Source organism: Mixta sp. Marseille-Q2659 (genome assembly GCF_940807255.1).
GTDB lineage: Bacteria > Pseudomonadota > Gammaproteobacteria > Enterobacterales > Enterobacteriaceae > Mixta.
Genome location: NZ_CALNWY010000013.1, coordinates 57,672 through 115,342, shown reverse-complemented (window position 1 = coordinate 115,342; position 57,671 = coordinate 57,672). Strand labels below are relative to the sequence as shown.

Below are 57,671 nucleotides of genomic sequence, written 5' to 3'. Positions count from 1 at the left end.
GGGTAGAAATCGCGCATCAGCACGGCGCCGATCTGTTTATGTCGATTCATGCCGATGGCTTTACCAGCCCGGCGGCCAACGGCGCATCGGTTTTTGCGCTGTCGAATCGCGGCGCCAGCAGCGCCATGGCGCGCTACCTGTCAGAAAAGGAGAATGCGGCAGATAAAGTGGGCGGCATTAAAGTGCAAAGCGATAATCCTTACCTGCAGCAGGTGCTATTCGATCTGGTGCAAACCGATACCATTAAAAACAGCCTGACGCTGGGCAGCCATATTTTGCAGCAGATCCGCCCGGTTCATCACCTGCACAGCCAGCATACCGAACAGGCCGCTTTCGCCGTGCTGAAATCGCCGTCAATCCCGTCGGTGCTGGTGGAAACCTCTTTTATTACCAATCCCGCCGAAGAGCGTCTGCTGGGCACCACCGCTTTCCGGCAAAAAATCGCCGGCGCCATTGCCGACGGCATCATCAGCTTTTTTGCCGAATTTGACCGCCGCAATCATCGTCCTGGTTAGGTATACTCTCTGACCTGAAGCAAAGGCCCGCAGGTGGGCCTTTTTTATCAAACAGTGAAGCGAATATGAATGCTCCCAATATTGAACAGGTAAAAGCCTTTCTGCTGGCGCTGCAGGATGAGATTTGTCAGCAGCTGGAACTGGCGGACGGCGCTGGTCAGTTTCAGCAGGACAGCTGGACGCGTCCCGGCGGCGGCGGCGGTCGCAGCCGCGTGCTGCGTCAGGGCGCGGTGTTTGAGCAAGCGGGCGTCAATTTCTCCCACGTACATGGCGATATGATGCCCACTTCCGCTACCGCGCATCGTCCCGAGCTGGCTGAACGCAGCTTCGAAGCGCTGGGCGTCTCGCTGGTGATCCATCCTGAAAATCCTTACATACCAACCAGCCACGCCAACGTGCGCTTTTTTATTGCGGAAAAGCCGGGCGCCGATCCGGTCTGGTGGTTTGGCGGCGGCTTTGACCTGACGCCGTTTTACGGCTTTGAAGAGGATGCGCTTCACTGGCATCAAACCGCATTTGATCTGTGCCAGCCGTTTGGCGACGACGTTTACGCGCGTTATAAAAAATGGTGCGACGATTATTTCTATCTGAAACACCGCAACGAGCAGCGCGGCATTGGCGGACTGTTTTTCGACGATCTCAACACGCCTGACTTCGATCGCTGCTTTGCCTTTACGCGCGCGGTCGGTCAGGGTTTCCTCGACGGTTATTTACCGATTGTGCAGCGCCGTAAAGGTATCCCCTGGGGCGAGCGCGAACGTCAGTTTCAGCTTTACCGGCGCGGACGCTATGTGGAATTTAACCTGGTCTGGGATCGCGGGACGCTGTTTGGTCTGCAAACCGGAGGGCGTACCGAATCGATTCTGATGTCAATGCCGCCGCTGGTGCGCTGGGAATATGATTATCAGCCGGAGCCCGATTCGCCGGAGGCGGCGCTCTATCGCGATTTCCTGCCAGTCAAAGACTGGCTGGCGGAATAAGCTGGTTCCCTGGCTACTCTCAGACCATTCAGCAGCCTACAGCACGGGGAGTCCAGGCCGAAAAGTAAAGCGTCCCGCGGCCTCGGAAGGCGCGGGCCGAGCGGCCAGGGATGGCATTTTGCGTCTTTAGATCGGACTGGACTCCCTGTGCTGGCCCCTCACTATCAGGCCACGGGCCGTTTGACAGTTAAAAGGCTTAGTTCAAAGCCGCCTTTGCGTTAAACAACTTGTAGACGGTTACATCTGCCGTTAAAGCGGCTGCGTCTGCACCTCCACCACCGCCAGCGCCACCATATTCACAATGCGCCGCACTGAAGAAATAGGCGTCAGTACGTGAACCGGTTTAGCGATCCCCATCAGCACCGGGCCGACCGTCACTCCTTCCGAACAGGAAACGCGCAACAGGTTATAACTGATTCGCGCCGCTTCCACGTTCGGCATAATCAACACGTTGGCTGAACCTTTCAGCGGGCTGTCCGGCATCAAATCCTGACGAATACTTTCAACCAGCGCGGCGTCGCCATGCATTTCACCATCAATCTCCAGCTCCGGCGCTCGCGCGTTCACCAATGCCAGCGTCTCGCGCATCTTACGCGCCGCTGGCGCATCTGACGTACCGAAACTGGAGTGCGACAGCAGTGCCACCTTCGGTTCAATGCCAAAGCGCCGCACCGTTTCCGCCGCCATAATCGTCAGCTCCGCCAACTGCTCCGGCGTGGGATTTTCATTAACATAGGTATCGGCAATAAAAGTATTGCCGCTCGGCAGCAGCAAAGCGTTCATCGCGCCCGCGACATTAATGCCGGGCCGGAAGCCGAACACCCGCTCAACGATTTCATAATGTTCCTGATAATCACCGATGGTGCCGCAAATCATGGCGTCCGCCTCGCCGCGATGCACCATAATGGCGCCGATCAGCGTGGGATTACCGATAACCGCGCGCTGCGCCTGCTCAGGCGACACGCCGCGCCGCTTCATCATCTGATGATATTCGCTCCAGTACGCCTTAAAGCGCGGATCCGATTCATTATTAACCACTTCAAAATCTTTTCCGGCCTCAATCTTCAGGCCAAGCTTTTGCAGACGCATCTCAATGACATTAGGGCGTCCAATCAAAATCGGCTTCGCCAGCCCCAGCGTTACCAGTTCCTGCGTGGCGTGCAGCACGCGCGCCTCTTCGCCTTCCGCCAGCACCACCCGCTTCGGCTCTTTACGCGCCTGGGCAAAAACCGGCTTCATAAAAAGATTGGTTTTATAGACAAATTCGGTCAGCTTTTCACGATAGGCGTCGAAATCGCTGATAGGCCGGGTCGCCACGCCCGAATCCATTGCCGCTTTCGCCACCGCAGGAGCTATTTTAACAATCAGCCGGGGATCAAAGGGTTTCGGGATCAGATAGTCCGGCCCAAATGACAGCTCCTCATCGCCGTAGGCGGAAGCGACCACCTCGCTCTGCTCCGCCAGCGCCAGCTCGGCAATGGCGTGTACCGCCGCCAGCTTCATCTGCTCATTAATGGTCGTCGCGCCGACATCAAGCGCGCCGCGAAAGATAAACGGGAAACAGAGAACGTTATTAACCTGATTAGGATAATCGGAGCGGCCCGTACAGATAATCGCATCTGGCCGTACCGCTTTCGCCAGCGGCGGCAGGATTTCCGGCTCCGGGTTAGCCAGCGCCAGAATCAGCGGATTGGGCGCCATGCCTTGCACCATTTCCGGCGTCAGCACCTTCGGCCCGGAACAGCCAAGGAAAATATCAGCATCCACAATCGCCTCGGCCAGCTGGCGCATGCCGTTATCCGCAATAGCGTAAGCGGCCTTGGTCTCCGCCATTGGCTCTTCGCGCCCCTGGTAGATCACCCCTTTCGAGTCGCAAACGATAATATTGCGCCGCTGCAGCCCCAGTTCCACCAGCAGATTCATACAGGCAATAGCGGAAGCGCCCGCGCCGGAGACCACCAGCCGCACATCGGAAATATTCTTCTTCACGATGCGCAAACCGTTCAGCACCGCGGCGGTACAGATAATGGCGGTGCCATGCTGGTCATCATGAAAGACCGGAATTTTCATCCGTTCGCGCAGCGCTTTTTCAATGTAAAAACATTCCGGCGCCTTAATATCTTCCAGATTAATGCCGCCGAACGTCGGTTCGAGCGCGGCGATCACATTGATCAGCCGATCGGGATCCTGCTCATCAATTTCAATATCGAAAACATCAATACCGGCGAATTTTTTAAACAGTACGCCCTTCCCTTCCATTACCGGCTTGCCAGCCAGCGCGCCGATATTGCCCAGTCCCAGTACCGCCGTCCCGTTAGAGATCACCGCCACCAGATTGCCGCGCGCGGTATATTTATGGGCCGCCAGCGGATCGGCGGCGATCTCCAGACAGGGCGCGGCGACGCCCGGCGAATAGGCCAGCGCCAGATCGCGCTGCGTGGCCAGTGGTTTAGTGGGGGAAACCTGAATTTTTCCCGGCTGCGGAAACTGGTGAAAATCGAGCGCGCTCTGCTTGAGTTGGTCGTCCATTGGCGGTTCCTTCGGTTGATAACGCGAAATGAAACATCAGTCCAGCAGTATAAAAGCGCGTGAGCGCGAAAAAACTTGAGGCCCGCCAAAGAATTGCCAACGCTGGAGAATAACTCTTGTCTCCACCAGCAGCGAAAACACGATATTTTTCACATCTGCTATGCTTTTTAGTGGTCCGCGCGACCTCGCCGGACCAGGCCAAAACGCGCCGCACCCTGGCCGGGCGATAAACCGGCTGGCGTAACGACGCAAGGGGCACAGTTCATCAAGCCCATGCCCACTCCCCGTGGCATCTTGCCAACAGAATGTGCGGCATGCTCTTCGCACCGTCAGGCTGTATCACGGCTGGCGCGGCTATCGCTATTGAATGGGCCCATTGCAACAATCAGAGAAAACGCATTTCCACAGGAGAGCGGCTGGTGCAATGTGGTTCGTCTGTAATAAAGGACCGGTTCATCAGGCTTGCCGTCATAGCCGCCTGGGAACAACGTTTAAATTGCATTACCCTTTGGTTATCAAGGAGCTAAGAGATGAATCAGCTAGATGCACTAAAACAATTCACCACCGTTGTGGCAGACAGCGGCGATATTGAATCCATTCGTAACTATCACCCTGAAGACGCCACCACCAATCCGTCTCTGATCCTGAAAGCCGCCGGGCTCGAATCCTATAAGCACCTGATTGATGACGCCATCGACTATGCGAAAAAACAGGGCGGCAGCAAAGAAACGCAAATCATTAACGCCAGCGATAAAGTCGCTGTGAACCTCGGCATGGAAATCCTGAAAAGCGTGCCGGGCCGTGTTTCGACCGAAGTGGATGCGCGCCTCTCCTTCGATCGTGGCATGTGCGTCACCAAAGCGGAAAAGCTGGTGAGAATGTATGAAGATCACGGCATCGACCGCTCACGTATTCTGATCAAGCTCGCCTCCACCTGGGAAGGCATTCGCGCGGCGGAAGAGCTGGAGAAAAACGGCATCAACTGTAACCTGACTCTGCTGTTCTCCTTCGCTCAGGCCCGTGCCTGCGCCGAAGCGGGCGTGTTCCTCATCTCCCCGTTCGTTGGCCGTATTTATGACTGGTATAACAGCCGTCAGCCGATGGACCCGTATAACGTCGAGGAAGATCCGGGCGTGAAATCGGTGCGCGCGATTTACGAATACTATAAATCGCACCGTTACAAAACCATCATCATGGGCGCCAGCTTCCGTAAAACTGAGCAAATTCTGGCGCTGGCAGGCTGCGATCGCCTGACCATTTCGCCGAACCTGCTGCAGGAGCTGCAGTCCAGCGATGCGCCGGTAGAACGTAAACTGTCGCCGTCAACGGAAGGATTCCATGAGCCGTCACCGCTGTCCGAAGCGGAATTCCGTTGGGAACATAACCAGGATCCAATGGCAGTGGAAAAACTGTCTGAAGGCATCCGCCAGTTCGCCGCTGACCAGATCAAGCTGGAAGAGACGCTGGCCGCACGGCTGTAACGGCCGCATCAAGATAGCGATTCAGGGGCGAATTTTCGCCCCGTTTTCATCCCCCCTACTTTTCCTTTAAGGGAGAAAAACATGTCCTCACGTAGAGAACTGGCGAATGCGATTCGTGCGTTAAGCATGGACGCGGTACAAAAAGCAAAATCAGGCCACCCCGGCGCACCGATGGGCATGGCAGATATTGCCGAAGTGCTATGGCGCGATTTTCTGAAGCACAATCCGACCAACCCCGCCTGGGCTGACCGCGACCGTTTTATTCTCTCTAACGGCCACGGATCGATGCTGCTCTATAGTTTGCTGCACCTTTCCGGCTACGATCTACCGATTGAAGAGCTGAAAAATTTCCGTCAGCTGCACTCTAAAACGCCGGGCCACCCGGAAATCGGTTATACGCCAGGCGTGGAAACCACCACCGGCCCGCTGGGTCAGGGGCTGGCGAACGCCGTCGGTCTGGCGATCGCCGAGCGTACGCTGGCGGCGCAGTTTAACCGTCCGCAGCATGATATTGTCGATCACTTCACTTATGTGTTTATGGGCGACGGTTGCCTGATGGAAGGCATCTCGCACGAAGTCTGTTCGCTGGCGGGCACGCTGGGCCTCGGCAAGCTGATCGGCTTCTATGACCATAACGGTATCTCTATCGATGGTGAAACCGAAGGCTGGTTTACCGACGATACCGCTAAACGCTTTGAAGCTTATAACTGGCACGTAATAGGCGAGATTGACGGCCACGATCCGGAAGCGGTCGCGGCGGCAATCAAAGAAGCCCAGAGCGTCACCGATAAGCCTTCGCTGATTATCTGCCGTACCATTATCGGCTTCGGCTCGCCGAACAAAGCGGGCAAAGAGGATGCGCACGGCGCGCCACTGGGCGATGATGAAATCGCGCTGACGCGCAAGCAGCTCGGCTGGAACTATGCACCGTTTGAAATCCCCCAGGAAATCTATCAGCAGTGGGATGCCAAACAGGCTGGCGAACAGCGTGAAAAAGCCTGGAATGAGAAATTCGCAGCGTATAAAGCAGCCTTCCCGGAGCTGGCGGCGGAATATACGCGCCGCATGACCGGCGGCATGCCGGAAAACTGGCAGCAGGAGACGCAGAAGTTTATCGAACAGCTGCAGGCGAATGCCAATAAGATCGCCAGCCGTAAAGCCTCGCAGAACGCGCTGGAAGCCTACGGCAAACTGTTGCCAGAATTCCTCGGCGGCTCCGCTGACCTGGCGCCCAGCAACCTGACGATCTGGTCAGGTTCCAAATCGATTAAAGACGATCCGGCCGGTAACTATATTCACTACGGCGTGCGCGAATTCGGCATGACGGCTATCGCGAACGGCATCGCGCACCACGGCGGTTTCGTCCCGTATACCGCCACCTTCCTGATGTTTGTGGAATATGCGCGTAACGCGGCGCGTATGGCGGCGCTGATGAAGGCGCGCCAGATTATGGTCTATACCCACGACTCTATCGGTCTGGGCGAAGATGGCCCGACGCATCAGCCGGTTGAGCAGCTGGCCAGCCTGCGTCTGACGCCGAATATGAGTACCTGGCGCCCTTGTGACCAGGTGGAAACCGCCGTGGCATGGAAGCACGCCATTGAACGTCATAACGGCCCGACCGCGCTGATCCTGTCGCGTCAGAACCTGATGCAGCCGGAACGTACGCCGCAGCAGCTGGCCGATATTTCCCGTGGCGGCTATATCCTGCGCGACAGCGAAGGTACGCCGGATGTCATTCTGATCGCTACCGGTTCTGAAGTGGAAATTACCCTCGGCGCGGCGGAAAAACTGACGCGTGCCGGTCATAAAGTCCGCGTGGTTTCGTTGCCGTCTACCGATCTGTTTGATAAGCAGGATGCGGCTTACCGTGAATCAGTGCTGCCTTCCAACGTGACCGCGCGCGTGGCGGTAGAGGCGGGCATTGCGGATTACTGGTACAAATATGTGGGACTGAACGGCGCGATTGTCGGGATGACCACCTTCGGTGAATCTGCTCCGGCAGATAAACTGTTTGCAGAGTTTGGCTTTACGGTAGAAAACATCGTCAGCCATGCGGAAGCGCTGCTGAAACCGCACTGATAAATAATTGCGGCATAAAAAAATGCGGGGCGATAAATTCGCCCCGCATCACATAATAAGTATTAAATCTGCCGTACTTAAAGATAAATTAATACGCCCGCACCAATGCAAAAAAAATAAAGCTATTTAGACGCATTGAGAATGTGAAAACTTGTTATATTTGCGCAAAATTAACCGGCATTATTAATATTATCCCACACTTCCTCAACACGCATAATCGCGCCCTCAGTACCGATTGCCAGACCGCCAACCAGACCAAACACGCCGCCCCAAATAGCACCGAACGTGCCGCCGATAACGGCCTGAACCGGCGCCAGGATGCCGCTCAGCCCCGACGTTTTGGTTGAAACGTTATAGCACGACCACGCCACGCCCATCGCGCCAGCAACCGCACCAAACACCGCGCCGCCGATGCTGTCGAAAATATTTTGCGCCGCGCCGCCAGAAACGGAACGCATTTGTGCAGCAGTTAATTCTTCCATTTTTCTCTCCTGAGGTTTTCTTAATGAAATTTATTAGACAGAGGCTAATCCTGTTAGCACAATGGAAAGTAACATAGCCATAAATCACGCTGTATAGTAATTCATCCAAACGCCGTTAAAACGCGCCTGATTAATTATCCCGCCGCAATAGTAATAATTCGCTACTGGAAAATAGCGCCGTCAAATGAAATTAAACAAAACTGTTTTTATACCGGCGCGGGATCGTAGCACTATGCGCCGAACGCTTCCATGTAAACGGATAGCGCGATGGGCTTATAAAAAGATAAAAAATAGTGCTTTCCCTGCCTTTATCCGCCAGAGAAAACAATTATTATTGTTTTTTCACTCATCTTAAGGGATACCGCCTCGTTGAAAACGCGTTTGTACTTGCTGGCTGTGTTGTTCGCCTCGCTGCCGCTCTGTAGTCAGGCTCAGCCTTCTCCCGCTCCGCTTCTGGCCTCGCAAATTGTCGATCGTTATGCTGAACATATCTTTTACGGGAGCGCCGCGACCGGCATGGCGCTGGTCGCCATTGACGGCAATCAGCGCGTTTTTGCCAGTTTTGGCGAAACCCGCCCCGGCAACGATACGCGCCCGCAAAAAGATTCTCTGGTGCGCATCGCTTCGCTGAGCAAACTGATGACCAGCGAAGTGATGTTAAAGATGGCTGAACAGGGCCGGATTCATCTGGAAGATCCGCTGGCTAACTATGCGCCGCCCGGCGTGCGGGTTCCCAATTATGCCGGACAGCCAATACGGCTGATTCACCTTTCCACCCATACCAGCGGTCTGCCGCGAGAACAACCCGGCGGTAAAGCGGGACGGCCGGTTTTTGTCTGGCCGACCAAAGCCGATCGCTGGAACTGGCTGGCAAAGGCGCCGTTGAATACGCCGCCGGGCGTGCGCGCCAGCTACTCTAACCTGGCTTACGATCTGCTGGCTGACGCGCTTTCGCGCGCGGCGGGCACGCCCTGGCCGACGCTGTTTCGCCAGCTGATTACACGTCCACTGGGTATGAAGGACACCACCTTTACCCCGTCGCCAGAGCAGTGTAATCGCCTGATGGTGCCGGAGCGCGGCGCCAGCCCCTGCGTGAGTACGCTGGCCGCTATCGGCAGCGGCGGCGTCTACTCCACGCCCGATGATATGGGTCGCTGGATGCAGCAGTTTCTGAATTCAGATATTAATCAGCGCACGCCACAAATCGATCGTCTGCAAACGCTGATCTATCAGCGTAGCCAGTTAACCAAGGTTGACGGAATGGATGTGCCGGGCAAAGCGGCAGCGCTGGGCATGGGCTGGGTTTATATGGCGCCAGCCGATGGCCATCCGGGGATTATTCAGAAAACCGGCGGCGGCGGCGGCTTTATCACCTATATGGCGATGGTGCCGCAGCATAACGTTGGCGTGTTCGTGGTCGTTACCCGGACCAATCTGACGCGTTTTCGCGCCATGAGCGACGGCGTAAACGATCTGCTGGCCGAGCTGGTCGGTAATAAGAATGGCTCGCCGGTGCTGGTTCAGGCGATCCGTTGAGTTAACGCGGCGGAGCTTCTCCGCCGCTTAATTTACCGCAGGCTGGTCAGGACGCTGGCTTACCCATAATGTCGGCCAGTCGTCGCTGCCGTGCCAGGCGTCGCAGGTGCTTTCTTCGGCATACTCCGCCAGCGTGAACTCCTGGCCGTTAAACTGCCAGCGCGTGGCGATGCCGCAATCTCCCAGACCGCGCCCTTTAGCAAAGGTATAAAGCTGACCGGCCGTCACATCAAATTCGGCATTAATAATTTCTAACTGCTTTTCGCTGCGCCCCGGCGGCACAAAAGGCAGCGTGAGCGTCAGGCGACGCGATATATAAGGCTGGGTGCGGGTGACTTCGAATGCTAAATCGATCATGTTATAAGCGCCCATTTCACAGCTGACCAGCAGCAGCGCTTTGCTGTCAGTCAACGGCGAGACGCTGACTTCCCGGCGCATAGGATCCAGCGAACACTCCTCAGCATTGACGCGCCAGGTACCGTAATCAATCAGGCCCGTCGTCTCCTCGCGCGTTAACGGCGCCGCAGCGCGATCGGGTATACGCAGCATCGGCGGCGTCGGTTCTGGCGGCACATCCCAGGCGTTGCGGCTACCGCGCTTTACCCAGGCGCTGAGATTACCTACCCGTCCCTGCATATCATCCATTAACAGCAGCGCAGCCTTCATGCCATGCAGAGAAATGGTAGCCTGCGGTCGCCACGTCACCTGAATATTATCGGCATCCATTATCTGCGTGAGGAACTCATCAATAGCAATGGCGTGAGCGGTGGCAAGATGATGAGGTTCAACCGTCCAGTGTTTAAGATCGGGCTTCAGACGCTGCTGATCGAGTAATAAATTATCCTGCAACGTCGCGCCTTTAAGTTCGCCAGTATATCGGTTGCCATAATCAATGCGCAGTAAAGGCCGATCGTTTACGCCGGCATGGCGGGAAAGCGTCATAACCAATCCATTATCGCCGGGGATATTACGCGCCACACAATAATTAAGGTTATTACAGGTAATCTGCCAGTCGGTAAACGTTTTCTGTAACGGCGCCGCCTGCGCGCTGGCAATAAAAAGAAAAGGCAACAACAGCGATTTCATCCAGTAAGGCATTTAATAACCCGATCCCTAAATTGGTTCATTGATGATAGCGCAACGACGGTGGTTCACCATGCCTTTCTCAGGCCGAAAAGGAAAACAGGCTTGAAACATGGGAACAACCCGGATGATAACGTAGCGGTATCGCCGATCATCCTTTGCCGCTTGCAAGACATCAATCAGATTTCTCAGATCTCTTTCCCGTCATCAAACGGTCATATCCACACAAACGGTCATATTCGGTCATCTTATTTCCCCTGCTAAAAAGATTGCGTTGTGGCATTAATAACGTCTGATTGATCAAACAGGGGGAATATTTGTGATACAAATCACATTAAAATGTTAACCAATACTTCCTTTTCATTATTAATAAGATCCGAATCACTTATTTAGCCGACGCGTTGTTACGCGCCCTGGAGTTTTGTTCAGGGCACATTTTGCGATCCCGCTATCCCTTACTTTTATTACACCGGAGGTCATCATGTTGCCTGTTGAGCGTCAGCGGAAAATCATTGAGGAATTAACGCTAAATGGTCGAGTGCTGGTTGCCGAGCTGGTTAATTTATGTCAGGTCTCACAGGAGACTATTCGCCGTGACCTGACACAGCTGGAAAAAAAAGGAATTTTACAACGCAGCCACGGCGGCGCGGTAATTAATCGCAAGTCGCCGGGAAATAATATTCATAACCGTACCGTTTTTAATGAATATGAAGCAACGTTCCGTCAGCGAATGAATGAAAACGAGCAGCAGAAAATGCAGATTGCCAAACGCGCATTAGATTTTATTTCAATTGGCGACTGCCTGCTATTGGATAGCAGCACCACCTGCTGGTTTCTGGCGCGCCAGCTACCCGACATTGAATTAACGGTATTAACCAATTCTCTGCGCACCATTCAGGCGCTGGCGGTTAAAAGCCATATTCGCACCATTTGCCTGGGAGGAGAATATTCCGATCGGTATGAGGATTTCCACGGCATCGTTGCTGAATTACCGTTAAAGGAATTTCTTATTAATAAAATTTTCTTTTCCTGTAGCGGATTAGGCAGCGATGGATATTTACGGGAGGGAAATGAAAACGGCGCGCATTTAAAACAGCAGATGCTGTTGGCTGCTGAAAGAAAATATTTATTGATGGACGCCAGTAAATTCTCGCGCCCCTCTTTCGCCCGTATTTGTCACTACCGCGATGTGGATTTTCTGATAACCGACAGCCTGAAAGATAAAGCTCTACAGCAGGAACTGGCCTGGAATGGCGTAAATGTTATCGACTGCTCGCTACGCGCCCAGTCCGTGCAGCTGATTAATTACTGATGCAACCCTACGGAGATACGATGAACAAAAAACTTACCCTCTGTGTTCTGCTCGCGCTGTTTGCAGCTTCTCATGCTTCGGCGGCAGACAAATTACGCATGGGCATCGTTGTTAAGATTGGCGGCATTCCATGGTTCAACGCGATGGAAGCAGGCATTAAAAGCGAGGCGGCCAAACGCGGTATCGATGCCTGGCAGGTTGGTCCTACCGCTGCCGATCCCGCATTACAGGTACGCGCCATTGAAGATCTGATCGCCCAGAAAGTCGATATTATCGGCGTGGTGCCCAACGATCCGCAGGTGCTGGAGCCGGTGCTGAAACGGGCACGCGATGCCGGAATTAAAGTCATTACCCACGAATCGCCGGGGCAAAAATATGCCGACTGGGATTTTGAACTGATTGATGCGACCACGCATGGCGTAAACCATATGAAAGCGCTGGCGCAGTGCATGCATGAGGAAGGGAAATACGCCATGTATGTTGGCAGCCTGACCGTGCCGCTGCATCAGCAATGGACCGACGCCGCGCTGCAATATCAACAGCAGCACTACCCCAAGATGCAGCTGGTGGCCGATAAATTCGGCGTCGGCGAATCGCTGGACAGTTCTATCCGCACCACCAATGAGCTGATGTCCAAATATCCCGATCTGAAAGGCATTATGGCCTTTGGATCGCAAGGCCCAATCGGCGCAGGCCGCGCGGTGATGAACCGTAATAAAACCAGCCAGGTCTGCGTTATTGGCGCCTTCAGTCCCGGCCAGGGCGCGTCGCTGGTCAAACGCGGCGCCATCAAAGGCGGCTTTATCTGGAATCCGATGACCGCCGGAGAAGTCTTTGTGCGCATTGCCGACATGATGCAGAAAAAAGAGCCTATCACCGACGGCATGACTATCGAAGGGCTGGGAAAAGTGAAAGTCGATGAGGCTAACCACACCATTCTCGGCAACAACAGCGAGAGTCTGGATAAAGCCAACCTGCCGAAGCTGGTCAAAATGGGGCTGTAATCATGAATCAGCAGCAACCTCAGGCGCTGATCGCGCTGGAAAATCTGTCGAAAACCTTTGGCGGCAACCGGGCGCTGAACGCCGTCTCGCTGACGCTGATGCCCGGCGAAGTTCACTGTCTGGCAGGCACCAACGGCTGCGGAAAAAGTACGCTAATAAAGGTGATTTCCGGGGTGTACGCCCCGGACAGCGGCGCGCAAATCCGCCTGCAGGATGGCAGCAGCTGGCCGCGCCTGACGCCCAAACAGGCGCGCAGCTTCGGCATTCAGGTGATTTATCAGGATCTCTCGCTGTTTCCTAACCTCAGCGTGGCAGAGAACATCGCATTTGAGCATAACCTCAACGGCCTGCTGAGCTGGTATAACGCGCGCCGCCTGCGCGATACCGCCGAGCGTATCGTTAAGGAGCTGGGGTTTACGCTGGTCCTTGATGAGAAGGTTTCGGCGTTATCTATCGCTCAACGCCAGCAGGTGGCGATTTGCCGGGCGCTGGTCGCAGACGCGAAACTGGTGATTATGGATGAGCCGACCGCCTCGCTGACGCGCACCGAGGTCAACCAGCTGCTGCGCACCGTGCGCTACCTGAAAGAGAAAAATATCTGCGTCGTCTTTGTCAGCCACCGGCTGGATGAGGTGCTGGAGATTTCCGACCGCGTGACGGTGATCCGCGACGGCAGCAAAATCGGCAGCTGGCCCGCCAGCGAAATGGATAGCCATCGGCTGACCGAACTGATGACCGGCCAGAAGCTGGATTATCAGCTTAAAGCGCCGACTACCCGCCACCAGCGCGTCCTGCTGGAGGTGGAAAACCTGGCGCGCGCCGGACAATACCACGGTATTAACTTCCGCCTGCATGAGGGCGAAGTGCTGGGGCTTTGCGGCCTGCTGGGTTCGGGCCGTACCGAGCTGGCGCTGTCGCTGTTTGGCATGACGCGTCCCGACAGCGGTAAAATCTGGCTCGACAGCAAACCCGTCCGCTTTCGCAGCCATGAAGATGCGATTAAAGCGGGCATCGGCTACGTTTCGGAAGATCGCCTGACGCTGGGGCTGGTACAACAGCAGTCGGTGGCGGACAACATGGTGTTGTCGATCCTCGACCGGCTACAGAACCGCTTTCATCTGATTGATGAATACCGCAAGAACAAGCTTATCCTGCAGTGGATCCAGCAGCTGGGCGTGCGGCTGGCCGATCCCGATCAGCCCATCTCCACATTATCCGGCGGCAACCAGCAAAAGATTGTGCTGGCAAAATGGGTGCTGACCCAGCCGCGCATTTTGATCCTCGATTCGCCCACCGTCGGCGTCGATGTCGGCGCCAAAGCCAGCATTTACCAGCTGATTCACCAGCTGGCGCAGGAAGGGTTAGCCATCATTCTGATTTCTGATGAGGTGCCGGAGGTCTGGTACAACTGCGACCGTATTCTCCACTTCCGCGACGGCACGATCCACGCTGAATACCAGCCGGGCAATGTCGCGCAACAGCAGCTGCAGGAGGTGATCAATGCCTGACTTATCCCGTTTCAAACCGCAGAGCAGCCAGGGCTGGCTCGCCTGGGTACTGCTGGCGTTTATCCTGTTCTTCTCACTGGCCAGCGATCAATTCCTCAGCGTCCAGAACCTGCTCGATCTGGCGGAAAGCTATGCGGTGACCGGCATTTTCGCGCTCGGTCTGTTTGTGGTGCTGGTCACCGGCGGCATCGATATCTCCTTCGCAGCCGTCGCCTCGGTGGTGCAGTACCTGATCGCCAGCCTGTTTATCCACTTCCAGTTTGACAGCGCGCTGCTGAGTATCGGCCTCGCCATCCTGTGCGGCACGCTCTTCGGCATGATCAACGCCCTGCTGATTACCTCGCTGCGCGTCGTCTCCATCATTATCACCATCAGTATGCAGTCACTGTTGTTCGGCCTGCTGATGTGGCTGACCGGCGGACGCAGCCTGTATGACCTGCCGGAGTGGTGGATCACGCTGCGTGAGGTGCTGCCCTTTACGCTCAACGGCCAGAGTTATCAAATCGGCCTGCCGCTGGTGATGATGTTGGCGATCGCCGCTATCAGCTGGATTTTGCTGAATAAAACCCACCTTGGCCGTCAACTCTATGCCGTTGGTGGTGATACGGAATCGGCCCGGCGGGTAGGCATTCGCGTTATCCCAGTCACGCTGTTCGCCTACGGCTGGCTGGGCGCCATGGCGGCGATTGGCGGACTGGTACAGGTCTATCGCATGGGCGAAGTGGTGCCGAATGCGCTGGTCGGCGGCGAGCTGGATGTGCTGGCGGCGACTGTGCTGGGCGGCGCCAGCCTGATGGGCGGCAAAGGCACGGTCACCGGCACCTTAATGGGCGTCTTCCTGATCGCCATTTTGAAAAACGGCCTCAACCTGATCGGCGTCTCTAACTACTTTATGAACATCGTGGTGGGCAGCGTCATCATGATTGCCATCGCCGTCACCCATTACAAAAAACGCAAAGAGACCGATGTCAGCTTCGTCTGACGCGGCGGGAGAAAAGTATGAAACGACGCCATTCGTGGTTGCCTGACGGCACCAATAGCGGACTGATGCTGCTGATTGCACTGGCGCTGGCGCTGTTTGCCATGCTACTGCCGGGGCGCTTTTTTACCGGTTCGACCTTTATGAGTATGGCTTTCCAGCTGCCGGAGCTGGGCCTGCTGACGCTGGCGATGTTTATCGCCATCCTCAGCGGCGGACTGAACCTGGCGATTATTTCCACCGCCAATCTCACCAGCCTGTTTATCGCCTGGCTGTTGCTGCACTTTCTGCCGACCGGCGCCGGCACCGCAATGCAGCTGCTGTGGCTGGGCCTTGGCCTGGTGGGCGCGTTAGCCATCGCCACGCTGATCGGCGTGATTACCGGCCTGATGGTGACGCGTATCGGCGCCCATCCGATTCTGGTCACGCTCGCCACCATGATGACGCTGAACGGCATCGGCATCTGGCTGACCAAAGGCGCGGCGGTCAGCGGTATGCCGGAAGTGGTGCGCTCGCTGGGCGCCGATACGCTGTTCGGCGTTCCCCTGCCGCTGTGGCTGTTCCTCGCCGCCGCCGCGCTGCTGGCGCTGTTCCTGGGAAACCCGTACCGGTAAATGCATCTATATGGGCGGCAGCAATATTAACGCCACCTGGTTTAGCGGCGTGAATACCCACCGCATGTTGATTGTGGTCTATGTCATCTCCAGCTGGCTGTGCGTGCTGGCCGGGCTGGTGATGATGGCACGCTTTAACTCCGCGCGCATGGGCTACGGCGACGCCTATCTGCTGTTGACGGTGCTGGCGATCATTCTCGGCGGCGCCGATCCTAACGGCGGCTTCGGTCGCGTTACCGGCGTGGTGCTGTCGCTTATCGCGCTGCAGATCCTCTCTACCGGCTTCAACCTGATGAATATCAGCCAGCACTTTAGTCTCGCAATGTGGGGCGTGGTGCTGATCCTGGTACTGGCCATCAAACATTTTAAAGGTCGCTTTCACCACATTCTGACCCTGCGTCGCAGCCAGCTGCGCAGCCGTCTGCCCCACTTAACTGAAAAAAAGGAAGTGTAATGCCTATTCAAATCTCCCCTTCGCTGATGTGTATGAACCTGATGGAAATCAAGCAGCAGTTAGCGGTGCTGAACTCGCGGGCAGATTTTCTGCATGTCGATATCATGGATGGTCACTATGTGAAAAACATTACGCTGTCGCCCTTTTTTATTGAACAGATCCGTCCGCATACGCCGTTGGCAATTGATGTACATCTGATGGTGGAAGCGCCGACCGACTTTATTCCGGCCGTGGCGCAGGCGGGCGCGGACTTTATCTGTCCCCATGCGGAGACCATCAACCGTGACGCCTTCCGCGTAATCAACCAGATCCGGGCGCTGGGCAAAAAGCCGGGCGTTGTGCTGAACCCGGCCACGCCGGTCTCCTTTATTCATCATTACATTCATCTGCTGGATAAGATCACCGTGATGACCGTCGATCCCGGCTATGCGGGCCAGCCTTTTATCCCGGAAATGGTCAACAAGATTGCCGAACTCAAGGCGCTTAAGGCGCAGCACGGCTACCGCTACCTGATTGAAATCGATGGCTCCTGCAATCAGAAAACCTACGGCACGCTGCTGGAAGCGGGCGCGGAAGTGCTGATTGTCGGCACCTCCGGGCTGTTTAATCTGCATGACAACCTGGAAACCGCCTGGGACAAGATGATGGGCAATATTACTCAGGCGCAAAGCCTGCTGCGGGAGTCAGCATGACGGCAAGCTGGCTTGGCATCGATATTGGCGGCACCAGCACCCGTCTGCTGCTGAATGCGCAACAAGAATGGTATGGCTTTCGTAAAGTCGCCACCGCCAGCTGGGCGCAGCAGCCGCAGGCGCTGGATGCGCTGGCCGCGTTAATTAACGCCACGCTGGAGCAGCAAAAAGTTAGCGGCGTGATGCTCGGCCTGCCGGGCATTCTCAGTCGCGATCGCCAGCAGGTGATTTCATTGCCTTTTATTCAGGCGCTGGATCATCAGCCGGTGGCGGCGCTGCTGGCGCAGCGGCTTGGCGTCCCGGTGGCAATGGATAAGGATGTCAATCATCTGATGCTGTGGGATCTGCTGCAGCTGGATGCGCTGCCCGCACACGCCGTCGGGCTCTATCTCGGCACTGGCATGGGCAACAGCCTGTGGCTGAACGGCAATTTTTATCATGGGCAACACGGCGGCGCAGGCGAAATCGGCCATATGCCGTGGCGTGACAACGACCTGCCCTGCCCGTGCGGCAATCAGGGCTGCGTCGAAACCCTGACCTCCGGCAGCTGGCTGGCGCGCTGGGCGGCAAAAAACCAGGCGGCCACGCCGCTGGCGCAGCTGTTCAGCCATCACGGCGATCATCCCGATTTGCAGGCGTTTATTGCGCGCCTTGGGCAGACCATCGCCAGCGAGATGAATATTCTCGATCCTGAGTATCTCATTTTGGGCGGTGGCGTACTGGCAATGGCCGATTTCCCGCTGGGTCAGCTACGCGACGTTATCTTTCGCCATCTGCGTCCGCCGGTTACGCGGCAAGGGTTGAAAGTGGTTTTTAGCAGCGTTACCGATCAAACCGGCTGCCGTGGCGCCTGTCTGGCTGCCGAGCGCCACTTCAGGAGAGACGTATGAAAGGCAAAGTCTGTGTATTTGGCTCGTTCAATCTGGATATTGTCGCCGGGATGAGCCGCTTTCCCCAGCCAGGGGAATCACTTATTGCGCGCCACAGCATGATGGGCCCCGGCGGCAAAGGCGCTAACCAGGCCACGGCCGCACTGCGGGCTGGCGCGCGGGTTCACTATATTGGCAAAGTCGGGCAGGATGATTTCGGGCAGTTTGCCCGACGTCATCTGGAAAAAACCGGCTTTGATGCAATCACGCTGTTTACCTGCAAAGAGAAACCTACCGGTAACGCACTGATTTACGTGGCGGGCGACGATGCGGAAAATATGATTTCCGTCTATCCCGGCGCCAACCTGATGGTAACGGCGGCGGAAGTGACGCGCTGTCAGCCGACCGTGGCCGCTGCGGATATTCTGCTGATGCAGCTGGAGAATAACCTGAGCGCTATTCAGCGCATGGTGGATATTGCCCGTGCCGCAGGCACCTTTGTGATTATCAATCCCGCGCCCTGGCAGAAGGTGAGCGCCGCGCTGCTGCGCAAAATCGATCTGCTGACGCCAAACAGCACCGAGGCCACGCTGCTGAGCGGCATCAAGGTCAGTAATTTCACCGAGGCCATGCAGGCCGCCGACGTGTTGCACAACAAAGGCGTCCGCCAATTGATTATTACGCTGGGTATGCAGGGCGCCCTGCTTTCTGATGGCGAAGCGATGTACCGCATACCGCTGTTTCCCGCCCAGCCCGCTGACAGCACCGGTGCCGGCGATGCGTTTAACGGCGCGCTGGCCGCCCGGCTGGCAGCCGGCGAACCGCTGAAGCAGGCGGCGCTTTTCGCCTCCGCTTACGCCTCGCTGTGCGTGGAGCGTCCGGGTGCGGCAAATTCGATGCCGCTGTATGCCGATGCGCTGGCGCGACTACAGGCGCATCCTGATTTACAGGTCGAGCCGGTAGGACAAGCGGCTAGCGAGCAGATGACGGTTATGTCTGATATTTGAATCAGCCGGCGCGTTTGCGCCCTGCGGTTAAGCCATCAGCGCCGTTGCGGCCCGTCGGGGCCGCCCGCTTTTCAATATTTCAGGGCTGTAGCCAGCCCGCCAGTTGGGCATGTTGCAACAGCATAATGGTTTTGCCGTCGCGAATTTCTCCGCTTTTAATCATCGCCAGCGCCTGCGGGAAAGACAGCTCCAGCACTTCAATCGACTCATCTTCCACGCCGCCGCCCGCATTATCACGCAGGGATTCATCATATTCGGCGGCGAAAAAGTGGATCAGTTCAGTGACGCCGCCGGGCGACATATAGGCTTCAAACAGCTTTTCTACCTTGCCGACCGCGTAGCCGGTCTCCTCAATCGCCTCTTTACGGATGCAGTCCTCTGGCGTGTCGTTGTCCAGCAGCCCGGCGCAGGTTTCAATCAACATGCCGCTCTCATTGCCGTTGACCTGGGTCGCCATACGAAACTGACGAATCAGCACCACGCTGTTTTTCGCACGGTTATAGAGCAGGATGGTGGCGCCGTTGCCGCGATCGTATACCTCGCGCTTGTGGCGGATCGTTTCGCCGCTGCTGGTGGTGAGTTCGTAGGTGTAGTTGCGCAGCACAAACCAGTTTTCTGACAACAGCTTCTCTTTGATCAGTTTGAAATGGGCGGGCATAGCGGCTCCGAAGTTAAAGAAGGGAACCTGCGATAATAAAACCGTCGCCAGGGAAAGACTATCCGAATTGCGGTGCAAATAATCGGGAAGAAAGGCTCAGGAAATAAGCAACACAGCGGGCATCAGCGAAACGCGCAGCCGCCAGGGAAACCATCAGAGACAGACAGAACGAGAAAAGAAATTGCCGCAGGACAGCGCCTGCGGCAGAAACAATCAGTGGCGGTTACGCACCAGCTGATAGCGACGAGTCAGATATTCCACCGGCGCGCTCCAGATATGCACCAGACGGCAGAACGGGAACAGCAGGAACAGCGTCATACCCAGCACCATGTGGACCTTATAGATCAGCGCCACGCCTTCCAGATGCGCTGCCGCGCCAGCATGGAAGGTTACTATTGCCTGCGCCCAGCCCACCAGCTTCATCATCTCAATGCCGTCCATATGCTGTGCAGAGAAGAAGATGGTGCCCACACCCAGCGCAGCCTGAATCACCAGCAGCGTCAGGATCAGGATATCGCCGGTACTGCTGGTCGCGCGCACGCGCGGATTGGTCAGACGACGCTTCAGCAACAGGCCACCGCCAATCAGCGTCAGCGCGCCGCAAATACCGCCAGCCACCATCGCCAGCTGCTGTTTCACTGCAATCGGCAGGAAGGATTCATACATCCAGTGCGGCGTCAGCAGGCCAACCAGATGGCCGAAGAAGATGCCGATAATCCCGATATGGAACAGGTTGGATGCCAGACGCATCCCCTTTTTATCCAGCATCTGGCTGGAGCCTGCGCGCCAGCTGTACTGCCCGTAGTCATAACGCAACCAGCTGCCGACCAGAAAAACCGTACCGGCCAGATAAGGGTAGATATTAAAGAAAAACAGATTCAAGAAGTGCATGATCAGCGTCCTGTCATTCCCGTGGTGGCTTGCGCCACGTCCAGATACTGTGGCGCAACGGCACCGGCAAAGCGGCGCTGATGCGCTTCCTGCTGTGCTGACGCGCAGCCCTGTTCACCCAGGAAGCGGATTTGTTCCTCTTCCCAGACCGCATCCAGCGCCTGCGGCGTATCGTCGCGCGCCTCCTGTGCGACCTGCGGTTCCAGCGCCTCGGCAGCGATGTCGCTGTTGGAAAGCGCCAGCAGCACATCAAGCAAGTCGGCCCAGCGGCTGTTGCGCTGGCGCAGTCGCGCGCTCAGCAGCGCCAGAATCGGCGCAATATCCACTAAGCCTTCGCGAGCCTCTTCCGGGCTGCGGCTGCTGAGATATTCCAGATAGAGCGGCAGAAAATCAGGCAGCTCGCGGCTGTCCAGCTCCAGGCCGGCGGCGCGATACTGCTCCATTAAATCCACCATCGCCTGGCCGCGATCGCGCGATTCGCCATGAACATGCTCAAACAGCAGCAGCGACGTGGCACGGCCACGATCGAACAGCTCACAGTAATCTGCCTGCAAATCGAGCAGCGGACGGGCGCTGAAATCCTGAATCACCGCCAGCAGCTGCGCGCGCAGCGCGTCGTTTAGCTCGCTGGAAGAGGCCAGCGCCTCCTCCAGCTCCTGTTGATGATCAAACAGCGCCCGATCGGGATAATCCAACAGGCGGCCGATAATACGTAACGCCATCATGAGGCATCCCCCTGACGCTCGGTTTTGCGCGTAATATCAATCGCGTCGATGCGGCGCGTATTGAACAGGTTGAATTTGGTATCGCTGCCGTGGCAGCCGTCGCCGAAGCTAAAGCCGCAGCCTTTGCTTTCCGGGAAAGCTTCACGCGCCAGCTCGCGATGGCTGGACGGGATCACGAAGCGATCTTCATAGTTCGCAATAGCCAGGTAGCGATACATTTCCTGCGCCTGCGCTTCAGTCAGACCTACCTGCTCCAGCGCGCTGGTATCAACCACGCCATCCACGCTTTCCGCACGTTTGTAATGACGCATCGCCAGCATACGTTTCAGCGCCAGCAGTACCGGCGCGGTATCGCCTGCGGTCAGCAGGTTCGCCAGGTACTGCACCGGAATACGCAGGCTTTCCACATCCGGCAGCACGCCTTTCTGATCCAGCACACCCGCATCGGCGGCAGACTGAATCGGCGATAACGGCGGCACATACCAGACCATCGGCAGCGTGCGGTATTCAGGATGCAGCGGCAGCGCCAGCTTCCAGTCCATCGCCATTTTGTAAACCGGCGATTTCTGCGCCGCGTCGATCACGCTCTGCGGAATGCCATCTTTCAGGGCCTGCTCGATCACCGCCGGATCGTGCGGATCGAGGAAGATGTCCAGCTGGCTCTGATAGAGATCCTGCTCGTTCTCCGTCGAGGCCGCCTGTTCAATGCGGTCCGCATCGTACAGCAGCACGCCGAGATAACGGATACGGCCAACGCAGGTTTCGGAACAAACGGTCGGCTGGCCCGCTTCGATGCGCGGATAGCAGAAGATGCATTTTTCTGATTTGCCGCTTTTCCAGTTGAAGTAGATTTTTTTGTACGGGCAGCCGGTCAGACACATACGCCAGCCGCGGCATTTGTCCTGATCGATCAGCACAATGCCATCTTCAGCACGTTTGTAGATGGCGCCGCTTGGACAGGTGGCGACACAGGCCGGATTCAGGCAGTGTTCGCACAGGCGCGGCAAATACATCATGAAGGTGTTTTCGAACTGGCCGTACATCTCTTTCTGGATGTTATCGAAGTTTTTATCCTGCGAGCGCTTGGAGAATTCGCCGCCGAGGATCTCTTCCCAGTTCGGGCCGCCTTCGATTTTTTTCATCCGCTGACCGGTGATCAGCGAGCGCGGACGTGCAATCGGCTGACTTTTGCTTTCAGGCGCGTTGTGCAGATGCTGATAATCGAAATCGAACGGCTCGTAGTAATCATCCAGCGCCGGGACGTCCGGGTTGGCGAAGATTTTGGAGAGCAGCCCAACGCGGCTGCCCATACGCGGCTGAAGCTGACCGTTAATTTTACGGATCCAGCCGCCTTTCCATTTCTCCTGGTCTTCCCAGGCGTGCGGATAACCCACGCCCGGTTTGCTTTCAACGTTGTTAAACCAGGCGTACTCCATGCCTTCACGGCTGGTCCAGACATTTTTACAGGTTACCGAACAGGTATGGCAGCCGATACATTTGTCGAGGTTTAACACCATACCGACTTGCGAACGAATTTTCATTGCTGAGCCTCCTGGTGGGAACCCTGGCACTCGTCGTTGCCTTCACCATCTAACCAATTGACATTGTTCATTTTTCTGACCACTACAAACTCATCACGATTCGAACCTACGGTGCCGTAATAGTTAAAGCCGTAGGCCAGCTGCGCATAACCGCCGATCATATGGGTCGGTTTCGGGCAGGCGCGGGTTACCGAGTTATGGATACCGCCGCGTTGTCCGGTGATTTCTGAACCTGGGATATTCACGATACGTTCCTGGGCGTGGTACATCATGGTCATACCGGCAGGAACACGCTGGCTCACTACGGCACGCGCCGTCAGGGAACCGTTGGCGTTAAACGCTTCGATCCAGTCGTTATCGGCAATGCCCAGCTCCTTCGCATCTTCCTCGCTCATCCAGACGATCGGCCCGCCGCGTGACAGCGTCAGCATCAGCAGGTTGTCGCTGTAGGTTGAGTGAATCCCCCACTTCTGGTGCGGCGTCAGGAAATTCAGCGCTTTTTCCGGGTTGCCGTTCGGCTTACGGTTCAGCAGCGGCTGCGCGGCGCGGGTGTCGATCGGCGGACGATAGACCAGCAGGCTTTCGCCAAAGGCGCGCATCCATTCATGATCCTGATAAAGCTGCTGGCGGCCCGTCAGGGTACGCCACGGAATCAGCTCATGAACGTTGGTGTAACAGGCGTTATAGGAGACGTGTTCATCTTCCAGACCAGACCAGGTCGGGCTGGAGATAATTTTACGCGGCTGCGCCTGAATATCGCGGAAGCGAATTTTTTCATCTTCCTTGTTCAGCGCCAGGTGTTTATGGTCGCGCCCGGTAAACTTGCCTAACGCATCCCAGGCTTTTACCGCAACCTGACCGTTAGTTTCTGGCGCCAGGGTAAGGATTACTTCTGCCGCGTCTATCGCGCTCTCAATACGCGGGCGACCGGCAGCCGGGCCGTCATGCTTCACGTAGTTGAGTTTTTTCAGCAGTTCGATTTCTGTATCGGTGTTCCAGTTGATGCCTTTACCGCCGTTGCCCAGCTTATCCAGCAGCGGACCGAGAGAGGTAAAGCGCTCCCAGGTGGCCGGGTAATCGCGTTCGACGGTAATGATGTGCGGCGCGGTTTTGCCTGGAATCAGGTCGCATTCGCCTTTTTTCCACTCTTTCACATTGAACGGCTGGCCCAGTTCGGCCGCGGAGTCGTGCTGGATCGGCAGCGTGACTACGTCCGTCTCTTTGCCGAGGTGGCCCTGGCAAACGTCAGAGAAGGTTTTGGCGATACCTTTGTAGATTTCCCAGTCGCTTTTCGCTTCCCAGGCGGGATCGACGGCGGCAGAGAGCGGATGAATAAACGGATGCATATCCGAGGTATTCATGTCGTCTTTTTCATACCAGGTTGCGGTCGGCAGCACGATATCAGAGTAGAGACAGGTGCTGGACATACGGAAATCGAGCGTGACCACCAGATCCAGTTTGCCTTCGCCGCCATTATCCTGCCATTCCACTTCCTGCGGCTTAACGCTGCCCTGTTTGCCCAGGTCTTTGCCCTGAATGCCGTTTTCCGTACCCAGCAGGTACTTCAGCATATATTCATGGCCTTTACCGGAAGAGCCCAGCAGGTTAGAACGCCAGACGAACAGGTTGCGCGGGTAGTTCTGCGGATTATCCGGCTGTTCGGCAGCAAAGCGCAGCGAACCTTCTTTCAGGCTGTCCACGGTATAGTCAACCGGCGTTTTGCCTGCGGCCTGTGCTTTCGCGGCAATATGCAGCGGGTTGGTGCCGAGCTGCGGCGCGGAAGGCAGCCAGCCCATACGTTCTGAACGTACGTTGAAATCGATCAGGCTGCCCTGATAGCGTGATTTATCCGCCAGCGGAGAGAGCAGCGATTCCGTCGATACGGTTTCGTAGCGCCACTGACTGGAGTGGTTATAGAAGAAAGAGGTGCCGTTCATATGGCGCGGCGGACGCTGCCAGTCAAGGCCAAACGCCAGCGGCTGCCAGCCGGTTTGCGGACGCAGTTTTTCCTGGCCGACATAGTGCGCCCAGCCGCCACCACTCTGACCCACGCAACCGCAGAAGATCAGCATGTTGATCAGGCCGCGGTAGTTCATGTCCATGTGATACCAGTGGTTCATACCGGCACCGACGATGATCATCGAACGGCCATGGGTTTTCTCGGCGTTTTCAGCAAACTCGCGCGCGACACGAATAATGTGCTGACGGGAAACGCCGGTTACTTTTTCCGCCCATGCTGGCGTGTAGGCTTTGATCTCATCAAAGCTGGTGGCGCAGTTGGCGTCATCCAGACCGCGATCCAGACCATAGTTGGCCAGCGTCAGGTCGTAAACGCTGGCAACCAGCGCCTCGGTGCCGTCAGCCAGCTGCAGACGTTTAACCGGCAATTTGTGCAGCAGGATTTCATTCAGCGCCACGCTGTTGAAGTGTTCGCTTTCGATGCCGCCGAAGTAAGGGAAGCCCACTTCAGCCACTTCATCATGGCTGCCCAACAGGCTGAGCTGTAGCTCGACGTCGCGCTGAGATTTACCTTCACGCGCTTCGAGGTTCCATTTGCCCTCTTCGCCCCAGCGATAACCAATAGAGCCCAGCGGCGCCACCAGCTCGCCGCTCAGGCTATCGAGCGCGATGGTCTTCCATTCAGGGTTATTTTCCTGGCCCAGATTATCTACCAGATCGCTGGCGCGCAGCATACGTCCGGCAGCGTAGTAACCACCTTCACGCTGCTCCAGCATCACCAACATCGGCATATCGGTATAGCGGCGCGCGTAGTCGCGGAAGTAGCTGACCTCACGATCGAGATGGAACTCTTTCAACATCACGTGGCCCATCGCCAGCGCCATTGCGCTGTCGGTGCCCTGTTTCGGGTTCAGCCACAGGTCGCACAGCTTGGCGACTTCCGCGTAGTCCGGCGTTACCGCTACGGTTTTGGTGCCTTTGTAACGGACTTCGGTAAAGAAGTGGGCGTCAGGCGTACGCGTCTGCGGAACGTTAGAGCCCCAGGCGATGATATAAGAGGAGTTGTACCAGTCAGCCGATTCCGGTACGTCGGTCTGTTCGCCCCAGGTCATCGGCGATGCTGGCGGCAAATCGCAATACCAGTCATAGAAGCTCAGGCAGGTACCGCCGATCAGCGAAAGATAACGGGCGCCCGCCGCGTAGGACACCATCGACATTGCCGGAATCGGCGAGAAGCCGACAATACGGTCCGGGCCGAAGGTTTTGGCGGTATAGACGTTGGCCGCCGCAATGATTTCATTCACTTCCTGCCAGCTGGAGCGCACAAAACCGCCGCGTCCGCGGGCCACTTTATAGCTTTTCGCTTTTTCGGCGTCGTTGATGATTGAGCCCCAGGCGTCAACCGGATCGCTGTGCAGCGCTTTCGCTTCACGCCATAATTTCACCAAACGCTTGCGCATAAGTGGATATTTCAGGCGATTGGCACTATATAAATACCAGGAGTAGCTGGCGCCGCGTGGGCAGCCTCGCGGTTCATGGTTTGGCAGATCGGGGCGGGTGCGAGGATAGTCAGTTTGCTGGGTTTCCCAGGTGACCAGACCATTTTTGACATAGATCTTCCAGCTACAGGAACCGGTGCAGTTGACGCCGTGCGTGGAGCGCACGATTTTGTCATGCTGCCAGCGGCTGCGGTAACCATCTTCCCAGTCCCGGTTAGTGTTAAGTGTCTGGCCGTGCTGGCCAGCAAAAGGTTCAGCTAATTGTTTAAAGTAGCGAAACCGATCCAGAAATTTGCTCATCCGGAATTCTCCTGAAGGCTCGGTGTTGTTATAAATGGCTAAACGACATTGCTTATGTTGTGGGCGTCAGCCTACTGAGATGACCAGGCTGGCCGCTTGATTGCGATCAAGTCAGCACAGTTACTGCGCTTATTCTCCCTGCCCGAATACCACCTAGGTGGCATGCATGCTCCATCTTCAATGCATTGATTTTGTTTGATAAAAACAAAAAAAATATCGTAAGCGGCACGCTCAGGCTAGCTATCGGCTATTTGGGAGTAGGTAATGGGTAAAACCAGACGCAATAAAAAGCCGGCTTTTGTCAGAGCGACAAAGCCGGCTTTTCAATAATTAACGTGCAGCCTTACGGCCGTAGACCAGCCAGGTGATTAATATGCAGACCACGTAGAACACCAGGAAGATTTTCATGGCGCCTGCCGGAGAGCCGGACATAGCCAGCGAGATGCCGAAGGTCTGCGGGATAAAGAAGCCACCCGCCGCACCGATGGCGGAGATAAAGCCCAGCGCCGCAGCGGTATCGGTTACCGCTTCCTGCTGCGCCTGTTCATCGCTGCCGCCGCGCGCTTTTACGCTATCCCAGGTAATTTTACGGAAAATCACCGCAATCATCTGGTAGGTAGAACCACTGCCGAGACCTGCCGTTAAGAACAGCACCATAAAGATGCCAAAGAACAGCGGGAATGATCCGTCGTGGCCTTCAGACGGCAATGCCAGGAACACCAGAGCAGTAAAAATCGCCATCACGATAAAGTTAATCAGCGTAACGCGCACGCCGCCAAACCGATCGGAAATCACGCCGCCGGCAGAACGCGCCAGGGCACCGAGCAGCGGGCCGAAGAAAGCGTACTTCATGATAACGATGTCCGGGAACTGCGTTTTGGAGAGCATGGCAAAACCCGCAGAGAAGCCGATAAACGAGCCGAAGGTTGCCAGGTAAAGCAGGCTCAGCCCCCACAGATGCGCACGTTTCAGTACCGGCAGCTGTTGACGCAGAGAAGCTTTGGATGCGGCGAGATCGTTCATGCCGAACCAGGCGGCAAGCGTCGCGATCAGCAGCAGCGGCACCCAAATCCACGCGGCATTTTCCAGCCACATCTGGCTACCGTCGGCGGTCACCTGACCCTGGCTACCAAAATAGCCAAAGATAGCGAAGGAGATCGCTGCTGGTGCCAGCAACTGCATCACGCTCACGCCCAGGTTGCCGAGGCCACCGTTAATGCCCAGCGCACTGCCCTGCTGTGCTTTCGGGAAGAAGAAACTGATGTTGCCCATGCTGGAAGCGAAGTTTGCGCCAGCAAAGCCGCACAGCAGCGAGATCACCACGAATACCGCAAAAGGCGTTTCCGGGTTTTGGACGGCGAAACCGAGCCATACGCACGGAATCAACATGATACCGGTGCTGAAAGCGGTCCAGCGACGTCCGCCGAAGACAGGAATCACAAAGGAGTAAGGCACACGCAGCAGCGCGCCGGAAACGGAAGGAAGCGCGGTCAGCAGGAAGAGCTGATCGGTTGTAAAGTTGAAGCCAACTTTATTTAAATTAACGGCAACGGTGCTGAACAGCATCCAGACGCAGAATGCCAGTAACAGACAGAACACAGAAATCCACAGATTACGATTAGCAATACGCTTACCGCTCTGCTGCCAGAACTCAGCATCTTCCGGCTGCCAGTTTTGAATAACGGCGCCTGATGCTTTTTTCTCTGATGGCGTGGCTAAATTCGACATAATAACCCCGGTGAAGGAATGAAAACTGCGCACATCCTGCCTGGTCGTCCGTAGCGCGAAGTTGACATAAATCAACAGGGTAGCAGTTAGTTAAGGCATGCAATTGTCTTCCACCCACTAAATGAGTAGTGTCATTTTCGCCAATAAATTTAACAAAAACAGCCGATTAAAAAGATGATAAAGTCACATCGGCGAAGTATTGCTTCTCCTTATTTTATTAGAGCTACCCCTTTTGGGGTATAAAGCATAAATCAGGAATAATGAAAAAATAGCGCGCGACGGCCATGCTTTCTGAAAGCGGGCTTTTTATTGCGCGTTGCCAGTCTTGCAAATGTCGTCAACACCCTGATTAACCGGAGCCAGTATGACTACCCACGACGCCGCTACCATCCTTCTGATTGATGATCATCCCATGTTACGTAATGGCGTTAAGCAGCTTATCAGCCTCGATCCGCAACTGAAGGTTATTGCCGAGGCCGGCAATGGCGAACAGGGCCTGGCGCTGGCTGAACAACATGACCCGGATCTGATTTTGCTTGATTTGAATATGCCGGGGATTAACGGGCTGGAAACACTCGATCGCCTGCGCCGTATCGATCTCTCTGGCCGTATTGTGGTCTTTACCGTTTCTAACGATGAAGAAGATGTAGTGAGCGCGCTGAAGCGCGGCGCTGATGGTTATCTGCTGAAAGATATGGAGCCGGAGGCGCTGCTGACCTCGCTGCATCAGGCTGCCGCAGGTCAGATGGTGCTAAGTGAAACCCTGACATCAGTATTAATCAGCAGCCTGCGCGAAACGCCGCCTGCCACCCAGCGCGATCTGCAACAGCTCACCCGTCGGGAACAGGATATTTTACGTCAGATAGCGCGCGGCCTGCCGAATAAAATCATTGCCCGTAAGCTCAACATCACAGAAAGCACGGTTAAAGTGCATGTCAAACATCTGCTCAAGAAATTACAGCTGAAATCACGGGTGGAAGCGGCCGTCTGGTATTTGCAACATAAGAGTGGCAGCTAAGCGATTGCTCATTGCCGTGACAGGTTTAATCGTTGCCGTATAACGCAGGCGGTGGGCAGTTTAATTTTGTATAAAACGGAGCCAGCTCTGGCTCCGGTATGAAAACGGTGAGCGACCGCTTTGTCGCCCACCGTTAAACGTCTTACTTCGAGTGGCTTTCGTTTAGCGTAGCGGGCGGTTCCGCTGCGCTATGTTCATGTTCGGTCATCGCAATGGCGTGAACGCGTTTACGCACGCCAAACCAGCCCAAAATTAGCACGACGATAATTAGCGGGATGGCGGCGACGGTAAAGGTGCCGTTCGGGTAGTCAAACGCCATCAGCACCAGCACGCTCGCCAGGAACAGCAGCGTCAGCCATGATGTTACCGGCGCGCCGGGCAGCTTAAAGCTCACGTCATCGGCCTTGCCCTCTTTAATCGCCTTACGCAGACGCATCTGGCAGACAATAATAAAGGCCCAGGTTGACAGGATCCCCAGCGAAGCGATGTTCAGAACGATTTCAAATACCTGCGACGGCACATAATAGTTCAGCACTACGCCAATCACATAAACGCCGATGGTAACCAGAATCCCGGCATAGGGAACCTGCTGACCGCTCATTTTCGACAGGGCTTTCGGCGCCGATCCGCCCATCGACATCGAGCGCAGAATACGTCCGGTTGAATAGAGGCCGGAGTTCAGGCTGGATAGCGCAGCGCTCAGCACCACAATATTCATAATGCTGCCGATATAGGGCACGCCCAGTTTGGAGAAGAAGGTAACAAACGGGCTTTGTCCGGCCTGATAAGCGTTCCAGGGTAGCAGCAGCACTAACAGCACTACGGAGCCGACATAGAACAGGCCGATACGCCAGATAACGCTGTTAATCGCCTTCGGCAGCACTTTTTTCGGCTCTTTACATTCGCCCGCGGCGATACCCACCAGCTCGATAGAGGCGAAGGCGAATACTACGCCCTGCACCAGAACCAGCGCCGGCAGCAGCCCGTGCGGGAACATGCCGCCGTTATCTGAAATCAAGTGGAAGCCGGTGGCATTGCCATCCAGCGGCTTACCGCTGCCGAGGAATACCACGCCTACGATCAGGAAGATCACAATGGCCAGCACTTTTATCAGGGCAAACCAGAACTCCATCTCGGCAAACCATTTCACGCCGATCAGGTTCATGGTGCCGACAATCGCCAGCGCGCCCAGCGCAAATACCCACTGCGGCACGTCGCCGAAGGCGCCCCAGTAATGCATATAAAGCGCCACGGCGGTGATATCAACGATACCGGTCATCGCCCAGTTAACGAAGTACATCCAGCCCGCAACGTAGGAGGCTTTTTCGCCAAGGAACTCACGCGCATAAGAGACAAAGCTGCCGCTGGAGGGGCGATGTAATACCAGTTCGCCCAGCGCACGTAAGATAAAGAAAGAGAAAATACCGCAGACGAGATAAACCAGCGCCAGCGCCGGGCCAGCGGCCTGTAAACGCGCGCCTGCGCCGAGGAACAAACCGGTGCCGATAGCACCGCCGATAGCAATCATCTGTACCTGACGATTGCCCATTGCCTTGTCGTAGCCAGCATCATGTGAATTCAGCCAGCGTCTTCTGGCAGCATGGTGATCCGCTGCCGTTTTCTTGGTTGCTTTCATTGCCTGTCCTGTTGTCCTGTCCGATAAAAGAGCGCCTGTACGCTCAGCCCGCTTTCATCCTTTATAACCAAACGTTTGCGCTATAAAGATTTAAAGGGATAAATTCGCTGTTGGTCTGGGTCTTGTAGTGTGGCGACACAGTGAATTTACGGCGATGAATCCTAACCGTTCTTATCAGGGGAAACAAAACCCCAACGGCGAAATTTCTGACGCTTTATGTAATTTTTGTGGCACAGGTAAAAGACGGGAAGAGTTGGATACCGAACGGTTATTTAATATCCAGCAAATCACTCAGGGTTAAGGTACAGGTCATACCGGGAATAAGACGTTAGCGCGGCGGAGCATTACCGCGATTATTGAGTTCCGCCGCTGCGCCAGCCACAATCCATTTAAACAGCTCCAGCGCCGCCCTTCAAATAATGAAATAACCTGTTAACCGGTCGCCATTTATTTTTATCAGAAGGCGCATTCAAAGACATGGAAACAATGAATAATCAGCGGATACCGTGCCTGGCCTTTTATTCTCATGACACCATGAGGCCAGGATATGTCCGAAGGATATATCCGTTTAGCGAACACCGTATTAAAAGCCATATCACAAGCGGAAGTGTTATTAATTAACGGTGTTCGTGAGGCGGGCAGTTTTTATTTACCGCCGGGCGCCGATATTGTTACGCTGCCCACTTACTAAAAAAATGCGGCAGACGATTATCTGCCGCGTTCATCAGGCAATGACGTAAAAAGATTAACCGCGCTGCGCGCAGGCATTATTTATGCGGCGCTGGCAGAACGCCAGCTAATAAGCGCTGTTCATCCCGATGCCCTCACGGTTTCATTACTGGCGCAGCCTCCCTTAACGCCCGCTCCTCGCGAGATATTGAATTTCAGCGGCCTGGCTACGGCGTCGATCTGATTTATGGCTGGGAGCCGGTTGATAATATTAAGCTGGAAACGCGGCTGGGCGTTTTTAATCCCTCTTCCCGCTTTGCTTCAGGCGCTAAACAGAGCAGTCCGCTTATTCCGCCGCGGTGGAATTAAAAGCCGCCTTTTAGTCGGCGCCGCCGGATCTGGAGCGCACCCCATCGGCCAATACCGGGCGCGATCGCCGCTACCTGTCCTTAATTTGACCTGACACCGCTGCGCCTGCGCGGGTTTCAGGCTATGATTGCCCCCTCTTTTTTGGGTTAAGTCTTCTCATGCTGAAACGCTCCGTTACCAGTTCTATCGCCCGCGCGCTGGCCGGCATCGTGATTCTGTCGGTGCTTTCCACCAGCCTGGCGCTGTTGACGTTATCCGGCAGTCTGCGCGATGCGGAAATGATCAATTTTGCCGGCTCGCTGCGTATGCAGACCTACCGCCTCGCCTGGGATTTGGATACGAAATCCCCAGAGCTGGTGGCGCATCTGCGCTATTATCAGCGATCGCTGGATGCGCCGGTTCTCCGGCATCTGAACCGTTTTTACGTGCCGGAAAATGTGCGTAACCGCTATCGGCAAATCAAACTTTCCTGGCCGCTGCTGCGCGCTGACTTAACCAGCGGCGATCCAATGCGCTATTCCCAGCATGTGGTGCATTACGTCAGTGAGATTGATCGTTTCGTTTACGATCTGCAGCGCTATGCGGAACGTAAAATGCAGCTGGTGGCGATAACCAGCGCCATCGGCTTTATCGCCATCGTGGCATTGGCGTTCTGGACCATCCGCCTGACGCGCCGTCAGGTTGTTAAACCGCTGAATCAGCTGGTGGCCGCCAGCCGTTATATCGAACAGGGCAATTTTAACTATCCGCCGCTCGATACCTCACTGGCCAATGAGCTGGGTCTGCTGGCGAATACCTTTAACCGCATGTCGGGCGAGCTGGAGCGTCACTACAGCGAACTGGAAAACACGGTAAAAGCGCGTACCGCAGATTTAATGGTGGCGCATCAGACCATGACCATTCTGTATGAAGCGTCACAGGCGCTGACCGTCAGCAGCCTGGGCCAGCCGACCATTACCGAAGTGATGGAGATCGTCTTCAGGCGCGCGCGTCTGACCGCGTTGACGTTAGACGCCGGCGAAAGCTGGCAGATCGCGCTGGGTACGCCGCAGTCCGATAAAAGCTGGCAGCGGCTGGCGATCCAGCAGGATAATCAGCCAGGCAGCGAGCTGCGCTGGCAGGAAGGCGAACGGAAAACGCCCGAACCGCTGATGCAGAGTGTCGGCAATTTGCTGTCGCGCGCCATCTGGATCCATCAGGCGCAAAAACAGCAGCAGCAACTGCTGCTGATGGAAGAGCGCGCCACCATCGCCCGCGAGCTACATGACTCGCTGGCGCAGGCGCTCTCCTTCCTGCGCATTCAGCTAACCTTACTGAAACGCACCATCGATGCGGAACAGCAGCCCGCCCAGCAGATTGTCAGCGATTTCGATCAGGCGCTGGCAGAAGCCTATCGCCAGCTGCGTGAGCTGCTGAACACCTTCCGGTTGTCGGTCGATGAGGCCTACCTGCCCGCTGCGTTACAGGCGATGTTAACGCCGCTCCAGCAGCAAACCACCGCCGAGATCGCCCTGCACTGTTCGTCCGGTTTTGACGCGCTAACCGCTCAGCAACAGGTGCATGTTTTACAAATTGTCCGGGAAGCGGTGCTGAACGCCATTCGACACGCAAATGCCAGCCTTATCGAGGTAAGCTGCACCACGCTGGAAAATGGCGAATATCAGATTGTTATTAGCGATGACGGCTGCGGTCTGACCACCGTTGAAGAGCCTGCCGGGCATTATGGCCTGACGATTATGCATGAGCGAGCGCAGCGTCTGGGCGGTTCGCTATTGATGGAAACCACGCCATCCGACGGGACGCGGCTACGGCTGCGCTTTCCCTCACAGACAACAGAATCGGTGGCAGATTAATGCCAGCCGTAATTCTTTTTATTCAGCCAGCTACGGCTGGCGCGCTACGCCGGGGAGTATTATGAACAATCGACACTTTACTGTGATGCTGGTCGACGATCATCCGTTGATGCGCCGGGGAATTCGTCAGCTTCTGGAGTTAAGCAGCAGCTTTGAGGTGGTGGCCGAAGCCAATAACGGTACCGAAGCGCTGGCCGAGGCAAGCCGACTGTTGCCCGACGTGATCCTGTTGGATCTGCATATGAAGGGCATGTCCGGTCTGGATACCTTAAAAGCGCTGCGTAATGAAGGCGTGGCGGCGCGTATTCTGGTATTGACCGTTTCCGACGCGCGCAGCGATATTTACGCGATGCTGGATGCCGGCGCCGATGGCTACCTGCTGAAAGATAGCGAGCCGGAAGTGCTGCTCCAGCAAATTACCGAAGGCGCGCAGGGAGCCAACGTCTACAGCAGCGTCGTCCGCGACTATATGATGACGCGCGGCCACAGCGCCAACCCCTTCCAGACGCTGACCGAACGCGAACTGGATGTGCTGCAGGAAGTGGCTCGTGGACTATCCAATAAAGAAATCGCCGCCACCCTGCACATCTCCGAAGAGACGGTGAAAGTGCATATTCGCAATTTTCTGCGCAAGCTGGATGTGCGCTCGCGCGTCGCGGCCACCGTTCTTTGGCTGGAAAATAAACATCATTAGAAGCCGCGCGTTTAACGCGCGCTTTTCACTATGATCATTTACACTTTCTCCTCTTTTTCTCCACGTTTCTATCCTCGCGGGCGCGTAAAGTTATCCGGCAACTGTTAGCACGCAATTGATTAAAAATCGCACCGTGTAATCTTTGCCCGCCGCGGCGCCAACGCGGTTGGCTGATTTTCCTGTTGATGACACCGTATTGAGGAGTGCCGCTTCAATGGCGAATTTTTTCATTGACCGCCCAATTTTTGCCTGGGTGTTGGCGATAATGATGTGCCTCACCGGCGCGCTGGCGATTAAGTCTCTGCCAATAGAACAATATCCCGACCTCGCCCCGCCGAACGTGCGCATTACCGCTAACTACCCTGGCGCATCAGCGGAAACCCTGGAAAATACGGTTACGCAGATTATCGAACAGAGCATGACCGGCATCGATAACCTGATGTATATGTCATCGCAAAGCAGCAATACCGGCCAGGCGACCATTACTCTCACCTTCTCCGCCGGTACCGATCCCGACGAAGCGCGTCAGCAGGTGCAAAACCAGCTGCAGTCGGCGCTGCGTAAACTGCCGCAGGATGTGCAGCAGCAGGGCGTAACGGTCAATAAAACCGGCGACAGCAATATCCTGATGCTGGCGTTTGTTTCTACCGACGGCAGCATGGATAAGCAGGATATTGCTGACTATGTGGCAAGTAATATCCAGGATCCGCTCAGCCGCATCAGCGGCGTTGGTCAGGTGGATGCCTACGGCACGCAGTATGCGATGCGCATCTGGCTCGATCCCAACAAGCTGACAAACTATGCGCTGACCACAGCGGACGTGGTGAGCGCGATCGAATCGCAAAACAGTCAGGTGGCGGTAGGTCAGGTTGGCGGCACGCCATCGGTGGATAACCAGGCGCTCAACGCCACGGTCAATTCACAGGCGCTGTTGCAAACGCCGGAGCAGTTTAAAGCAATTACGCTGCGCACCAACCGCGATGGTTCTGTCGTCACGCTGGGCGACGTGGCAGATGTGGCGCTGGGCGCGGAAAAATATGACTACCTCAGCCGCTATAACGGCATGGCCGCTTCCGGGCTGGGCATCAAGCTCGCCTCTGGTGCTAATGAGCTGGAAACCGATCGGTTGGTGCGCGCGCGCATCGCTGAACTGGCGCAATACTTCCCGCACGGCCTGGAAGCGAAAGTCGCCTACGAGACCACGCCTTTTGTTACCGCCTCCATTCGCGATGTGGTGAAAACCCTGCTGGAAGCGGTGCTGCTGGTCTTTCTGGTGATGTACCTGTTTATGCAGAACTTCCGCGCCACGCTGATCCCAACCATCGCGGTGCCGGTGGTGCTGTTAAGCACCTTCTCCATCCTGTATGCCTGCGGTTTCAGTATTAATACTCTCACCATGTTTGCGATGGTGCTGGCGATCGGCCTGCTGGTGGACGATGCGATTGTGGTAGTGGAAAACGTCGAGCGCATCATGAGCGAAGAAGGCCTGTCGCCGCGCGAAGCCACGCGTAAATCGATGGGCCAGATTCAGGGCGCGCTGGTCGGCATTACGCTGGTGCTGTCGGCCGTATTTGTGCCGATGGCCTTTTTCGGCGGCGCCGTCGGCGCTATCTATCGCCAGTTTTCGATTACCGTGGTTTCCGCCATGGTACTGTCGGTGCTGGTGGCGATGATTCTGACGCCTGCACTCTGCGCCTCGCTGCTGAAGCCGGTGCCCGCCGGACATCATCAGCGCGACGGCTTTTTCGGCTGGTTTAACCGCATGTTCACGCGTAACACCCAGCGTTATGAACAGCGCGTGGCGAAACTGCTGCGCCAGGCTGGGCGCTGGCTACTGCTCTATCTGGGCATTATCGCCATTATGGCCTTTCTGTTTCTGCGCCTGCCGACCTCTTTCCTGCCGCTGGAAGATCGCGGGATTTTCACGACCCAGGTGCAGCTGCCACCGGGTTCTACCCAGCAGCAAACGCTGAAGGTGGTGCAGAAAGTCGAGAATTACTATCTGACCCATGAGAAAGAGAATATCGAATCGGTATTTGCCACCGTCGGCTCCGGCCCTGGCGGTAACGGCCAGAACGTGGCGCGCCTGTTTATTCGCCTGAAAAACTGGGAAGAACGTTCAGACACCGACCGCACCTCTTTCGCCATCATTGAGCGCGCGACGCAAGCCTTCAGGCACATTAAAGAAGCGCGAGTGATCGCCAGCAGCCCACCGGCAATTACCGGCATGGGCAATGCCGCTGGTTTTGATATGGAACTGCAGGACCACGCTGGTATCGGCCATACGAAGCTGATGGAGATGCGCGATCGGCTGCTGGAGAAGGCAGCCAGCGATCCGCGTCTGGCCCGCGTGCGCCATAACGGCCTGGACGACAGCCCGCAGCTGCGCATCGATATTGACCAGCGTAAAGCGCAGGCGCTGGGCGTTTCCATCGATGATATTAACAGCACACTGACCACCGGCTGGGGTTCGACCTATGTGAACGATTTCCTCGATCGTGGACGCGTGAAGAAAGTCTATGTGCAGGCGGCGGCGAAATATCGCATGCTGCCGGACGATATTAATAAATGGTATGTGCGTAACAGCGAAGGCGGCATGGTGCCGTTCAGCGCCTTTGCTAAAACCGCCTGGGAGACCGGCTCGCCGCGCCTGGAACGCTACAACGGCTATTCTTCACTGGAGATCGTCGGCGAAGCAGCGCCCGGCGTCAGCACCGGCGCCGCAATGACTGCCATGGAGGAGCTGGTCAGCCAGCTGCCGCTCGGCGTCGGGCTCCAGTGGACCGGCGCCTCGTTGCAGGAGCGGCTGTCCGGTTCGCAGGCGCCCGCGCTGTATGCGATTTCACTGCTGGTGGTTTTCCTCTGTCTGGCGGCGCTGTATGAGAGCTGGTCGATTCCTTTTGCCGTGATGCTGGTGGTGCCGCTGGGCGTGGTCGGCGCCTTAATCGCCACCTGGGCGCGCGGGCTGGAAAATGATGTCTATTTCCAGGTCGGCCTGCTGACGGTGATCGGACTGTCGGCAAAAAATGCCATTTTGATTGTGGAGTTTGCCAACGACATTAACAGCCGTGGCGGCGATCTGGTGGAATCAACGCTGGAGGCCTGCCGTCAACGCCTGCGCCCAATTTTAATGACCTCGCTGGCGTTTGTGTTTGGCGTACTGCCCATGGCCATCAGCCACGGCGCTGGTTCGAGTAGCCAGCATGCGGTCGGCACCGGCGTGATGGGCGGCATGATTTCCGCCACCCTGCTGGCGATATTTTTTGTTCCGCTCTTTTTTGTATTAATAAGACGCCGTTTTCCTTTAAAAGCGCAGGCGGGGCAAAAGCGTAACGAGGCGTAAATTTGATAAAGGATTTAGTAAATTATCGGTGCGGCAAAAAGGCAACAGGCGCGTCTTTTCGCCCGCGCGGATTAAAAGGATAAGGGATTTTAATTAACGCCCGCTAACAACAGAAACAGAAATAATAAAGGCAGCCGGTTAACCGGCTGCCTTATTTTAATTATTATGGACTGTCAGATGCGAAGACGAGAGCTGTGTTCGTCAGGCTTATCTTTATCAGGCTTTATTACTTACGTAACATCGCATCAATAAAGTCTTTCCAGTTCCCCAGTTCAGTGTCAATCATAACTACCTCTCTTATTATTAGGCCCTATTTTACGTGCGTTCTTTCAGCAAGGGAATGGCTGTTTTCAAAATTACTATCGGCAAAAGGATGAAAAACTGTACTACTTTTTTATTTTGCATGCTGACTCACACTTCAGCAAAACTAATCACTCACGTTACCCATTAATATTATCATTCCTGAAGTATCAATCTCTTTCTTAAACCCTGGCCTGTAGAGGGTGCGGACAACGAACATAGATCCTCTTCCTCTTTTAAGGCATTATTCATTAACGATATTTTTACCAGACCGGGACAAAGCCATGACCGAAAAGCCGTCGCCTGCCCTTTTTACGCTCTACGGCATCAAAAATTGCGACACAATAAAAAAAGCGCGCCGTTTTCTGGATGCCCAGCAGACAAATTATCAGTACCATGATTATCGCCTGAATGGATTAAGCGATGAAACGCTGCAACGCTTTATCAATACACTGGGCTGGCAGGCGCTGTTAAATACGCGCGGCACTACCTGGCGCAAACTTGCTGAGGAAGAAAAAGCGACGATCGATAATGCGCAGGCGGCCAAAGCGTTAATGCTGGCGCAGCCTGCCATCATTAAACGCCCATTGCTCGCCGCTGCAGACGGATCTATGCTGCTGGGCTTTACTGAAACCGACTACCAGCAGTTTATCCGGAGAAGTCATAATATGTTTTGTCCGGTCATTGAGCTGGCGCAGCAGCTTATTCGTCGTCCTTCACTGAGCCCCGATGATGCCGGATGTCAGGCGCTGATGATTGAACGCCTGCAAGCCATTGGCTTCACCATTGAACCCATCAATATTGCCGATACGAAGAATTTCTGGGCCTGGCGCGGCCAGGGCGAAACGCTGGCGTTTGCCGGACATACCGACGTGGTGCCACCCGGCGATACCAGCCGCTGGATCAATCCGCCGTTTGAGCCCACCATTCGCGATGGCATGCTGTTCGGACGCGGCGCGGCGGATATGAAAGGCTCGCTGGCGGCGATGGTGGTCGCAGCGGAGCGTTTTGTCGCGGCGAATCCCCATCATCGCGGACGACTGGCCTTTCTGATTACGTCCGATGAAGAGGCCAACGCCACCCACGGCACGGTTAAAGTGGTTGAGCATTTAATGGCGCGCCAGGAGCGGCTGGATTACTGTCTGGTCGGCGAACCATCCAGCACCGTGCAGGTGGGCGACGTGGTGAAAAATGGCCGACGCGGCTCAATTACCGCTAACCTGACCATTCATGGCGTTCAGGGCCATGTTGCCTATCCGCATCTGGCGGATAATCCGGTACATCGCGCCCTGCCCGCGCTTAATGAGCTGGTCGCAACCGAATGGGATCGAGGCAATGAATTTTTCCCGCCCACCAGTATGCAGATCGCCAACGTGCGGGCCGGCACCGGCAGCAATAATGTGATTCCCGGCGAGCTGTTTGTGCAGTTTAACTTCCGCTTCAGCACCGAACTGACCGACGGCGATATTCGTCAGCGCGTGGCGGCCCTGCTGGAACGCCATCAGCTGCCCTATACCCTTGAGTGGAAACTCTCCGGCCAGCCTTTCCTTACCTCGCGCGGCAAGCTGGTGGATGCGGTAATCAATGCGGTTGAACACTATACTGAAACCAGGCCTGAGCTACAGACCACCGGCGGCACATCCGACGGGCGCTTTATTGCCCGCATGGGCGCGCAGGTGGTGGAGCTGGGCCCGGTTAACGCCACCATTCATAAAATCAATGAGTGCGTGAAGGCGTCCGATCTGCAACTGCTGAGCCGTATGTATCAACGCATCATGGAGCAGCTGATCGCATAAACGTCCCTCAGGAGGAGCCAACATGGAATGGGTAAAAGAGTACTGGTGGATCATTGTGATCCTGTTGCTGGTTGGCGTACTGGTCAACGTTTATAAAGATCTGAAGCGCATCGACCACAAGAAATATATGGCGAACAAGCCCGATCTGCCGCCGCATCGTGATTTTAACGATAAGTGGGACGATGATGACGACTGGCCGAAAAAGAAATAATTTTCTCCAGGGGCAGCGACACGCTGCCCCGTTGTTATCGACGGTTAAATAAAGGTAATCACCTCGTCACCCGGCTTGCCGCCGCTAAGCGCCTCTTCAAAATAGCGGCGCGGCACGGTGTAACGCAGATGATCCAGCGCCAGATTCATGCTGCGCTGATCGATGGCGTGCGGCAGATCCTCCACAATATCCAGCGTAACGTCGCCGCCCAGCGAGGTCAGGCGTTCAGCCGCCTGCTGCGCATGTTCCGCCTGATAGACTTCATCATCTTCGCCGTGAATCAAATGAATGGTGGTTTTTGCCGTGGCCGCTTCCGGCAGGCTGGCATAGCGGCCACTGAAGGCGACGATCCTGCCCGCCAGTGACGGCTGCGCCTTGCTGCCTTCCAGAATCATCACGCTGCCCTGGGAAAACCCAATTAACGCCGTCGCTTCCGGCGTGACGCCGCTGAGCTGCTGCCACTCCTGCACCGACTGCAAAAACTGCGGCATCGCCTCATTAACCCGCTGTTGCAGGCTGACATCACCCAGCGAGGCTTCGTTGAACCACTGACGGCCCGGTGCTTTCCCGCCCGCCTCCGGCCCGCCGATGCTCACCACCAGCGCCTGCGGGAAGACTTCTGCAAACCAGCTGCCGATTTGCCCCATTGATACCGGATTATCGCCCGCCGCGTGATAGAGCAGAAACAGCTGCGCCGGGGGAGCAGACGGACTTTGTACGACAAAATGGTTAGGTTTCATAACATCCTCCTCGCTATTAACTATAAGACCTCTGTGGCAAAAACAGAGGCGCAAAGCGAAATAAGCGCAGAAAAGGCGGCAGCGGGCATCGCTGGAAACGGCAACGATCGGACAGCAACGCGCAATGATAGAGGGCAGTAGCGGCACATTGACAGCTCACAATGCCTGACAACGCATTGCAGCAAAAATCACAGCTATTGAGTACGCAGCAACACAACATATGGCATTCAGAAATGCCTGACGACAGAAATTTATCCAGCGGATGCGATCGCCTGCAATCTCCGCTGCCAGCCAGCATAGCGTTCGCTATCCAGCTGCTCCATCAGCTGTCGGGCTTCGGCGCGCCATTGCGCCAGCAGCGCTTTACGACCGCTCAGTCCGAAGTCGGCGACCAGTAAAGCCAGCGGACGACGCTGAATAATCGCCTCGTGTAACGCCAGCCCGGCGCTGTCCGTCACCAGCAGCAGACGCCCCAGCGCGGGCAGGCTGACATCGAAAGCGCGATGGGCGAAGGCAAAGCCCGCCAGCTCTCGCCAATCGTCCGCCTGCAGCGTCTGCTCAGCATCTGGCGTCAGCGGCAGCGGCTCATCAATTAACGGCTGCAGCCAGAAGAGATCGCGCATCAAACGCCGCTGCGCCTGTTGGCTTAGCCGCTCTCCCGCCGCGCTCAGCGGCAGGATCGCCATCGCGCTGTAGCAACCGCTGCTCGCCTCGCGCTGCGTAGCGATACGCGCCAGCGTAAAGCCGCTGCGCTGCCAGAAATGCCAGAGTTCAGCGGTGAAACCAAAGCTGACGGAAAGGTAATCCAGCCCCTGCGTCTGCGCACGCGCGGCGTGGATCATGCGGCTGCCGAGCTGCTGGCGACGTAAAGCTGGTGCGACGGCAATACGGCTGATGCGCTGTGAAAGCAGCTGCGCCGCCTCGGGAAAACCGGCGTGCGCAGCCAGCGACTGCGCGACCAGATTGCCGCGCGGTCGTCGTAATCCGGCCCAAACCTGCTGTGCCAGACCATCAGCAAGCCCCCCTTCCGCCACCAGCCACAGCGCACCGGCCATCTCTTTACGCCCATTTTCCGCCGCGATAAAGCGCTGGCCTGGCGCATCCATCAGGCGACGGAAATCAAGCGGCGTGGTGCGATAGTGCGCGCTGGTAAGGAGCTGATAGAGTGCCAGCAGCAGCCGCGCATCGTCGCGTTCACACTCGGCAACGCGCAATCCTTCTGCGGTTATTTCTGTGCCAATCGGTGGCTCATCCAGCAGCAGCGCGCCGTTGACCGCCGCTTCCAGCGGATCGCCCTGTCGCCAGCGCAATGGTTCGTCCAGCTGATAAAAATGCGCCTGCGGCAGCGACGCACAAAATTTCAGCAAAAAGCCGCGGCCGGTGCCTTCATAGCCCTGAACGGTGGTGGTTAATAAAGTGCGCGGAAAACGGGCAATCAGGCGTTGTAATAGCGGAGCCGGAATGGCCGCCGCCTCATCGATAATCAGCCAGTCGGCCTGCGGCGGCGTGGCGGCGGCCAGCAGCGCATCGGGCGCGCTAAAGGCAAAACGGTCGCCGGCAAAGCGCGCCAGGATTTCCGTCGAAACTTTGGCGGGCGCCGTCACCAGGCAGCGCCCCGGCCAGCGCCGCGCCAGCATGCCAGCCAGCGCCGACTTTCCACGTCCGCGCGCCGCCGTCAGCACATAAACTCCTGCCCTGCTCTGCAATAGCTGCTCCAGTAAGTGCTGCTGTTGCTGCGCGTCGCCAGGCTGCCAGTCGCTTAAGGTTAACGGCTGCGGCAGACGGCAGGGCTGATGCTGTTGATGCAGCAAGACTTGCTCGTCCGCTGCAAGCTGATGCTGTAAATAGTGAATAAAGTGGGGAGTGATAATCGGCGTGTCGCTTTCGCTCCAGCGCAGCGAATCCCTGTCGGGAGAGTGCGGCCAGTCGCGCCAGGGCGGCGTCAGCAACAGTAGCCAGCTTCCGGCGCTGAGCGTACCGGCCAGCGCGGCAAAGGCTTCGCTGTGAAAGCCCGCGCGCGCATCAAAGATAGCATGACGAAATTCCTGGCCGAGCAGCGTACGCAGCGCCGAAGGCGCCACGCTTTCACCGAGGTCGTTATGTTCGCTAACCTTCAGCCAGTCGCCGGCAAGCGTTGTCTGCCACTGTTGCGCCTGCTGACGACACCACGCCGGTTCTCCGGCGATCACCGCCAGCCGCCGGATGCCGGTGCGCTGCATCTCAGCGGTAACGGATACCAACATTTATTTCGCGGCGGCGAAAGTATCGCACTGGCCCGGATCGCCAGAGTCAAAGCCGCGCTTAAACCAGCTATAGCGCTGTTCTGAAGTACCGTGAGTGAAGCTGTCCGGCGTGACCCGCCCCTGGCTCTGCTGCTGTAGCCGATCGTCACCGATGGCTTCGGCTGCGTTTAGCGCTTCCTGCAAGTCGCCCGGCTCCAGAATCTGCTGCTGCTGCATATAGTGGCCCCAGACACCGGCAAAGCAATCCGCCTGCAGCTCCAGCCTCACCGACAGTTGATTGACCTGCCGCTGCGTCGCGCCCTGCTGCATCTGACGCACTTTAGGTTCAATCCCTAACAGTTTCTGCACATGGTGGCCGACTTCATGAGCGATAACGTAGCCCTGGGCAAAATCACCATCTGCGCCCAGCTTGTTTTTCAGTTCATCATAAAAAGAGAGATCGATATAAACGGTGCTGTCAGCCGGGCAATAGAACGGGCCCATAACCGACTGGCCGGTACCGCAGCCGGTGCGCGTCGCGTTGCTGTACATTACCAGGTGCGGCGGCTGATAGTTTTTGCCCATCTGGGTAAACAGTTTTTGCCAGGTATCTTCGGTGGTGGCGAGGATCACGGAGGTGAATTTCGCCGCTTCATCGTCCTGCGGGCTAATGCCCTGCGAGCGGCTCTGTTGCGTGACCGGCTCGCCGCCGGTGAGCAGCGGCGTAAGATCGTAGCCGTAATAGCCAGCGATCATGACCACCACCAGCAAAATGATCCCGCCCTTGCCGCGTGGAATACGCATGCGCCCGCCGCCCACGGTGGGTGACTGATTGCGACGATCTTCTACATTGTCGCTTTCGCGACGCCCTTGCCAACGCATAACTTTCCCCTGTTTCCGGTTACTGGCGAATACGGCAAATTCTAGACGCGGCGAGGCTGAATAACCAGAGCGTATCGCGCGGAGCAGGAAGGTAACGGAGAAAAGAGTGGGAAAATAGCGGGAAAGCAGCCGGCAGCCATCGCGTACCGGCCGTTAGCAGAGCAGATTAGTCGAGTTTCACGCCCAGACGATGCGCTACTTCTTCATAGGCTTCGATCACGCCGCCCAGGCTCTGACGAAAGCGATCTTTATCCATTTTGTTCATGGTCTCTTTGTCCCACAGGCGCGCGCCGTCCGGCGAGAATTCGTCGCCCAGCGTCACTTCGCCTTTGAACAGGCCGAACTCCAGCTTGAAGTCCACCAGGATCAGACCAGCATCGTCAAACAACTTGCTGAGAACGTCGTTGGCTTTGTAGGTTAGCTCGCGCATGCGCGCCAGGTTTTCTTTATTTACCCAGCCAAAGGTTTCGCAATAGGATTCGTTGACCATCGGATCGTGTTTGGCGTCATCTTTCAGGAACAGATCGAACAGCGGCGGATTCAGCACGATGCCCTCTTCCACACCCAGACGCTTCACCAGCGAACCGGCCGCACGGTTACGAATTACGCACTCTACCGGCACCATCTCCAGCTTTTTCACCAGCGCTTCGTTATCGGAGAGCAGCGCTTCCATCTGCGTTGGGATGCCCGCTTCTTCCAGCTTGCGCATGATGAAATAGTTGAACTTATTGTTCACCATGCCTTTGCGATCAAACTGTTCAATACGCGCGCCGTCTCCTGCTGACGTATCGTTGCGGAATTCGAGTACCAACAGATCCGGGTTTTCGGTGCTGTATACGGTTTTCGCTTTGCCGCGATACAACTCAGCTAGCTTTTGCATCTTGATAAACTCCAAACTGGGTAAATAGTGAAGGGTCATAGCCAGGCAACGCAATCGTTTACGTCGCCGCGCGCCATTATGCCAAACTTCAATAAAAAAGGCCGGAATTTTCCGGCCTTTTTTTGTTACTGGCTAAGGGCTGCCTGGAAGACCGCCACCAGCGCGTCGTTTTGCGACTGCGTCAGCACGTGGCCTTTCGGGTCGATAAACTGCAGGCTGCTGCGGTTATCGAGATCGCCGACCTGCAGCTTGTAGTCGCCATTCGGCAGCTGCGGATCTTTGGCGCCAATCTCATCCCAGGTGCTGTCGCCCGGCGCTTTGTAGGTGATCGCCATGTTGCCCTGCGAGCGATTGCTGTCGGTCACTTCCATGCCGATACGTTTCAACGCGGCAGGCAGACGCTGCCAGGTCACGTTAAACGGCGCACGCAGAATCAGGTTCGGCAGGCCGGTATCATCCGCGCCGCTCTGCACATCGATCTGCGAGGCGCTGCGGTTGGCGGCGGCATCCTGCGCGGCGGTTTCCATCTTATCAAGACCGGTACTGATGTCGTTCAGCATCTGCGCCGTGTATCGCTGGATTTGGGTCGGCGAGGTGACGTCGTTGCCCGCCTGTTGCAGTTGCAGCAGTTTAACGGTCAGCGCCTGCTGATAGCCCTGCTGCTGCACGCTAACCTGATAGCGGCCACGATACTGGTTATCTTCATCGGCGCGGTTCCACTCAATCCAGTCGGTGGTGAGCTGCTGGCTGGCATCCTGACGATCGGCAATCGGGAAATGATAAGACTGCAGCACATTGACTACCTGCGGCCAGATCGATCCGTTGCGGCCGTTCTCCATCAGCAGTACGCCGGTATTGCCGGTAAACTGCGCGCGCGCGCCGTTCAGCAAGGCCAGCGGCTGAGCAGGCGGACGAATATCCAGCTGTTTGCCGGTCGCGCCGTTAGCGGCAGCGCGCGGTACTTCATAATCCCCGTTTTGCAGCGGCAGAATCATTCCTGCCGGTGCGCGCAAATCCTGTAGCTCAGCCGCCTGAAGATAAGATTCATCGCCGCTGACCTGGCGCTTATAGCGCTGATCGTTGGAACAACCTGCCAGCAGCATCGCCGTGGACAGCCCAACGATAGTTGCTATCGTGGACTTGTTTACTGAATAAGCCATTAACTCTCCCTAAATTACAGCAGACCCGCATTTTTCAGCGCCTGCTCCACAACCGGACACGCCGCCGTGGATAGCGGAACCATAGGCAGGCGCAGGGTATCGGTCGCGATTAATCCCAGTTTTTTCGCGGCCCATTTCACCGGAACAGGATTAGATTCAACAAACAATTTCTGATGCAGGTGCATCAGGCGCTGGTTTAGATGACGCGCCTCGGCGAAGTTGCCTTCACGCGCCAGCCGACACAGCTCAACCATTTCACGCGCGGCAATGTTTGCCGTTACGGAAATCACGCCGTGGCCGCCCAGCTGCATAAAGTCCAGTGCGGTGGCGTCATCGCCGCTTACCAGCACAAACTCATCATCAACCAGCTCTTGGATCTGGCTGACGCGGGATAAGTTCCCGGTCGCCTCTTTGATCCCGATAATATTTTTGATTTTCGCCAGGCGCGCGACCGTTTCCGGCAGCATATCGCAGCCGGTGCGCGACGGGACGTTATACAGCATTTGCGGCAGATCGGTACTTTCCGCAATCGCTTTAAAGTGCTGATACAAGCCTTCCTGCGTCGGACGGTTGTAATAAGGCGTTACGGTCAGGCAGCCGATAACGCCGGAGTTTTCGAAGCGTTTGGTCAGAGAGATGCCTTCTGCGGTGGCGTTAGCGCCGGTTCCGGCAATCACCGGAATGCGACCATCGGCAAGGTCAAGCGTCATCATCACCACATCGCCGTGTTCATCATGGCTCAAGGTGGCAGATTCGCCGGTGGTTCCCACAGAAACGATGGCGGAAGTTCCGCTCTCGACATGGTAATCAATCAGTTTTTTCAGGCTCGCACGGCAGACATTACCTTTGTCATCCATTGGCGTAACGAGCGCAACAATACTTCCCGTGAACATTGGCCATCCCCTCGACAAACAAGTGCTTCATGGTACGTTTGACCGGCGGGGAAAAGCAAGCGAACAGAGGGCGGGAGCGCTTGGCAGAGGGTATTTTTTATGTTTACCTACGGGTTATTACTGTTACTTATCAGCTTACCCCACAGGAAGACCTATTTTGCCGCAGACACCGCAACACTTTTTGGTCATTACGGCATTGGGCGTCGATCGTCCAGGCATTGTGAATACCATTACCCGCCATGTCAGCAGCTGCGGCTGTAATATTGAAGATAGTCGCCTGGCGATGCTGGGCGATGAGTTTACCTTTATCATGCTGCTCTCCGGCAGCTGGAACGCGATTACGTTGATTGAGTCCACGCTGCCGCTAAAAGGCGCCGAACTGGAACTGTTGATTGTGATGAAGCGCACCAATGCCAGTCGCCGTCCGCCGATGCCGGAAACCGTCTGGGTGCAGGTTGAGGTTAACGACTCGCCGCATATTATTGAGCGCTTTACCGATCTGTTTGACTCCCATCAGATGAATATTGCCGAACTGGTATCACGCACACAGCCGGCACAAGAAAACCAGCCGCCTTTACTCTATATTCAGATTACCGCCCACAGCCCGGCCCACCGGGACGCAACATTAATCGAGCAGGCGTTTCACGCCCTATGTACAGAACTGCATGCGCAAGGCACTATTAGCGTGGTGAACTATCCGCAGCATGACGAGAAAATGGAGATTAGTGATGAATCCACTGAAAGCCGGTGATATTGCACCGAAATTTAGCTTGCCCGATCAAGACGGCGAACAAGTAAATTTAGCCGACTTCCAGGGACAGCGCGTTTTGGTGTACTTCTACCCCAAAGCGATGACGCCCGGTTGCACCGTGCAGGCGTGCGGCCTGCGCGACAATATGGATGAGCTGAAAAAAGCGGGCGTGGAAGTGCTGGGGATCAGTACCGATAAGCCAGAAAAGCTGTCGCGTTTCGCCGAAAAAGAGCTGTTAAACTTCACGCTGCTCTCAGATGAAAATCATGAAGTCAGCCAGCAGTTTGGCGTCTGGGGAGAAAAAACCTTTATGGGAAAAACCTACGACGGCATTCACCGCATCAGCTTTTTAATTGACGCCGACGGTAAAGTAGAAAAAGTTTTCGATGATTTCAAAACCAGCAATCACCACGATATTGTGATGGATTATCTGAAGTCAGCCTGAGAAAACCTTGTGGCGTCGCTGACGCCACGATCGTCGTTAGACAACTTCACGTTTGGCGGTTTCATCCGGCCAGGCGTGAACCACTGCTTTAATCAGCGTCGCCAGCGGAATGGCGAAAAAGACGCCCCAGAATCCCCACAAGCCGCCAAAGATCACTACCGCCAACAGAATCACCAGCGGATGCAGGTTCACCGCTTCTGAATAGAGCAGCGGCGCCAGCACATTGCCATCCAGCACCTGAATCACCAGATAGACGATAAACATGGTCCAGAACTCGCTGCTTAATCCCCACTGGGCCAGGCCGACGCAGGCGACCGGTAGCGTGACTACCAGCGCGCCGACATAGGGAATAAGCGTGGAAACGCCGACCAGCACCGCCAGCAACAGCGCATAGTTCAGGTCCAGCACCAGAAACGCGATCCAGGTGACAATGCCCACCACCACCGTCTCCAGCACCTTGCCGCGGATATATTTGGTGATTTGCTGGTTCAGTTCATTCCATACCACGCCCGCCAGCCCGTGATTGCGCGGCAGCACGCGGCGCACCGCGTTCAGCAACGGCTGTTTATCCTTCAGCAGGAAGAACAGCATCAGCGGCACCAGGATCAGATAGATCGCCAGCGTCACCAGGCCCATCAGCGAGGCCAGCGAATATTTCAGTACCGATTCGCCGACTCCCAACAGCCGACTGCGCAAATTTTCGATCACGATATCGACAATGCCGGCATCGGCCAGCGCCGGGAAGCGCGCCGGCAGACCGGCAGAAAAGGCGTAAAGCTTATTCAGCATATTCGGCATATCGCGTACTAAATTTATGCCCTGCTGCCAGGCGACCGGCGCCACCACCAGCACAAAAAGCAGCAAGATGCCGACAAAGAACGCCAGCACGATGGTCGTGGCCCAGCTGCGGGAACAGCCCAGCCGTTCCAGCCGTACCGTCGGCCACTCCAGCAGATAAGCCAATACCAGCGCCACCAGCAGCGGCGCCAGCAAATCACTAAAAAAGAAAAGGATAAAAAATGCGGCCAGTAAAATGACCAGCAGGGCAATCGCCTCTGGATCGCTAAAGCGGCGGCGATACCATTGAATCAGAAGTGCCAGCATGGCGTTTCCTTCCCTGTATTGATAAGGCTGATGATTTTACCCAAATGTTGTTCAGAAGACAGAATTACCTGGAGATCGGGCCTTCATTAATCAGCGGTTCCGACGCCTCGGGCGGCGTCGCAGCCATGACGCGGTTACGTCCGGCACGCTTGGCCTGATAAAGCGCCTCATCGGCGCGGCGGAAACAGGCCTCGATCGGCTCGTTTTCAACCCACCACAGGCTGACGCCGACGGAGAGCGTAGTTTCACCAACCGGCGCAATCGCCAGATCCTGCACGGACTGGCGTACCCGCTCCGCCAGCGTCAGCGCCAGTTCCCGATCCGCGCCGGGCAGGATCATTAAAAACTCTTCCCCGCCGTTACGACAGACCACGTCCGTTTGCCGCGCGCTGTTTTTTAACTGCTGCGCCACCTGCTGAATAACCCGATCGCCAACGTCATGGCCCCAGGTATCATTCACCCGTTTAAAGTGGTCGATATCGAGCGCCAGCACCGCAAAAGGCTGACGCGTAGTGGTGAAGTATTCCAGCACCGCCTGGAGACCGCGCCGGTTAAGCAGCTGCGTCAGCGGATCGGTCTGTACTTCCGATTTCAGCTGACCAATTTTGTTTTGCAGCAGGCCGATGCCGGAAAGCAGCGCCCGCTTAATCTGTGAGGATTCAAAATACCAGGAGCGAATGCCGCTGATTTCGATCGCTGCATCCTGCTCATCCATCTGGCTCGCCTTGCGCGCCAGTTGCCACAGTGGCATCGCAATCAGGCGGGCCAGCAGCCAGGCGGCGGCCAGCGTCAGCAATGCCAGCGGCAGTGAGTGCTGAACCACCTGAAACAACAGGCTGCTGAGCGGCGCCAGCGTGGTGCTGGTCGGTTTCAGGGCAATAATGGTCCAGTCGGAATCCGGCACGTGCGCGTAGCCCGCCAGCACCGGCACGCCCCGCTCGTCTTTAATCTGCTGATAGCCGCTGCTGGCGTAGGTGCCCGCGTCGTGACGCAGCAGCGGCGCGATTTTCTTACCGATCAGCTTGCCGTCCTGGTGATACAGCACGCGATTATCCCGATCCAGGACGTAAAGCTGGGTTCCATCACGGTAGAACTGGCTGAGCAATAGCTCGTTAAGCACGCTTTTACGCTTGAGATAAATGGTGCCGCCGACGTAGCCAAGATAGCTGCCGCTACCTGACCAGATGGGGCGAGAGATAAACACGATCAGATTGTTGGCCGCTGACAGGCTCGGCTGGCCGATTAACGGCATCCGTTTCTCCAGCGCCTCGCGCGAACTCATGGAATGCAGCTTCATGCCTTTCAGCATCAGCGATTCCGGCGAAATCGCGCGCACCCATCCCCCGGCATCCACAACCGCCACCGAGTTAAAGCTGTTGGTTTGCTGGCGCAACCGATCAACCTCAGCCTGAAGCAGCGCCTCATCGTCAAAACGATCGCTAAGATGGGCGGCGGTCCAGGCAAGCTGTGACTGCGACTGCTGAAAAAACAGCCCGGTCGTGGCCGCCAGTTTGGCGGCATAAACACGATTCGCTTCCAGCGTATTGGTAATTAATTGCTCGCGCTGAACGCGCCAGGCGGCATACAGAGAGTTAGCGAGCGTAATAACGATGCTGGCCACAGCCAGCAGGGTAATAAGGGTCCGCAAGTCCGTTTTTGGCCTTAACAGCCTCAACATGGACTCGTCCCCATGAAAATAATCATTTAATTTGCGCCTTGTGGTGCGTTCTTATCGTAGTGCGTGCTGTGCAATGTGCCCTGGTGAGATGCACGTCTCAATTGTACATGGATCAACCAGACAGAAAAACGCTTTACCGAGATTTATTAGGATTTTTCTTAACCATCCAATTTCTGCAGTCAGGCTAATGATGAAAAGGGCTGAGAGGAGATGAGGCAGGATAAAAAAATGACATTGCCGGAGACAATGTCATTTTTAACGGGCCGACGCGCTATGCCATTACAGCATTAACAGCGCATAACCCTGATTTTGCAGCGTGGCGACCGTAGTGCCGCTGGAAATGGTATGGGTAACCGTCTTATCGATCCATTCGCGGTCGATATGATGGAAAGCCACGGACTGATCGCAGACGGTCACTTTCACGCCCGCTTTTTCCAGCTCGCTAATCATTTTTAAATTAGGATTATCGATGCCGTAGGCTTTATGAAACTCTTCGTTATTTAACGCGGCAATCACCGCATCACCGTTCATTGAGACGACAAAGTCGAGTTTTTTCAGCGGAATGCCCGCGGCATAATAGAGGTTAACCACGCGCGCTACACGCTCCAGGCCCAGATGCGGATCTTTAATATCGCCATCGTTTTTATTGAGCTGGAAAACAATCTTATTGCTGAGATTGGCATCGTTACGCGGATTGTAGGCTGGCGTATCGACGTAATGAATTTTTCCATAACCCGTAATCGCAGGCGTTGACCAGAAACCTTCCGGCTCACTCTTGCTGTTGGCGATATGGTTGGTGACTTTATCATAGAGCTGTGGTGCCTGAAGCACGTTACCGCCGATAAAACCGGCCAGGGCCGCCACGACGATATAAGATACGGGACGCATAAAAAAGCACTCCTTTAAAGAGGATGTTAGTCATTAAAAAACTGAACGCATTATATTTTCAGCAACGTTTCTTCCTGATTTCGCAGGTTAATCAGCGCCAGGCGGCCAGATGGATTGCTCTGCGAAATAACGTTGCGGTATGGGAAACACATTTTTATTGCTGGCCCCTGCTCCATTCAGAAAAACCATCCAGAACGTAATTACGGCATAACGCATTTAACAACGCTCCAGATTACTATTCCGCTGGCGGCAAGATGGCATTTTCACCTCTAATTCTTAGCGGCCTTTTTTATCTATATCACAGAGTCATAATCTGACAGTACAGGTTACGCAGCGGTACTACCGTTTCAATTCCACAACGAAAATATCACTTATAGAAACTATCGATTTTCATTTTATTTATTGCTAAGTAACAACAATTAACTGCCGGATCGGTATATTAGGAATTAACTCAGGGAATATTCATAAATAACAGATCCAGTTTAAATAAGAAAATAAGCGCGTATAAACTATAAAAACAAAACCAATATGATTAATGCCGGACTTAAATACTGATCGGTGAAGTTTAAAAACCGGCACATTCTGCTGCCGTTAATAGATAAGATTAAAAATTAAAAAACAGGCTTTGCTGAAAAATTTCTGAAGATTGTAAAAAAATTACCGCATGGAGATCCGATCATTTTCGGAACATACTTAATCAAATCCCGTGCCACTTTCAATTTCTCTGAATAAGTTTACACAACTTTGAACTTTATCCGCCGCGCCGCACGCTTTTTTAGCGGTTGCCATCAGGCTTAAACAGCCATTCCTTTATACAGTTTCCCCCGTTAAGATAGCGCCCTGAGCGCCTGTGCTACGCTGGCGCATGAATTATCAGGACCGGATCAGGTCGAAACGTTACTCTCTGCCCTGGGGAAGAAGTATGTTCAATCGCTTGAAGAAAAAAATGATCGCTTCGCTAATTGTGACGCTGCTGGCGGGCAATGCGCTTCCTTCCCAAGCCGACGTCGCTGATTCCCTGCCCGATATCGGCACTACCGCAGGCGGCACCCTGTCGATTAATCAGGAACTGCAGATGGGCGATTTTTACGTGCGCCAACTGCGTGCCAGTGCGCCGCTGATTAACGATCCGCTGCTCAACCAATACATCAATCAGCTCGGTATGCGCCTGGTCTCTCATGCTAATTCAGTACGCACGCCCTTCCATTTCTTCCTGATCCGCAATGATGAAATAAACGCCTTCGCCTTCTTCGGCGGCAACGTGGTACTGCACTCCGCGCTGTTCCGCACCAGCGATAATGAAAGCCAGCTGGCCTCGGTTATGGCGCACGAAATTTCGCACGTTACCCAGCGCCATCTGGCGCGCGCCATGGAAGAGCAGCAGCGTAACGCGCCGCTCACCTGGGTTGGCGCGCTGGGCTCGATTTTGCTGGCGATGGCGAATCCGCAGGCGGGCATGGCGGGCCTGGCCGGTACGCTGGCCGGTACCCAACAGGGCGTGATCTCTTTTACGCAGAATAATGAACAGGAAGCCGATCGCATCGGTATTCAGGTACTGCAGCGCGCCGGTTTCGATCCACAGGCGATGCCCACTTTTCTGCAAAAGCTGGCGGACCAGTCGCGTTTCGCCTTTAAGCCGCCCGAAATTCTGCTGACCCACCCGCTGCCGGATAGCCGCCTGGCCGATGCGCGCAACCGCGCCAGCCAGATGCGTGCGGTGGTGGTGCAATCTTCGCAGGATTACTACATGGCGAAAGCGCGTGCGCTGGGCATGTACGCGACCGGCCAGAATCAGCTCGGCGAAGATATGCTGGATGAATGGTCGAAGGGCAACGCACGTCAGCAGCAGGCGGCGCAATACGGCAGAGCTATCTTGTTTCTGGAAGCCAAAAGCTTCGCCAATGCGAAAAAAATTATCGCGCCGCTGTTGGCAAAAGATCCGAATAACGTCTGGTATCTGGATATCATGACCGACATCGACCTGGGGCTGAATCAGCCACAGCAGGCGGTAAGCCGTCTGTCGGCGTTAAAAGCCAGCAGCAGCGATCCGGTGTTACAGCTCAACCTGGCGAATGCCCTACTCGAAGCCAAACAGCCTGCCGCTGCCGCGCGCATTCTCAACCGCTACACCTGGGCGCATCCTGACGATGTAAACGGTTGGGATTTGCTGGCGCAGGCGTCAGCGGCACAAAACCGGCGTGATGAAGAACTATCGGCGCGCGCCGAAGGGCTGGCGCTAACCGGCCAGCTGGATCAGGCGATAACCACGCTGAGCAGCGCCAGCGCTCAGGTTAAATTAGGCAGCCTGCAACAGGCGCGTTATGACGCGCGTATCGACCAGCTTCGCCAGCTCCAGCTGCGCTTCCGCCAGTATCAGAAAGGACGTTAATAAGAGGAAATGCTATGGCTACGGTCACGATTTATCATAACCCGCGCTGTTCAAAAAGCCGCGAAACCCTGGCGCTGCTCCAGCAGCACGGCGTTGAGCCGCAGGTGGTGCGTTACTTAGAACAAGCGCCTGATGAGGCCACGCTACGCCAGCTGATGCAGGCGCTGGGCATGGACAGTCCGCGCGAGATGATGCGCAGAAAAGAAGCGGAATATCAGGCGCTGGGGCTGGACGATCCCGCGCTAAGCGACGAACAATTGCTGGTGGCGCTGGCGGCGCATCCAAAACTGCTTGAGCGGCCGATTGTGGTGGCGCAGGGCAAAGCGCGGCTGGGACGTCCGCCTGAACAGGTGCTGGAGATCCTGTAAGCGCTACAGCGCCAGGATCTCCTTAACAAAAGGAATGGTTAATTTACGCTGGGCGCTGATCGAGGCGCGATCGAGACGGTCCAGCGTCGTAAACAGCGTGCGCATCTCGCGATCCAGCCGCTTCAGCAGAAAACGTCCCACATCTTCCGGCAGTTCAAAACCGCGCAGGCTGGCACGCAGCTGTAACGCCTGAAGCTTATCTTCATCAGAGAGCGGCTGAAGTTTATAGATTTGTCCCCAGTCGAGACGTGAGGCGAGATCCGGCAGCTTAAGATTTAACTGGCGCGGCGGGCGATCGCCGGTGATCAGCAGCCGTGTTTTACCGGTTTCCAGAATGCGGTTATAAAGATCGAAAATCGCCATCTCCCACTCGTCATCCCCGGCGATACACTCAATATTGTCAATACAGACCAGCGAAAGCTGCTCCATCCCGTCCAGCACTTCCGGCACGAACCAGGTGCGCTTATCGAGCGGAACATAGCCGACGGCATCGCCGCGCGTGGACATTTCAGCACAGGCCGCATGCAGCAAATGGCTGCGCCCGCCGCCCTGCCGTGACCAGAAATAGAGATAGCTGCCATGTTCCTGCGCCAAAGCGCCTTTAAGTGCGGCCAGCAAAGACGGATTTTCCCCCGGCCAGAAGCTGGCAAAGGTTTCGTCGTCCGGTAAATAGAGTGGCAGTGAAAGTTGTGCCGGCGTGTTCAGAAGCACCTCAAAGAGTGAACGGGCTAAAAACCGCGACAGTTTAACACATCTTTTCACGTGAAATGAAATGGGAGCCGCGCGCTACACAGTCTTCTTCCCGGGCCGGGAAACCCTGTAAAAAAGGCGCCCTGGGGCGCCTTTGAGCCATATAGCTGCCTGACGGCAACGGCCTTACTCCTGCGGTTTTTCCGGCGCGTCCAGCACCACTTCTTCCGGGCGCAGCACGTTAATCGCTTTAAAGATCAGGCTCAGGGCCACGCCGACAATGGTCGCCAGCGCCATCCCTTTCAGCTCTGCTGCGCCGATATGCACTTTCGCCCCGCTCACGCCGATAATCAAAATTACCGAGGTCAGGATCAGGTTCTGCGCCTTGTTATAGTCCACTTTCGATTCGATTAGCACGCGAATACCAGAGGCGCCGATCACGCCGTACAGCAGCAGCGAGACGCCGCCCATCACCGGCACCGGAATCGCCTGAATCGCCGCCGCCAGCTTGCCGACGCAGGAGAGCAGAATGGCGAGGATTGCCGCGCCGCCAATCACCCAGGTACTGTAAACGCGGGTGATCGCCATGACGCCGATATTTTCACCGTAGGTGGTGTTCGGCGTGGAGCCGAAAAAGCCGGAAATAATGGTGGAGAAGCCGTTGGCGAACATCGAGCGATGCAGGCCCGGATCGCGAATCAGATCTTTTTTAACGATATTCGCCGTTACGACCAGGTGGCCGACATGCTCGGCAATCACCACCAGCGCCGCCGGTAAAATCGTTAACATGGCGTACCACTCAAAGCGCGGCGTATAGAAGGTCGGCAGCGCAAACCAGGGTGCGGCGGCTACGCCGCTCCAGTCCACAATGCCCATTACCCATGAGAGCAGGTAACCCGCCAGCACGCCGATCAGAATCGGAATGATTGCCAGGAAGCCGCGAAACAGCACCGAGCCAAACACCGTTACCGCCAGCGTTACCAGCGAAATGGTGATCGCCGTGCCGTCTACCGCTGCATCATTGGCCGGCAGCAGGCCAGCCATATTCGCCGCCACGCCCGCCAGCTCCAGACCGATAACCGCGACAATCGCGCCCATCGCCGCCGGAGGAAACATCACGTCCAGCCAGCCGGTACCCGCTTTTTTCACAATCAGCGCCACCAGACAGAACAGCACGCCGCAGAGAATAAAGCCGCCCAGCGCCACTTCATAACCCAGCGGCAGCAACAGCAGCACCGGCGAAATAAAGGCGAAGCTGGAGCCTAAATAGGCGGGAATTTTGCCCTTGCAGATAAAGAGATAGAGCAAGGTGCCGACGCCGTTAAACAGCAGCACGGTGGCCGGATTGATATGAAACAGGATCGGCACCAGCACCGTCGCGCCGAACATGGCGAACAGATGCTGAAAGCTGAGCGGAATCGTTTGCAGTAGCGGCGGACGTTCGCTAACGCCAATCGCGCGACGAGTCATGGAGTATCCCCTTGAGATGTTTTTGGCAAAAAAAAGCCGACTCTGCGGTCGGCTGAATAGGTTATTTGGTTCCGAAAATCTTATCGCCCGCGTCGCCAAGACCGGGAATGATGTAGCCTTTCTCGTTCAGGCCCTGATCGATGGAGGCGGTATAAAGCTCAACGTCGGGATGCGCTTTCTCCAGCGCGGCGATCCCTTCCGGCGCGGCCACCAGCACCAACACCTTAATGGAGTTGCATCCGGCCTTTTTCAGCAGGTCGATAGTGGCGATCATCGAGCCGCCGGTCGCCAGCATCGGATCCACCACCAACGCCATGCGCTCTTCGATGTTGGAAACCAGCTTCTGGAAATAGGGAACCGGCTCCAGTGTCTCTTCATCACGGTAGACGCCCACCACGCTGATGCGCGCGCTCGGCACATGCTCCAGCACTCCTTCCATCATGCCAAGACCGGCACGCAGAATAGGCACAACGGTAATTTTTTTGCCTTTGATCTGGTCGATTTCTACCGGACCGTTCCAGCCTTCAATGGTCACTTTTTCCGTTTCCAGATCGGCGGTGGCTTCGTAGGTCAGCAAACTCCCCACTTCAGACGCCAGTTCGCGAAAGCGCTTGGTACTCACATCTTGCTCACGCATCAGGCCCAGTTTATGTTTGACGAGCGGGTGTTTGACTTCCACGATCTTCATTGTTGTACTCCCGGAGTGTTGAGCGGAAAAAAAAATCGCGGGATTATACCGCCTTTTGCCGGTCGCGCCATATGGGGAAAGGCAATAAAGCGTAAAAGCAACGTCC

The 57,671-nt window shown here is 55.9% G+C and carries 46 protein-coding genes and 2 pseudogenes (1 of these 48 only partly in view); 24 read left to right on the top strand and 24 right to left on the bottom strand.

Going from position 1 to position 57,671, the window contains the following annotated elements:
• Both amiA and hemF read left to right on the top strand, forming a co-directional pair.
• A protein-coding gene (gene amiA, locus P3C52_RS11535; protein ID WP_275555137.1) for an N-acetylmuramoyl-L-alanine amidase AmiA crosses the window boundary here: on the top strand, positions 1-515 show its 3' portion. It extends 334 nt beyond the left edge of the window; the window shows 515 of its 849 coding nt (coding positions 335-849); its start codon lies beyond the left edge, outside the window; the stop codon is at positions 513-515.
• Between the two features lie 65 nt (positions 516-580).
• Positions 581-1,495, top strand: a complete 915-nt coding sequence (hemF, locus tag P3C52_RS11530) for an oxygen-dependent coproporphyrinogen oxidase (protein WP_275555136.1) — start codon at positions 581-583, stop codon at positions 1,493-1,495.
• A 249-nt stretch (positions 1,496-1,744) separates the two neighbouring features.
• On the opposite strand, the gene maeB is transcribed toward hemF, so the two are convergent.
• A complete protein-coding gene (maeB, locus tag P3C52_RS11525) occupies positions 1,745-4,024 on the bottom strand; it encodes an NADP-dependent oxaloacetate-decarboxylating malate dehydrogenase (protein WP_275555135.1) in 2,280 nt (759 codons plus the stop codon).
• A gap of 530 nt (positions 4,025-4,554) precedes the next feature.
• Between maeB and tal the strand changes: the two genes are divergently transcribed.
• Together tal and tkt are read left to right on the top strand one after the other, a co-directional pair.
• Positions 4,555-5,505, top strand: a complete 951-nt coding sequence (gene tal, locus P3C52_RS11520) for a transaldolase (protein WP_275555134.1) — start codon at positions 4,555-4,557, stop codon at positions 5,503-5,505.
• Between the two features lie 81 nt (positions 5,506-5,586).
• Positions 5,587-7,587 (top strand): transketolase, encoded by a 2,001-nt coding sequence (gene tkt / locus P3C52_RS11515; protein ID WP_275555133.1) that lies wholly within the window; start codon positions 5,587-5,589, stop codon positions 7,585-7,587.
• A gap of 170 nt (positions 7,588-7,757) precedes the next feature.
• Here the strand turns inward: tkt and P3C52_RS11510 are convergent, their stop codons facing one another.
• Positions 7,758-8,069, bottom strand: a complete 312-nt coding sequence (locus P3C52_RS11510) for a hypothetical protein (RefSeq protein ID WP_275555132.1) — start codon at positions 8,067-8,069, stop codon at positions 7,758-7,760.
• Positions 8,070-8,438: 369 nt separating this feature from the next.
• Between P3C52_RS11510 and ampH the strand changes: the two genes are divergently transcribed.
• Positions 8,439-9,605: a D-alanyl-D-alanine-carboxypeptidase/endopeptidase AmpH gene (ampH, locus tag P3C52_RS11505; RefSeq protein WP_275555131.1), complete on the top strand. Its 1,167-nt coding sequence runs from the start codon at positions 8,439-8,441 to the stop codon at positions 9,603-9,605.
• A 27-nt stretch (positions 9,606-9,632) separates the two neighbouring features.
• Here ampH and P3C52_RS11500 read toward each other — a convergent pair whose 3' ends face one another.
• Entirely contained in the window at positions 9,633-10,703 is a 1,071-nt protein-coding gene (locus tag P3C52_RS11500) for a DUF1176 domain-containing protein (protein ID WP_275555130.1), read from the bottom strand.
• Positions 10,704-11,169: 466 nt separating this feature from the next.
• Between P3C52_RS11500 and P3C52_RS11495 the strand changes: the two genes are divergently transcribed.
• The 8 genes and pseudogenes from P3C52_RS11495 to P3C52_RS11460 all read left to right on the top strand — a co-directional run bounded on the left by P3C52_RS11495 (position 11,170) and on the right by P3C52_RS11460 (position 19,127).
• A complete protein-coding gene (locus tag P3C52_RS11495) occupies positions 11,170-12,000 on the top strand; it encodes a DeoR/GlpR family DNA-binding transcription regulator (protein ID WP_275555129.1) in 831 nt (276 codons plus the stop codon).
• A gap of 20 nt (positions 12,001-12,020) precedes the next feature.
• Positions 12,021-13,004: a substrate-binding domain-containing protein gene (locus P3C52_RS11490; protein ID WP_275555128.1), complete on the top strand. Its 984-nt coding sequence runs from the start codon at positions 12,021-12,023 to the stop codon at positions 13,002-13,004.
• A gap of 2 nt (positions 13,005-13,006) precedes the next feature.
• Positions 13,007-14,512, top strand: a complete 1,506-nt coding sequence (locus P3C52_RS11485) for a sugar ABC transporter ATP-binding protein (RefSeq protein ID WP_275555127.1) — start codon at positions 13,007-13,009, stop codon at positions 14,510-14,512.
• On the top strand, positions 14,505-15,494 hold the full coding sequence (locus P3C52_RS11480; protein WP_275555126.1) for an ABC transporter permease: 990 nt from the start codon (positions 14,505-14,507) through the stop codon (positions 15,492-15,494). The genes P3C52_RS11485 and P3C52_RS11480 overlap by 8 nt, the downstream gene beginning before the upstream one ends.
• A 17-nt stretch (positions 15,495-15,511) precedes the next feature.
• Positions 15,512-16,559 (top strand): annotated as a pseudogene (locus tag P3C52_RS11475) (ABC transporter permease).
• Positions 16,559-17,251 (top strand): D-allulose 6-phosphate 3-epimerase, encoded by a 693-nt coding sequence (alsE, locus tag P3C52_RS11470; protein ID WP_275555125.1) that lies wholly within the window; start codon positions 16,559-16,561, stop codon positions 17,249-17,251. Before P3C52_RS11475 ends, alsE begins: the two are co-directional and overlap by 1 nt.
• Positions 17,248-18,141, top strand: coding sequence for an allose kinase (alsK, locus tag P3C52_RS11465; RefSeq protein ID WP_275555124.1), 894 nt, complete (start codon positions 17,248-17,250; stop codon positions 18,139-18,141). Before alsE ends, alsK begins: the two co-directional genes overlap by 4 nt.
• Complete coding sequence (locus P3C52_RS11460; RefSeq protein WP_275555123.1) at positions 18,138-19,127, top strand: ribokinase; 990 nt, start codon at positions 18,138-18,140, stop codon at positions 19,125-19,127. The genes alsK and P3C52_RS11460 overlap by 4 nt, the downstream gene beginning before the upstream one ends.
• Positions 19,128-19,206: 79 nt before the next feature.
• Here the strand turns inward: P3C52_RS11460 and nudK are convergent, their stop codons facing one another.
• The 6 genes from nudK to P3C52_RS11430 all read right to left on the bottom strand — a co-directional run bounded on the left by nudK (position 19,207) and on the right by P3C52_RS11430 (position 28,428).
• Positions 19,207-19,785, bottom strand: coding sequence for a GDP-mannose pyrophosphatase NudK (gene nudK, locus P3C52_RS11455; protein ID WP_275555122.1), 579 nt, complete (start codon positions 19,783-19,785; stop codon positions 19,207-19,209).
• A 213-nt stretch (positions 19,786-19,998) separates the two neighbouring features.
• Positions 19,999-20,676, bottom strand: a complete 678-nt coding sequence (gene narI / locus P3C52_RS11450; RefSeq protein ID WP_275555121.1) for a respiratory nitrate reductase subunit gamma — start codon at positions 20,674-20,676, stop codon at positions 19,999-20,001.
• Positions 20,677-20,678: 2 nt separating this feature from the next.
• Positions 20,679-21,401, bottom strand: a complete 723-nt coding sequence (gene narJ, locus P3C52_RS11445; RefSeq protein ID WP_275555120.1) for a nitrate reductase molybdenum cofactor assembly chaperone — start codon at positions 21,399-21,401, stop codon at positions 20,679-20,681.
• Positions 21,398-22,942, bottom strand: a complete 1,545-nt coding sequence (gene narH / locus P3C52_RS11440) for a nitrate reductase subunit beta (RefSeq protein WP_275555119.1) — start codon at positions 22,940-22,942, stop codon at positions 21,398-21,400. Before narH ends, narJ begins: the two co-directional genes overlap by 4 nt.
• On the bottom strand, positions 22,939-26,700 hold the full coding sequence (locus P3C52_RS11435; protein ID WP_275555118.1) for a nitrate reductase subunit alpha: 3,762 nt from the start codon (positions 26,698-26,700) through the stop codon (positions 22,939-22,941). The genes narH and P3C52_RS11435 overlap by 4 nt, the downstream gene beginning before the upstream one ends.
• Before the next feature lie 330 nt (positions 26,701-27,030).
• Positions 27,031-28,428 (bottom strand): NarK family nitrate/nitrite MFS transporter, encoded by a 1,398-nt coding sequence (locus P3C52_RS11430; protein ID WP_275555117.1) that lies wholly within the window; start codon positions 28,426-28,428, stop codon positions 27,031-27,033.
• 364 nt (positions 28,429-28,792) lie between these two features.
• Between P3C52_RS11430 and narL the strand changes: the two genes are divergently transcribed.
• Positions 28,793-29,446: a two-component system response regulator NarL gene (gene narL / locus P3C52_RS11425; protein ID WP_275555116.1), complete on the top strand. Its 654-nt coding sequence runs from the start codon at positions 28,793-28,795 to the stop codon at positions 29,444-29,446.
• 142 nt (positions 29,447-29,588) lie between these two features.
• Here the strand turns inward: narL and ansP are convergent, their stop codons facing one another.
• Positions 29,589-31,082, bottom strand: a complete 1,494-nt coding sequence (ansP, locus tag P3C52_RS11420; RefSeq protein ID WP_275555115.1) for an L-asparagine permease — start codon at positions 31,080-31,082, stop codon at positions 29,589-29,591.
• 1,196 nt (positions 31,083-32,278) lie between these two features.
• On the opposite strand from ansP, the gene narQ reads away from it, so the two are divergent.
• Both narQ and P3C52_RS11410 read left to right on the top strand, forming a co-directional pair.
• Positions 32,279-33,973 carry a nitrate/nitrite two-component system sensor histidine kinase NarQ gene (gene narQ / locus P3C52_RS11415; protein WP_275555114.1) on the top strand — a complete coding sequence of 565 codons (1,695 nt, stop codon included), beginning with the start codon at positions 32,279-32,281 and terminating at the stop codon, positions 33,971-33,973.
• 61 nt (positions 33,974-34,034) lie between these two features.
• Positions 34,035-34,667, top strand: a complete 633-nt coding sequence (locus P3C52_RS11410) for a response regulator (protein ID WP_275555113.1) — start codon at positions 34,035-34,037, stop codon at positions 34,665-34,667.
• A 90-nt stretch (positions 34,668-34,757) separates the two neighbouring features.
• On the opposite strand, the gene P3C52_RS11405 is transcribed toward P3C52_RS11410, so the two are convergent.
• On the bottom strand, positions 34,758-34,898 hold the full coding sequence (locus tag P3C52_RS11405) for a hypothetical protein (RefSeq protein ID WP_275555112.1): 141 nt from the start codon (positions 34,896-34,898) through the stop codon (positions 34,758-34,760).
• Between P3C52_RS11405 and acrD the strand changes: the two genes are divergently transcribed.
• Positions 34,882-38,010, top strand: coding sequence for a multidrug efflux RND transporter permease AcrD (gene acrD / locus P3C52_RS11400; protein ID WP_275555111.1), 3,129 nt, complete (start codon positions 34,882-34,884; stop codon positions 38,008-38,010). The two genes, P3C52_RS11405 and acrD, sit on opposite strands and share 17 nt — an antisense overlap.
• Positions 38,011-38,236: 226 nt before the next feature.
• Here acrD and ypfM read toward each other — a convergent pair whose 3' ends face one another.
• Positions 38,237-38,296 (bottom strand): protein YpfM, encoded by a 60-nt coding sequence (gene ypfM / locus P3C52_RS11395; RefSeq protein WP_157130239.1) that lies wholly within the window; start codon positions 38,294-38,296, stop codon positions 38,237-38,239.
• 298 nt (positions 38,297-38,594) lie between these two features.
• Between ypfM and P3C52_RS11390 the strand changes: the two are divergent.
• The 3 genes and pseudogenes from P3C52_RS11390 to P3C52_RS11380 form a co-directional block, all read left to right on the top strand.
• A pseudogene (locus P3C52_RS11390) lies at positions 38,595-38,954 on the top strand (ArsC family reductase); the annotation flags it as partial.
• 24 nt (positions 38,955-38,978) lie between these two features.
• The gene (gene dapE, locus P3C52_RS11385; protein ID WP_275555142.1) at positions 38,979-40,106 is read left to right on the top strand and encodes a succinyl-diaminopimelate desuccinylase; all 1,128 of its coding nucleotides are present in this window, start codon (positions 38,979-38,981) and stop codon (positions 40,104-40,106) included.
• 22 nt (positions 40,107-40,128) lie between these two features.
• On the top strand, positions 40,129-40,317 hold the full coding sequence (locus P3C52_RS11380) for a YpfN family protein (protein ID WP_275555110.1): 189 nt from the start codon (positions 40,129-40,131) through the stop codon (positions 40,315-40,317).
• Positions 40,318-40,361: 44 nt separating this feature from the next.
• Here the strand turns inward: P3C52_RS11380 and ypfH are convergent, their stop codons facing one another.
• The 6 genes from ypfH to dapA all read right to left on the bottom strand — a co-directional run bounded on the left by ypfH (position 40,362) and on the right by dapA (position 47,094).
• Positions 40,362-41,057, bottom strand: a complete 696-nt coding sequence (gene ypfH / locus P3C52_RS11375) for an esterase (RefSeq protein ID WP_275555109.1) — start codon at positions 41,055-41,057, stop codon at positions 40,362-40,364.
• 251 nt (positions 41,058-41,308) lie between these two features.
• Positions 41,309-43,300: a GNAT family N-acetyltransferase gene (locus P3C52_RS11370; protein ID WP_275555108.1), complete on the bottom strand. Its 1,992-nt coding sequence runs from the start codon at positions 43,298-43,300 to the stop codon at positions 41,309-41,311.
• Positions 43,301-44,161 carry a neutral zinc metallopeptidase gene (locus P3C52_RS11365; RefSeq protein WP_275555107.1) on the bottom strand — a complete coding sequence of 287 codons (861 nt, stop codon included), beginning with the start codon at positions 44,159-44,161 and terminating at the stop codon, positions 43,301-43,303.
• Positions 44,162-44,327: 166 nt separating this feature from the next.
• Complete coding sequence (gene purC, locus P3C52_RS11360; protein WP_275555106.1) at positions 44,328-45,041, bottom strand: phosphoribosylaminoimidazolesuccinocarboxamide synthase; 714 nt, start codon at positions 45,039-45,041, stop codon at positions 44,328-44,330.
• Between the two features lie 125 nt (positions 45,042-45,166).
• The gene (gene bamC / locus P3C52_RS11355) at positions 45,167-46,201 is read right to left on the bottom strand and encodes an outer membrane protein assembly factor BamC (RefSeq protein WP_275555105.1); all 1,035 of its coding nucleotides are present in this window, start codon (positions 46,199-46,201) and stop codon (positions 45,167-45,169) included.
• 14 nt (positions 46,202-46,215) lie between these two features.
• Complete coding sequence (gene dapA / locus P3C52_RS11350) at positions 46,216-47,094, bottom strand: 4-hydroxy-tetrahydrodipicolinate synthase (RefSeq protein ID WP_275555104.1); 879 nt, start codon at positions 47,092-47,094, stop codon at positions 46,216-46,218.
• A gap of 157 nt (positions 47,095-47,251) precedes the next feature.
• On the opposite strand from dapA, the gene P3C52_RS11345 reads away from it, so the two are divergent.
• Both P3C52_RS11345 and bcp read left to right on the top strand, forming a co-directional pair.
• A complete protein-coding gene (locus P3C52_RS11345; RefSeq protein ID WP_275555103.1) occupies positions 47,252-47,845 on the top strand; it encodes a glycine cleavage system transcriptional repressor in 594 nt (197 codons plus the stop codon).
• Positions 47,823-48,290 (top strand): thioredoxin-dependent thiol peroxidase, encoded by a 468-nt coding sequence (gene bcp, locus P3C52_RS11340; RefSeq protein WP_275555102.1) that lies wholly within the window; start codon positions 47,823-47,825, stop codon positions 48,288-48,290. Before P3C52_RS11345 ends, bcp begins: the two co-directional genes overlap by 23 nt.
• 36 nt (positions 48,291-48,326) lie before the next feature.
• Here bcp and P3C52_RS11335 read toward each other — a convergent pair whose 3' ends face one another.
• The 3 genes from P3C52_RS11335 to P3C52_RS11325 form a co-directional block, all read right to left on the bottom strand.
• A complete protein-coding gene (locus tag P3C52_RS11335; protein ID WP_275555101.1) occupies positions 48,327-49,394 on the bottom strand; it encodes an AI-2E family transporter in 1,068 nt (355 codons plus the stop codon).
• A gap of 64 nt (positions 49,395-49,458) precedes the next feature.
• Positions 49,459-51,072 (bottom strand): sensor domain-containing diguanylate cyclase, encoded by a 1,614-nt coding sequence (locus P3C52_RS11330; RefSeq protein WP_275555100.1) that lies wholly within the window; start codon positions 51,070-51,072, stop codon positions 49,459-49,461.
• Between the two features lie 279 nt (positions 51,073-51,351).
• On the bottom strand, positions 51,352-51,960 hold the full coding sequence (locus P3C52_RS11325) for a DsrE family protein (RefSeq protein WP_275555099.1): 609 nt from the start codon (positions 51,958-51,960) through the stop codon (positions 51,352-51,354).
• 922 nt (positions 51,961-52,882) lie between these two features.
• Here P3C52_RS11325 and P3C52_RS11320 point away from each other — a divergent pair.
• Positions 52,883-54,349, top strand: coding sequence for a M48 family metallopeptidase (locus tag P3C52_RS11320; protein ID WP_275555098.1), 1,467 nt, complete (start codon positions 52,883-52,885; stop codon positions 54,347-54,349).
• Positions 54,350-54,363: 14 nt separating this feature from the next.
• Positions 54,364-54,717, top strand: coding sequence for an arsenate reductase (glutaredoxin) (gene arsC, locus P3C52_RS11315; RefSeq protein ID WP_275555097.1), 354 nt, complete (start codon positions 54,364-54,366; stop codon positions 54,715-54,717).
• Positions 54,718-54,720: 3 nt separating this feature from the next.
• Here the strand turns inward: arsC and hda are convergent, their stop codons facing one another.
• From hda to upp, 3 genes are all read right to left on the bottom strand, one after another.
• On the bottom strand, positions 54,721-55,422 hold the full coding sequence (hda, locus tag P3C52_RS11310) for a DnaA inactivator Hda (protein ID WP_275555141.1): 702 nt from the start codon (positions 55,420-55,422) through the stop codon (positions 54,721-54,723).
• A 171-nt stretch (positions 55,423-55,593) separates the two neighbouring features.
• Positions 55,594-56,877 (bottom strand): uracil permease, encoded by a 1,284-nt coding sequence (gene uraA, locus P3C52_RS11305; protein WP_275555096.1) that lies wholly within the window; start codon positions 56,875-56,877, stop codon positions 55,594-55,596.
• A gap of 61 nt (positions 56,878-56,938) precedes the next feature.
• On the bottom strand, positions 56,939-57,565 hold the full coding sequence (gene upp, locus P3C52_RS11300; protein ID WP_275555095.1) for a uracil phosphoribosyltransferase: 627 nt from the start codon (positions 57,563-57,565) through the stop codon (positions 56,939-56,941).
• Between the last annotated feature and the right edge of the window lie 106 nt (positions 57,566-57,671).

Excerpts from the sequence above, each read along its gene's own strand:
- P3C52_RS11330 (WP_275555100.1), bottom strand. The coding sequence starts at position 51,072 with ATGTTGAGGCTGTTAAGGCCAAAAACGGACTTGCGGACCCTTATTACC.
- bcp (WP_275555102.1), top strand. The coding sequence starts at position 47,823 with ATGAATCCACTGAAAGCCGGTGATATTGCACCGAAATTTAGCTTGCCC.
- P3C52_RS11435 (WP_275555118.1), bottom strand. The coding sequence starts at position 26,700 with ATGAGCAAATTTCTGGATCGGTTTCGCTACTTTAAACAATTAGCTGAA.
- P3C52_RS11480 (WP_275555126.1), top strand. The coding sequence starts at position 14,505 with ATGCCTGACTTATCCCGTTTCAAACCGCAGAGCAGCCAGGGCTGGCTC.
- upp (WP_275555095.1), bottom strand. The coding sequence starts at position 57,565 with ATGAAGATCGTGGAAGTCAAACACCCGCTCGTCAAACATAAACTGGGC.
- arsC (WP_275555097.1), top strand. The coding sequence starts at position 54,364 with ATGGCTACGGTCACGATTTATCATAACCCGCGCTGTTCAAAAAGCCGC.
- P3C52_RS11365 (WP_275555107.1), bottom strand. The coding sequence starts at position 44,161 with ATGCGTTGGCAAGGGCGTCGCGAAAGCGACAATGTAGAAGATCGTCGC.
- P3C52_RS11500 (WP_275555130.1), bottom strand. The coding sequence starts at position 10,703 with ATGCCTTACTGGATGAAATCGCTGTTGTTGCCTTTTCTTTTTATTGCC.
- ypfH (WP_275555109.1), bottom strand. The coding sequence starts at position 41,057 with ATGAAACCTAACCATTTTGTCGTACAAAGTCCGTCTGCTCCCCCGGCG.
- uraA (WP_275555096.1), bottom strand. The coding sequence starts at position 56,877 with ATGACTCGTCGCGCGATTGGCGTTAGCGAACGTCCGCCGCTACTGCAA.
- P3C52_RS11325 (WP_275555099.1), bottom strand. The coding sequence starts at position 51,960 with ATGCGTCCCGTATCTTATATCGTCGTGGCGGCCCTGGCCGGTTTTATC.
- P3C52_RS11405 (WP_275555112.1), bottom strand. The coding sequence starts at position 34,898 with ATGAAAAAATTCGCCATTGAAGCGGCACTCCTCAATACGGTGTCATCA.
- narJ (WP_275555120.1), bottom strand. The coding sequence starts at position 21,401 with ATGATGGCGTTACGTATTATCGGCCGCCTGTTGGATTATCCCGATCGG.
- purC (WP_275555106.1), bottom strand. The coding sequence starts at position 45,041 with ATGCAAAAGCTAGCTGAGTTGTATCGCGGCAAAGCGAAAACCGTATAC.
- P3C52_RS11495 (WP_275555129.1), top strand. The coding sequence starts at position 11,170 with ATGTTGCCTGTTGAGCGTCAGCGGAAAATCATTGAGGAATTAACGCTA.
- narL (WP_275555116.1), top strand. The coding sequence starts at position 28,793 with ATGACTACCCACGACGCCGCTACCATCCTTCTGATTGATGATCATCCC.
- narH (WP_275555119.1), bottom strand. The coding sequence starts at position 22,942 with ATGAAAATTCGTTCGCAAGTCGGTATGGTGTTAAACCTCGACAAATGT.
- maeB (WP_275555135.1), bottom strand. The coding sequence starts at position 4,024 with ATGGACGACCAACTCAAGCAGAGCGCGCTCGATTTTCACCAGTTTCCG.
- tal (WP_275555134.1), top strand. The coding sequence starts at position 4,555 with ATGAATCAGCTAGATGCACTAAAACAATTCACCACCGTTGTGGCAGAC.
- narI (WP_275555121.1), bottom strand. The coding sequence starts at position 20,676 with ATGCACTTCTTGAATCTGTTTTTCTTTAATATCTACCCTTATCTGGCC.
- alsE (WP_275555125.1), top strand. The coding sequence starts at position 16,559 with ATGCCTATTCAAATCTCCCCTTCGCTGATGTGTATGAACCTGATGGAA.
- P3C52_RS11490 (WP_275555128.1), top strand. The coding sequence starts at position 12,021 with ATGAACAAAAAACTTACCCTCTGTGTTCTGCTCGCGCTGTTTGCAGCT.
- bamC (WP_275555105.1), bottom strand. The coding sequence starts at position 46,201 with ATGGCTTATTCAGTAAACAAGTCCACGATAGCAACTATCGTTGGGCTG.
- acrD (WP_275555111.1), top strand. The coding sequence starts at position 34,882 with ATGGCGAATTTTTTCATTGACCGCCCAATTTTTGCCTGGGTGTTGGCG.
- dapE (WP_275555142.1), top strand. The coding sequence starts at position 38,979 with ATGTTTTGTCCGGTCATTGAGCTGGCGCAGCAGCTTATTCGTCGTCCT.
- P3C52_RS11370 (WP_275555108.1), bottom strand. The coding sequence starts at position 43,300 with ATGTTGGTATCCGTTACCGCTGAGATGCAGCGCACCGGCATCCGGCGG.
- P3C52_RS11335 (WP_275555101.1), bottom strand. The coding sequence starts at position 49,394 with ATGCTGGCACTTCTGATTCAATGGTATCGCCGCCGCTTTAGCGATCCA.
- narQ (WP_275555114.1), top strand. The coding sequence starts at position 32,279 with ATGCTGAAACGCTCCGTTACCAGTTCTATCGCCCGCGCGCTGGCCGGC.
- P3C52_RS11320 (WP_275555098.1), top strand. The coding sequence starts at position 52,883 with ATGTTCAATCGCTTGAAGAAAAAAATGATCGCTTCGCTAATTGTGACG.
- ansP (WP_275555115.1), bottom strand. The coding sequence starts at position 31,082 with ATGAAAGCAACCAAGAAAACGGCAGCGGATCACCATGCTGCCAGAAGA.
- P3C52_RS11430 (WP_275555117.1), bottom strand. The coding sequence starts at position 28,428 with ATGTCGAATTTAGCCACGCCATCAGAGAAAAAAGCATCAGGCGCCGTT.
- P3C52_RS11485 (WP_275555127.1), top strand. The coding sequence starts at position 13,007 with ATGAATCAGCAGCAACCTCAGGCGCTGATCGCGCTGGAAAATCTGTCG.
- tkt (WP_275555133.1), top strand. The coding sequence starts at position 5,587 with ATGTCCTCACGTAGAGAACTGGCGAATGCGATTCGTGCGTTAAGCATG.
- P3C52_RS11380 (WP_275555110.1), top strand. The coding sequence starts at position 40,129 with ATGGAATGGGTAAAAGAGTACTGGTGGATCATTGTGATCCTGTTGCTG.
- alsK (WP_275555124.1), top strand. The coding sequence starts at position 17,248 with ATGACGGCAAGCTGGCTTGGCATCGATATTGGCGGCACCAGCACCCGT.
- hemF (WP_275555136.1), top strand. The coding sequence starts at position 581 with ATGAATGCTCCCAATATTGAACAGGTAAAAGCCTTTCTGCTGGCGCTG.
- dapA (WP_275555104.1), bottom strand. The coding sequence starts at position 47,094 with ATGTTCACGGGAAGTATTGTTGCGCTCGTTACGCCAATGGATGACAAA.
- nudK (WP_275555122.1), bottom strand. The coding sequence starts at position 19,785 with ATGCCCGCCCATTTCAAACTGATCAAAGAGAAGCTGTTGTCAGAAAAC.
- P3C52_RS11460 (WP_275555123.1), top strand. The coding sequence starts at position 18,138 with ATGAAAGGCAAAGTCTGTGTATTTGGCTCGTTCAATCTGGATATTGTC.
- P3C52_RS11510 (WP_275555132.1), bottom strand. The coding sequence starts at position 8,069 with ATGGAAGAATTAACTGCTGCACAAATGCGTTCCGTTTCTGGCGGCGCG.
- P3C52_RS11410 (WP_275555113.1), top strand. The coding sequence starts at position 34,035 with ATGAACAATCGACACTTTACTGTGATGCTGGTCGACGATCATCCGTTG.